Raw genomic sequence first — 56,961 nt, 5'->3', positions numbered from 1 at the left:
CTCGGGTCTACCGGCCAAAACCATCCGCTATTATGAGGATATCGGTCTCGTCGTCGCGGACAGGGCTGAAAACGGCTATCGCGATTATTCCCAATCCCATGTCCAGCGGCTTGGCTTCATCCACCGCGCCCGCGATCTCGGTTTTTCCGTGGAAGAATGCCGCCAGCTGCTCTCACTTTATGACGATGACGGCCGGGAAAGCGCCGAGGTGAAACGCCTGGCGCTCAGCAAAATTGCCGAGATCGAGGAAAAGCTTGCCAAGCTTCAAAGCCTGAAGGCGACGCTCAGACATCTCGCTGACCATTGCCATGGCGACAACCGTCCCGACTGCCCGATCCTGGATGAGCTGTCGGGCTGCCCATCCTGCGCTCCGGCGCAATAGCAGCGCTTATCGGGTCGGCACCGGCTCATCGCCGCGATAATCATAAAAGCCGCGGCCGGATTTACGGCCGAGCCAGCCGGCATCGACATATTTGACCAGCAGCGGACAGGGCCGGTATTTGCCGTCGGACAGACCTTCATAGAGGTTCTGCATGATGGCAAGGCAGGTATCGAGTCCGATGAAATCCGCAAGCTCCAGCGGCCCCATCGGGTGGCGCGCGCCGAGTTTCATCGCCGTATCGATGGAATCCACCGAACCGACGCCTTCATAAAGGACATAGATCGCCTCGTTGATCATCGGCAGCAGAATGCGGTTGACGATGAAGGCGGGGAAATCTTCCGACACGGTCGGGGTCTTGCCGAGCGAGGTGACGAAGGCCTTGGCGGTCTCATAGGTCGCCTCGTCGGTGGCAATGCCGCGCACCAGCTCGACCAGATCCATCACCGGTGCCGGGTTCATGAAATGCACGCCCATGAAGCGTTCCGGCCGATCGGTGACGGCAGCAAGGCGGGTGATCGAAAAGGTGGAAGTATTGGTCGCCAGCAGCGCTTCCGGCTTCAGGATCGGGCAGATCTTCTGCCACAGCTTGCGCTTGGCATCCTCTTCCTCGGTAATCGCTTCAAGCACGAGATCGCAGGAGGCTAGATCCTGAAGATCGGCAGAACCGGTAATCCGCGACAGGGCCTTCTTGCGGTCGCCGTCGGACAGCTTGCCGCTGGAAACCTGCCGCGCAAGATTGCCGTTGATCGTCGCCAACCCGCGTTCGATCTGCTCCATGTTCTGATCGATCAGCTGCACGTCATAGCCGGCTGCAGCGCAGACATGGGCAACGCCGCATCCCATTGAACCCGCGCCGATAACCCCGATGCGCTTGATTGCCTCGACCATCACCCGTTTCCCTGCCCACATGATTGCTGTTCATAGACCGGTGGAAATCCTTTTCAAGAAAGGCCACACCTGCCGGTCAGTGATAGTCGTTCACTGCCAGATTTTCCAGTCCCTCTATCAAGTCCGACATAGCCCGGCCCCGCTCGGCGCCCAAAATATCATGTCAAATCCGGGCAAAATGCTTCCAGACAACGGCAAAGATCAAAGACAGAGCTGTTGTTCGTCCGTCTTTTGGGCTAGGCCATCAGCGACAGATTTTGAAGGTTTTAGTTTCTGATCATGACACAGCGACGCATTGCGATTTTCGGTGCAACCGGATCCATCGGCATCAATACACTCGATGTTATCGATCAGCTTGGCGGCAAAGAACGTTTTGAGGTCACCGCCATCACCGGTCATTCCAATATCGATGCGCTGGCGGCATCCGCCATCAGACACGGTGCCAAAGCCGCTGTCACTGCGGATCCTGAGCGCTATGCAGCGCTGAAGGAGGCCCTTTCCGGCAGCGCCGTCACCGCCATGGCTGGCGAGACCGGCCTGATGGAGGCCGCCGCCATGGATAATGATATCGTCATGGCCGCCATTGTCGGCACCGCCGGCCTGAAGCCCGCCCTTGCCGCAGCAAAGGCCGGCGCCGATATCGCCCTTGCCAACAAGGAATGCCTCGTCTCGGCCGGGCCGCTGTTCATGCAGGCGGTTGCCGATGGCGGAGGCCGGCTCATACCCGTCGACAGTGAGCATTCCGCCATCTTCCAGGTGCTGGAGGAAAACCAGCGCAAGGCGCTCGAGCGGGTCATCATCACCGCATCGGGTGGTCCGTTCCGCACGAAAAGCCTTGCGGAAATGCGCAATGTCGATGCCGCCACGGCACGGGCGCATCCCAACTGGTCGATGGGGCTGAAGATCTCGATCGACAGCGCCTCGATGTTCAACAAGGCGCTGGAGATGATCGAGGCGATGCATCTGTTCCGCCTCCGTCCGGATCAGGTCGAGGTGATCGTTCACCCGCAATCGATCATCCATTCCATGGTCGGCTATGCGGACGGCTCGGTGCTGGCGCAGCTCGGCAGCCCCGACATGCGCACTGCAATCGGCTACGCCCTTGCCTATCCCGCCCGCCCGTCACTCTCGGTCGAGCGACTGGATTTCGCCAGGCTTGCGCGGCTTGATTTCGAGGCACCGGATGCTACGCGCTTTCCCGCGCTCGGTCTCGCCCGCAAAGCCATGGAACGTGGCGGATTGCAGGGTGCGGTGCTGAACGCGGCCAAGGAAGTCGCGCTTGAAGCCTTTATCGCCGGGCGCTGTGGCTTTCTCGAAATGGCCGAGATCACCGGCCAGGTGATGGATGCGACTCAGTCCCTGCCAGCCGCCGCTTCGATCGAGGATATCTATGCCGCCGATGCCGAGGCGCGTCGCCGCGCCACGGATTATCTGACGGCTCAGGCGGAGTAGAAGGCTTTCCAGATATCATCCGGGAAGGCGCCATTGCAGCCTTCCATCGCCGTATTGGTCATGATGACGCCGACGGTGCCGCTTGTGGGATCAATGGACCAGCAATTGCCATAGACCCCACCCCAGGTGACCGCCCCATCGGGCAGGTTCTTGCCGTTTGCCGCTGCATTGGTCACCACCGAGCCGATAAAACCAAACCCTGTGCCCGGTCCGACGGCTTCCGGCGCTGTCTGGTTCTGCAATGCCGACCGGGCCGTTTCCGGTTTCAGCAGCGTCGAAGACGGCAAGACATAACTTGACAGCAGGCTCAGCAGATCACCGGCCGTGCCTGCCATCCCAGCGCCGCCGGACTGGAAGGCCTTCGGGTTGAAAATCCGCCCCGGAGAAAAGGCATATAGCTGATCATAGCGATCGGCAACGCTGTGAAGACGTCGCATTTTCACAGGTTCCGGCTTGTGATCGGCATAGGGCGTTGCCAGGCGGGCCTCATCCGTCACCGAAAAGCGCGTATCTGTCATGCCGAGCGGACCGGTGACATATTTCACCACCGCCGCTTCCAGCGTCTCGCCGGTGATGTGGGCAATCAGCGCCCCGAGAATATCGATCGCCACCGAATAGGCCCAGGCCGAACCGGGCGCGAAATTGAGCGGCACATCGTTCAGACGGGCGAAATTTTCCTCAAAGCCAAGATCAGTATCCGTCAACCCGCTATTGGCCGCCTCGCCCTTGGGCAGAAAGGCAGCGCCACCCGTGTAATCAAGGCCCGATGTATGCGTCAGAAGATGGCGGATGCGGATATCCGCCGGAGCGCCATCCGGGCCCTTCGGCTGGAACCACGGCAAGAGATCGCAAACCCTGTCATCGAGCGCGATCATTCCGGCATCGACCATGGCAAGCGCCGTCGTTGCAACAACCGGCTTGGTGACGGATGCCAGCCGGTAGATCGTATCAGGCGCTGCCGGCGCACCCGCCTCGCGATCGGCAAAGCCGGCGGCGCGCTGAAACAGCAGCTCGCCGCCACGCGCAAACAGAACCGTCGCACCGACAATGCGCTTCTGCGCGATCGCATCATCAATCACCGCGTCGAGCCGCGTTTCAAAAGACATAGAGGTCACTCCGTGGAATAGGTCCGTAGAATCAATTCAGTTTGAGTCCAGCAAAGCAGTCAGGCACCGGAACCGCAAAGAAAAACGGGCCGCAAATGCGACCCGTTTTCAGAAAGATTTTTGCTCTCGGCGGCGTCAGGCGACAGCGCGCGCCAGTGCACACTGGGACCAAAGGCTGTGCAGCGCCTCGACCAGATGATCGATATCGGCATCGGAATGCAGCGGCGTCGGCGTGAAACGCAGGCGCTCGGTCTTGCGCGGCACCGTCGGATAGTTGATCGGCTGGACATAGATACCGAACTGATCCAGCAGGATGTCGGAGATCCATTTGCACTTGGCCGCATCACCGACCATGACCGGGACGATATGGCTCGGATTGGCCATATGCGGGATGCCGCGGGCATCCAGCCTTGTGCGAAGACAGTGGACACGCTCCTGATGGCGGGCGCGCTCCATCTGGCTTTGCTTCAGATGGCGGATCGAGGCAACGGCGCCAGCTGCCAGTGACGGCGGCAGCGCTGTCGTGAAGATGAAGCCGGAGGCGAAGGAGCGGACGAAATCGATCAGTGCCTGCGAGCCGGTAACATAACCGCCCATGACCCCGAAGGCCTTGCCAAGCGTGCCTTCGATCATCGTCAGCCGGTCCATCAGGCCTTCGCGTTCAGCCACGCCACCACCGCGCGGACCATACATGCCGACGGCATGAACCTCGTCGAGATAGGTCATGGCGCCATATTTGTCGGCGAGATCACAGAGTTCCTTGATCGGCGCAATATCGCCATCCATGGAATAGACGGATTCAAACGCAATCAGCTTCGGCGCATCGGGATCAGCTGCCTTCAGCTTGGCTTCGAGATCTTCAAGGTCATTGTGCTTGAAGATCACGCGGGGACACTTGCCGTGACGGATGCCCTCAATCATCGAAGCGTGATTGAGCGCGTCGGAAAAGATGATCAGACCGGGGATCTTCTGGCCGAGCGTGCCAAGTGTCGCCCAGTTCGAGACATAGCCGGAGGTGAAGATCAGCGCCGCATCCTTGCCGTGAAGATCGGCCAGTTCCCGCTCCAACAGGACATGATAGTAATTGGTACCGGAAATATTGCGCGTGCCGCCGGCGCCGGCGCCGCAGGCATCAATTGCTTCCTTCATCGCCTCGATCACGACCGGGTTCTGCCCCATGCCGAGATAGTCGTTCGAACACCAGACGGTGACATCGGATGCAACGCCATCCTTGAACCGGGTGGCGCGGGGAAATTCACCGCGATGCCGTTTCAGTTCGGCAAAAACGCGATATCGACCTTCGTCGTGCAAACCGTCGAGTTCGCTTTTGAAGAATGCTTCGAAATCCATCACTCAAGTGCTCCCGAGCGTCATCGCCGTTGTTTTAATCCGGGCGGCAGACGCATCAACTAGCCGGGCACTTCGATGGTCCGGCTTCTCATATTGGCAAAGCCTAATTTGAATTATTCCAATAAGGCTCTACACGCAACAGGGCTTGGTCATTCTTGATCGAGATCAAGCATGGCGAAATTCTATTTCCCAGCGCGGCATGGCCTGCACGGCCAGGCGCATATTTCGAAGTCATTGTATAGACTTGCTATTTGATAGCCAGCCGGCACCTGACCGGCAGGGGCGGCAGATTGACGCAAGACAGGCACAAGCCCGACAAAATTGATACAGAAGCCTGAACAGATTGCGCCAGAGGCGTCTTTGCACTTTTTTCTTCAGGCAAATGCCTTATCCTTGGTGCTGCATTCAGCCGATTCCGCAACAATACGGGCCCGGAAACGGCTTCAGCGTTGGCAGGGGGTTGAATTGACCGCTTCACAAGTGAGGGATCAGATGAAGAGAGTTATCGCAGGACTGTTGGTTGGCGCCGCTGCTATTGCAGCATCCGCCTGCTCGCCCACCCAGGAAGGGGCGGCTATCGGTGCCGGTAGCGGTGCCTTGGTGGGCATGGCCGTCTCCGACGGCAGCGTTGGCGGCACGCTTGCCGGCGCGGCACTCGGCACGGCAGCCGGTGCGCTGATCGGCAACGCTGTCGGCAGCAATAACCAGTGCTACTACCGTGACCGCTATGGCCGCCAGTACAAGGATGCCTGCCCGCCCGGTTATCACCGGTAAGCGCAAGCACGCTGTCCCGGAGACAGGATAGCCGGTTTCAGAAAAAGTCCGGAGCGGCAGCGACCGCTTCGGATTTATTGTTTATGGTTGCGGCGGAGAGGCATTGGCTTACTTCGATGGTTACCTTTGGTTAACTCTCTTTTATCTTAGGTATATTGTTTCAGTGGGCTGCGGCACAATTTATGCTATCAGGAATGATGTGAGAATATGCGCGCCGCAGAGCAGTCAATGACGAGCCGTTTGAAAAAGACCAGCCCGCCATCAAGGGCCCCACGTCCGGGCATCAGTGCCATCACGGCCGCCCTCGCCCTGTTGCTGTGCCTTTCTTCCGCATCAAGCGCTGCTGCATTTTCACTTTTCGGCATCCATCTGTTTGGTCCCCGCGCGGAAACCGCCGCGGTCGACATGCAGAATCCGACCCGGTACTCGGTCGCCTTTTCGATCACGGGCGGCAATGCGGAACTGGAAAAATTTCTGCGCAACCGGTCGCAGCTGATTGCTGACCAGTCCGATCCCGTCGATGGCGATCTCGGTGTTGTCGTCAAGGCCCGTGACGATCTGCCGATTCTGGTCGGTGCCCTCTACGAGATGGCCTATTATGGCGGCCTGGTGAATATCAGCATCGCCGGCCAACCGATTGCGGACATTGCCGGTGTCCCTGATTTCGGCAATTCGGGTACTGTTCCCGTCACCATCCAGATCATGGCGGGCCCCCGTTTCAGCTTTGCCAATGTCACGCTTGACGACGCTGCAAGCCAGTTCAAGGCCGATGCCCTTGGCCTCAAACGCGGTGAACCGGCCAACTCCACCCTGATCCTTCAGGCCGCCTCGACGATCAGCAACACACTGCACAAGCAGGGCCACCCCTTTGCCGAGATCACCAAGCGCGATGTGATCGCCGACCATGCCAATTCGACAATTGACGTGACGATCGCGGCAACCGCCGGCCCGAAGGCCAATCTTGGCCCGATCGCCATTGACGGCAAGTCGGCCGTCGATCCCGATTTCATCCGCACCTATTCGAAATTGAAGGCAGGCGAACCCTATTCACCGGAAACGCTGACCAAGGCCGCCAACCGGTTGCGCTCGCTGAAGACATTCTCGAGCGTCAATATCGCAACGGCTGACGCGCTGGATGCCAACGGTCAGTTGCCGACCACAGTCCATGTCAAGGACGGCAAGTTCCGCTATTATGGCCTTGGCGGACAGGTCTCTTCGATCGACGGCCTCGGCCTCAGCGGCTATTGGGGGCATCGCAATCTCTTCGGCCATGCCGAAGGGCTGAAGCTTGAGGCTTCGGTTTCCCGGATTGGAGCGGCCTCCAGCTTCAGCGATCTCGATCTTGAAACAGGTCTGGTCTTTACCCGTCCGGGCGCCTTTTCGCCCGACGGAACGCTTTCGGCCTCGATCAAGACCGGCACGGACAACCCCGATCCTTACAGTGCCTTCTATACGACGGCGGACCTGACCTATGCATTGAAGCTGACGGAGGCCAACACCGTCACGGCCTCCGCCGATACGACCTTTTCCAATATCGAGGATGCTTTCGGCACCAACAATTATCTGACCTTCTCGACCCCGGTCTCCTTTGACCGCGATTCGCGCAATGATGCGCTGAACCCGACCAGCGGCGTCTATTTCCTGTCATCGGTCGAGCCCGGCTATGACTTTCTCAATGACACGCTTTACGGCAGCCTCAATGCGGTGGGTTCGAGCTATCTGTCGCTGGACGACAATGACCGTTTCGTGCTGGCCGGACGGCTCGGTGCGGGCAGTATTTTCGGCGGCGACAGCCTGAAGGACATCGCTGCGACCAGCCGCTTTTACTCCGGTGGCGGCGGCACGGTGCGCGGCTATGCCTATAAAAGCATTTCGCCGCGCAACAGCGCCGGCCAGGAAACCGGCGGACGCTCCTATGTCATGGCCAATGTCGAAGCGCGGGTGGGAATTACGGACTCAATTCAGCTGGTTCCCTTCTTTGATGCGACCGATGTCTCGGACAAGCAGTTTCCCGATTTCAGCGACATCCGCTCATCTGCCGGTATCGGTCTGCGCTATCTGACCGGCTTCGGTCCGTTGCGTCTCGACATCGCCTTGCCGCTTGACCGCTATTCCGGCGGCGACAGTTACGGTATCTATGCGGGTATCGGGCAAAGCTTCTGATTCGCCCGCGAGCGTTGCGTCTAAGGTGTAAAGCGCTCAAAATTCATCATGTTGCGTGGCGTTTCATCCGGAACAGAAGCCCTGATCCAGCGCCGCGCAATGCAACCGGAAGGACGCCGATGGTGCTCTTCCAGTGATCCATCACGGCGCAGCCTGCTGGCCTGAGAAAACATAGACGCGATTCGATGAAACGACCCTTTTCACTGTTCCGATTTGTCACACGCGCCCTGGTTGGGCTTTTGGCCTGTGTGGTAGCAATCGTGCTTGTGGCCGTTATCGCCGTCGGCTTCACCGCGCCCGGAGCCAATTTCGCCGTCCGCGAAATCACCCGGCTCGTTTCCTCCGACAATCTCAAAATAGAGATCGGCACTGTCAGCGCCCCGTTGACCGGTCATTTCACGCTCGACCATGCGGTCATCTCGGACAGTGCCGGGCCATGGCTGACGCTGGACAATGCCGTTCTGGACTGGAGCCCGCTTGCCCTGCTGCGCGGACGCTTTTCCGCCGCGAGCCTGACCGCCGGCAATATTGCGCTCGACCGGCTGCCGCAATCGGGCGAGAGCGATGATGCGCCGAAGACCGATGCGGGCGGCGGCTTCTCCCTGCCGATCGGAATCTGGATCGATCATTTTGATTTCGCCGCCATCGACATTGATGAGAAGGTTCTCGGCGAGAAGTTCCCGATCTCCGTCAGCGGTCATCTCGGCATTGTTGCCGATCAGATCAGCGCCGTGATCGACGCCGAACACCGCGCCAAGCCATCAACCTACGTCAAGGCGGACCTGGAATACGCGCCGAAGGACGATGCCCTGACACTGAAGGCAGAGGTCAACGAGCCGGAAGGCGGCATGGTCGCCGCACTTCTGAGAATACCCGGCGAGCCAGCGCTGAATATCGGCGTTGACGGCACCGGCCCGCTGTCCGACTGGTCAGGCAGCCTGAACGCCACGCTCGCCGGCAGCAAGCTTGGCGAGATCGACTTCACCCACAAGCTCGCCGCAGATGGCACAAGGGCGATTACCGCCAGCGGAACCGGCAGTTTTTCGACGCTCATTCCGGAAACATTCCGCTCGCTTTTTGCCGGAACGACCGATCTTGATGTTGCCGTTGCAATGACATCGGATGGACGGATTACCATCAACAAGGGCGATGTCGGCACCGGCGCCTTCCAGCTGGCGGCATCCGGCAGCTATGATCCGAACGGCAGCAATGACCTGAAGGCCAGCCTAACCGGAACGCTTGGCCCGGTCCCGCTTGATCTGCCGCTTGGCGAGGATACACTTGCCATCCGGCTCGCCAGTGCTGACCTCAGCCTTTCCGGCGATGCCTCCAAGGCCGTCATCAAGGCCGATGCGACGCTCGCAAGTCTCGACATGGCGCAACTATCAATCGGCAATGCCGCGCTGACAGCCTCGGCCGACAGCTTCAACCTCACCGATCTTGAGGGCAGCGTCTCGACCGCGCTTTCGGTTGGCTCGATCGACCTCAAGGAGGACAATCTCAACCGCCTGCTGCAGGCGCCCGTCAAGATCACGGCCCCCGTCACGCTCACCGGCAACACGGTCACCGTCGCGCCATTGTCGATCGAAAGCAGCAGCATTGGCGGCACTGTGACAGCCGATTATGACCGCAAGGGCGGAACAGTGAAAGGTGATGCCAAGCTGTTCGTGCTGGCGAGCGCCCTGCCGAGCCTTGCCGATGGCAAGATCGACGGCATGACCAAGCTGTCGGCGCACTATCAGGCGGACCTGACCGGCAATGTCAGCCTGTCCGGCCTCAGCCTGGAGAACAATCTCCTGGGCGTTTCCGGTGATGTCGCGCTTGAAAAGGGCGATCTCGACGCAAAGCTCACCGCCGATATCACCGATATCGCCGCGCTCGCCCCTCAGGTCAAGGGCGGCCTCTCGCTGTCGCTGCAGGCGAGCGGCGCCGTCGCAAAACCCGATATCGATCTGACGGCCACGGCAAAATCCCTCGCCGTCAACGGCCTTGCCGTCAGCGATCTTGCCGCTGCGATCAAGGGCACAGCCGACATCAAGGCACCGAAAGCCAGCCTGACGGTCAACGCCAGCTATGCCGGCCAGCCCCTTTCGGTTGCCGCCAATGTCACATCCAGCAACGGCGTGATCAGCATTTCCGACATTGCGGGCAAGGTGGACCGCAATACAGTCTCCGGCGCTGTCACGCTGGATGCGGACTATAATCCCAAGGGACAGATTGCCTTTGACCTGCCGGATCTTGCGCCGCTCGCCGCACTTGCCGGGCAGGACGCTTCCGGGGACCTGTCAGGCAATGCCACATTTGGCCGGGCGAATGATGCGCTCAGCCTCGCCGTCAAAGCCTCCAGCGGCACGCTTGCCTATGGCGCCAACCGGCTGTCGAAAACCGCGATCGACCTCACCGTCAGGGACCTGGCGGAACTGGACGCCAGCGGCACGGTGACGATCGGCTCGATCCTTGCGGCCGGCCAGTCGATTTCGTCGCTGAAGCTTGAAGCAGACAATGCCGGCAGCAAAACCAATCTTGTGCTTGGCGCCACCTATGACAATGCCCCCGTGAACGTCGAGGCGGCGGTTACGCGCGGAGCAACGCTTGAGGTGGACGTCACGCGGCTGGAAGCCGCGCCGATGGCGCTGGCGGTGAAACTGCAGAAGCCGAGCCACGTCTCGATCGATGGCGGTAAGATCACGATCGGCGATACGGTGATCGGCATTGGTGGCGGCACCATCACAGCGTCAGGCGCGCTTGGGAAAACGCTCAACGCCAAGCTTGCCATCAACGCCGTATCGGCCGCCCTTGCCAATCAGTTCGTGCCCTCTCTTGGCGCAGCCGGAACCATTTCCGGCACGGTCACAGCAAGCGGCAGTCTTGCCGCGCCGAACGTGAAATATGCAATCAAGCTCGACGGTGGCTCCGTTGCCCAGACGCGCAACCTTGGCCTGACGGCCATCGCCATCGATACCAGCGGCAGTTTTGACGGAAAATCGGTGACGACAAACACGCAGGTCTCCGGTGGCGGCATCACGCTCGCAGCCACCGGGTCGGTCGGCCTTTCGGCTGGCACACCGCTCGACCTTCAGGTCAACGGCTCGATCCCGATGGCATCGGTTGCTGGCGTCGCGGCATCTTCCGGCTTCGCGATCGCAGGCAAGAGCGACGTCAACGTCAAGATTGGCGGCACGGCGACACAGCCCGCCATCAACGGCGCAATCGAAATCGGCATCCCCTCTTTCACCGATATCCGCCGCAACCTGTCCATGAACAACCTCAACGGGCGGATCACCTTTGCCGGCAGCACCGCGACCATCGAGAACCTCAAGGGCAATTTCAGCGGCGGCGGCTCGATTGCCATCGGTGGCACACTTGGCCTGACCGACCCCTTCCCTGCCGATATCTCCGTGACCTTCGACAATGCAGTGGTCAACGACAATACGCTTGTGGCGGCGACCCTCAACGGCTCGCTCGCCATCAAGGGACCAGTGCTGCAGTCGCCGGTGCTCACGGGCCACATTACGATCCCGCGGGCGGCCATCACCATACCGGACCGGCTGCCCTCGTCCATTTCCGAGATCAACATCGTGCATGAAGATGCCTCGGCCGCCATATTGGCCCAGGCACGGGAAATCGAACCCTCGGAACCGGGTGGCGCACAGACCAATATCGGCCTTAACATCGTTGTCGATGCCCCGCGCGCCATCTTCATCCGTGGCCGGGGGATCGATGCCGAGCTCGGCGGCCGCGTCACCATTGCCGGAACCGCCAAGGATCCGCTGGTTTCAGGCAGTTTCAACCTCGTGCGCGGTCGCCTGACAGTGCTCACCCGCCGGCTGGACTTCGACAGCACCTCGTCCCTCACCTTTGGCGGATCGCTCATCCCGATCATCAACCTGCAGGCCACGACCTCGGTCAGTTCCACCACGATCACGATCGAGATCACCGGCCTTGCAAACGATCCCAAGATCGAGCTGTCTTCATCGCCAAGCCTGCCTCAGGATGAGATCTTGTCCGAGCTGATCTTTGCCCGCGATTCCAGTTCACTGTCGCCGCTGCAGATTGCCCAGCTTGCCGATGCCCTCGCCCAATTGACCGGCGGCACGCATCACTCGATTTTCGAGACATTGCGCAACGGCCTTGGCATTGACAACCTTGACCTGACAACCGACAGCGAGGGCAATACAGCCGTCAGCGTCGGAAAATATCTCAATGATAATACTTATATTGAGGTCGAGCAAAGCCGGGATACCGGCACGAAGGCAAGTGTAAATATAGATATCGGCAGAAATTTCACGGTAAAAGGATCTGCTGATTCTCGCGGCGAGACGACCGGCGGGATATTTTACGAGCGCGAATACTGATTCATTCGCCGGAAAGGCGCCTTGTTTTACAATTAGTCCCCTTTTCCCGCCTGATCGCAGCTTCATTGCAGCGATCAGGCGATGTCTTTCATGGACAGGAAAGGGCTCACCATGGCGTATGATGAAAGCAGAAAGTCATATTTCCCCAAGCTCACATCATGTCTGACGGGCGTGGCGCGTCGCGAATGGTTTCTGGCGCCTGCATATCTGAGTATGCTGATCTTTTTCAGCTTTTCGCAGCCGCTTTTTGCAAGGCTGTCACAGCCGCTTTGGCTCGCCATCCTGTCCGTATGGCTGTTTGCCGCGGTGATCGGGTCGGCAAGATGTGTCATGCGACATGCCGAGCAGCTTGCCCTGAGGCTGGGCGAACCTTGCGGAACGCTGGTGCTGACGCTGTCGATCACCCTGATTGAAGCCGTCAGCCTGACAGCCGTTATCCTGCACGGCGCCAACAATCCGGTTCTTGTCCGCGATACGCTTTATTCGATCATCATGATCGTCATGGGCGGCATGGTGGGCACAGCGCTGATGCTGGGCGGGATCCGGCATCGCGAACAGGTCTTCAATCTGCAGGGTGCCAACACCTATCTTGGCGTCATCATCCCGCTGGCAATCTTCAGTCTCGTCATTCCGGGACTGCCACTCTCCATTCCATACCGGCCGATCTCCGGCCCGGAAAAGCTCCTGGTGGGCGGTTGCGCCTTCGGGCTCTACGGGATTTTCCTGCTCATGCAGACCGGCCGCTACCGCGACTTCTTCAACAATCCCAAAGGGTTTCGAACAGAAAAGGCGCCCAGACATTGCTGCCACGGCAGCGGCATCTGGCATGGCGCGATGCTGATTGCCTATCTGGTCCCGATCATCTTTCTGGTCGAGCAATTTGCCCTGCCGGTCGACTATCTGGTCGAAACGCTCGGCGCGCCGCCGGCCATTGGCGGCGTCATCATGGCCCTTCTGGTCACGACGCCGGAGGGCCTGACCGGCGTCCATGCCGCCCTCGAGAACCGCCTTCAGCAGGCCGTCAATATCTTCCTCGGATCAGTCCTCGCATCCATCGGGCTGACGGTGCCGATCATGATGGCCGTGTCAACTGCCTTCGGCTTCGACATGGTCCTCGGACTGAGGCCCGATGATCTCGTCATGCTGGTCCTCATCCTGACGATCAGCATCGTCACCTTCTCGGCACCACGGACCCATATCCTGCAAGGCGCCGTCCACATGATGATCTTTGCCGGCTTCATCATGATGCTGTTCCATCTCTGAGCGATGGCGCAAACGAAACTGCCCGGTTCCGCAGATCGCGGAACCGGGCAGCAGAAAACGAATTCTCGGTCAGATCAGCGCTGGGCGGTTACGCCGATGGCATTGCCATTCGGACCGAATTCAGCGTCAACAGCGCTGGTGCCGGGAATGTAGCCCTTGATGGCAACAAGTTCACCATCATGCAGTTCCAGCTTCCAGATCTTTGCCTGGGCAGGATAGGCCGGGTTGGCCTGAACGGCTTCGGGAACAATTGCTTCAACCTGACGGGCTTCAAAGCCAAGCTTGTCGCGGGCTTCAACTTCGGTGATGTCACCATTGCGGTCGAGATTGACGCGGACCGGGGTGCCGTCGGGCAGAACGCCACGGAAGGCAACGCCCTGAACATTGCGGTACTGCTGGGAAACATCCGTCAGGCCGAGCGACTGGATTGCAGAAGCAACGCCGTCATCCATGGCCGAAGCGCTTGACGCTGCAAAGCTCAGGGGCAGAAATGCGAAAACCGCTGCTGCAATGACGCTGTTCTTGATCGTAACCATGCTCATTTCCTCGTTTCCCTTTTTTTTGCTGCGTGAAGCCTTTTCAGCGCCGCAAACTCCTTTTGGCCGACCACGTTTCGCTATCGGCCACTCCAACCCGTTCAAGCTTTCTGGCTTGAAAACGTCCCGCATTTTGATGCTGCAGCTACAGCCTCTTGCGGTTTTCAGTCGCGCGCCAGACCTTCACCCTTGATCGATGCTGCGCCTGCTTTTCATGTATCTGACACCGGTTAACCTGAACTGCTCAGCTATACGGTGATTTCGCGTACTGATTTCGTGGTTTTGGTGATCAAAGTCAATTTACATTTGGACGACCCAGCCACGCGCTCAGCGCATAGCAATCGCCAAGTCATTGTTCATATTGCATAAAGCAATATCCCTCATGCGGCGCCCGGAAACTGAAATTGCCAAAAGTGCATTCAGTGTCGAGCGGATTTCATAACGAAAATTGAAAGGTACTTCAGCCGACTTCGGCGCAGGATGATCTAGACATGCAATATCATCTCAATCCGCGCGAAGGAGGATGGCCTTGGATGGCTCATCAAGACCCAGCACCCCTTATATCCTGGAAAAATATGGCAATCTGTCTCATCAAGCAGAACCCGCTCCCGCCCCTTTACAACCGCAAGGGCCGGTCGCACCGAAACCTTCATCCCCGTCACTGCGAGAGCAATATCCGGAGATCTCCAGACTTCTCTGGGGTCCCGAGAAATCCGGCCAGGCATCCGGCCTGAAATGGGGACACTCGGCGACAGATGCGGCCATCGGTCCGTCGCGCCTGTCGGCCTCAGCCCTGCAGCAAGCCATGGCCAAAGCCTCCGCTGCAACGGATATGCCGGCTGGAACAGAACCGCGCTCTGGCGCCTTGCAGCCCGGCACAGCACAGCAAGACGTGATGCCGGACAACGCCAGACGGGACGACAATCCGACCTGAATGCATCGGCCGAAATGCGCAAAGGGCGGCCAGAAGGCCGCCCATCGATCACAAGAGCCTCATTCCCACTCGATTGTGCCCGGCGGCTTTGATGTCACATCGTAGACGACGCGGTTGATGCCGCGCACCTCGTTGATGATCCGGGTCGCGGCCCGGCCGAGGAAGGCCATGTCATAGGGGAAGAAGTCAGCCGTCATGCCGTCGACGGAGGTGACGGCACGCAGCGCGCAAACGAATTCATAGGTCCGGCCATCGCCCATCACACCAACCGTCTGAACGGGCAGCAGGACGGCAAAGGCCTGCCAGATCTCGTCGTAAAGGCCAGCCTTGCGGATTTCGTCAAGATAGATGGCATCGGCTTCGCGCAGGATATCAAGCTTCTCACGCGTGACCCCGCCCGGAAGACGGATGGCAAGGCCCGGGCCCGGGAAGGGATGGCGGCCGATGAAGCTTTCCGGCAGGCCGAGTTCGCGGCCAAGGGCGCGAACCTCATCCTTGAACAGTTCCCGAAGCGGCTCCACCAGCTTCATGTTCATGCGTTCCGGCAAACCACCGACATTGTGATGCGACTTGATCGTCACAGACGGGCCGCCGGAAAAGGAAACGCTCTCGATCACATCAGGATAAAGCGTGCCCTGACCAAGGAAATCGGCACCGCCAAGCTTCTTGGCCTCATCCTCAAAGGTCTCGATGAACAGCCGGCCGATGATCTTGCGCTTGGTCTCGGGATCGGAGACCCCCTCAAGCTCGCCAACGAAACGATCAACGGCGTCGACATGAATGAGATGCAGATTGTAATGCTCGCGGAACATGGCGACGACATCGCGCGCCTCGTTCTTGCGCATCAGACCGTGGTCGACAAGGATACAGGTCAGCTGGTCACCAACGGCCTCGTGGATCAAAAGCGCGGCAACCGAGGAATCAACGCCGCCGGACAGGGCGCAGATGACACGTGCGTCGCCCACCTGATCGCGGATCTTCTGCACCATCTCGGCGCGATAGGCAGCCATTGACCAGTCAGAGCTCAGCCCGACGATCTTGTGCACGAAATTGGCAAGCAGCTTGCCCCCATCGGGCGTGTGCACCACTTCCGGATGGAACATGGTGGTGTAGTAGCGCTTGTCCTCATTGACGCAGATGGCGAAGGGCGCGTTCGGCGAAACGCCGATCACTTCAAAGCCTTCAGGCGCTTCGGTGACGCGGTCGCCATGGCTCATCCAGACCTGATACTTCTTGCCGACCTCCCAGATGCCTTCGAACAGCGGCGATGCTTTCAGGATCTCGACATCGGCGCGGCCGAACTCGGCAGCATGCCCGCCTTCAACCCTGCCACCCAGCTGCAGCGACAGCGTCTGCTGGCCATAGCAGATCGCAAGGATGGGAATACCGGCATCAAAGACAGCGTCCGGCGCACGCGGCGAGCCTTCGCGCGTGACCGAATCGGGACCACCGGAGAAAATCACCCCCTTCGGCTTCAGCCGCTCAAACCCCTCCTCGGCCTTCTGAAACGGCACGATCTCGCAATAGACGCCGGTTTCGCGCACGCGGCGCGCAATCAGCTGCGTGACCTGACTACCGAAATCGATGATCAGGATGGAATCTTGATGGGCAAGCTCTGTCATGGACGGGCCTCAACGGTTCTCAAGTGACAAGGGAAACCAAGGCAAGGCCTTTAGAGTGTAATGGTTCCCGTTTCAATGGCGCTTTCCAGCCGATCGAGCGATATGGCAAGTTTTTCGTCGATAATATGCAGATATTGGGTCCAGTCCTCGACATGCTTGAGGTCGTCGCGGCCATCGGAAATACCGCGAAGGCCGATCAGCGGAAGCGCGAAATTCTGGCAGGCGCGCAATATCGCGAAGGTTTCCATATCTACCATATCGGTGCCTATCGCGGCATAGGCTGCAGCGCCGGAGACGATATTGGCGCCTGTCGACAGCGATGCGGCGGCAATGCCGGGAATTTCAAAGGGCAGTGCCACATCCTTCGGCAGATCGAGAAAGGGTGTCCTGCCCTTCTCGAACCCGAGCGGCGAGACGTCCATGTCGCGATAGGAAACGCTCGACACCTGATAGACCTCCGTCTGTTCAAGGTGAGCGGAGCCTGCGGACCCAAGCGAGACGACGAGATGCGGCAGTTCCTGCTTCGCCGCGAGCCCCGAAAGCAGCGCAGACAGCTGCACCGCCGCCTCGACAGGACCAATCCCCGTCATCAACGGGTCGATCCTTGCCTTCAGCCTGTCGCCATATTCGGCCGGTGCGGCCATGACGAAAAGCACCCGCTTGCCGCCAATCTCTTCAATGCGCATTCCGTCTATCCTTCAATATCGTCGCGGCCGCGCACGATCATGCTCGTGCCGGTCATCGACGCAATCAGCTTTGCGGGTCCATCGCCCAGCGCATAGCCCCTGCCATCGGTGACAATGATGTTGCTGCCGGGTTTGGTCACCTCGCCGCGAAACAGAAACCGGTCGCCGCGGCCAGGCGACATCAGATTGACCTTGAACTCGATCGTCAGCAGCGAGGCATCGGTATCGATCAGCGTATAGGCAGCGTAATTGCAGGCAGTGTCCAGCGTCGCGGCGATCACGCCCGCATGGAGAATACCGTGCTGCTGAGTGAGTTTCATGTCGAAAGGCAGTTCGATCTCGACCACGCCATGGCTGATATTGGTCAGCTCGGCGCCAATCATGGCCATGGCACCCTGCTTGGCAAAGCTGTTGGTGATCCGCGTGCGAAAGTCGCCGTGTTGAAAACCTGTCATGACCGCCATTCTTGGCCGGCGGCCCGATGCCGCGCCCTGCCCGTTTGATGCCGAGAGTGGCACGGGGCAGGAAGGGCTTCAAGCATCAATCCTCAATTGAGGTAAACGATCGCGCCATTGAGCACCATCGCAAAGCCGACCCAGACGAGATAGGGCAGGAACAGCACCGCCGACCCCCGGTCGTGACGCCAGGCATAGGCGACGAAGCAGACAAGGCCGAGAAACAGCAGCGTGATAATGGCGAGCCCGAGCATGGGCAGCTGGATGCCGAAAAAGGCGGGCGACCACAAGAAGTTCAGCACCAGCAGCACGGTCCAGTCGAGCATCAGCCGCGGGCGGGCCCGGCGGGCCAGGAAAACCCGCGCACCGACCCAGCCGATCACCACATAGAGCAGCGACCAGACCGGCGCGAACAGCCAGTCAGGCGGGTTGAAGGCGGGCTTCGTCAGCTCTGCATACCAGTGCCCCGGCAGATTGAGCATGCCGATGACGAAACCGCAGGCAACGACACCGGCAATGAAGACCGTATAGATGTAAACCCGCGCCATGTTTCGCTCCGCCTGCCCATTCCGTGTCCTCCACAATAGGGAGGTCGATGGCAGAAGCATGGCGGAGCGGAAACCCCTCAGCCGTTCCGGCGCAGGACCGCGCAGTAGAAACCGTCTGTCGCCGTGCGCGCGGGCGAGAGGGTGAGTGAACCGAAACCACTTTCCTGTGGATTACCCGCCGCGAAGCGGGCCTTCCAGAAGGCCGCGAGATCAACCGGCTCGAAAGCGCTCTCTTCAGCCAGAAAACGCTCGATCTGATGCTGGTTTTCTTCCGGCAGCAGAGAACAGGTGACGTAGATCAGCGTGCCGCCGGGGCGGACATAGCGGCTGGCAGCGGCCAGAACCTCGCGCTGCTGGCTGGTGCGCTCCTCGATATTGCGTTCGGAAAGCCGCCATTTGATATCCGGCCGCCGGCGCCATGTGCCGGTTCCCGTGCAGGGCGCATCGATCAGCACACGGTCAAGCCGCCCTTCCAGGCGGTCCAGCGCGGTCACATCGTCATGAACCTGAACATTGCGGGTTCCCGCGCGGCGCAGGCGCTCGATGATGGGCGAAAGCCGGGTGCGATCGGCATCATAGGCATGGATCTGACCGGTATTTTCCATCATGGCGGAAAGCGCGAGCGTCTTGCCGCCGCCGCCGGCGCAATAGTCCAGAACCTGCTCACCCTTTTCAGCACCGACCAGAGCCGCCACCAGCTGCGAGCCTTCGTCCTGAACCTCGAACCAGCCTTTCTGAAAAGAAAGTTCCGCCGTGACATTGGGCAGGCGATCGGCCCCGCTCCCCGGTGGAATACGAAGTCCCTGCGGCGCGATCGGCGCGGGTTCGGCACCGGCGCGGGCAAGCGCCTTTGAAACCTTGTCGCGTGTCGCCTTCAGCGTGTTGACCCTGAGATCGAGCGAGGGGCGCTGGTTCAGCGCCTCAGCTTCGCAAAGCCAGTCATCGGCAAAATTGGCCTGAAAGGATGGCAGGATCCATTCCGGCAGATCAGCGCGCACATGATCGGGCGCATCCTGCAGATCGCGTGATGAAAAGGCGGCAAGCGAGGCTTCCGGCAAAGGCTCCGGCGCGAATTTGTCACCGTCCAGAGCAGCAGCAAGCGCCTCTGGCGACAGCCCCCACTGACGGAACAGAACCGCATGGCCGAGCGCTGCCGGGCTGTCATCATCCATCAGCCAGGCATGGGACAGCTTCATTCTGAGGGCATCATAAACGATATTGCCGATTGCGGCGCGGTCGCCGGAACCGGCAAACCGGTGCGCTGTTCCCCAGTCTTTCAGGGCGTTTGCGATGGGACGCGACCGGTCCTCAATATCCGCAAGGATCTCGATTGCGCCTGCTAGACGACCGCCAATGCGCATGAAGAAGGCTCCTCCGCCAAATGTCCGGCCGCCCGCACGGCGACCTGAAAGAATATCTGCGTCAGTTCAGGATGATATAGGTGGCGAGGCCCGCAAGATAGGCCAATATCAAAACGCCGAACCAGAGTGCAACGCGGCCGGAACGGCTGTGGCGCGCTTCTGCCCGGCCGATTGCATCCGCCGTTGCGGCATCGAAACGCAGCCCGTCCTTGCTCATGGCGACGATTTCATTGTGCAGCGTCTCGGTCTTGTCGGCGATTTCCGGAATGGCTTCCGCCAGCTTCAGCGCGGCCTTCAACCCGTCCTTCATATCGGCGAGCACCCGTTTCGGACCGAGATTATCCTCGATCCACTTCGCCACGACCGGCTCCGAGGCCTTCCACATGTTGAAGCGCGGATCAAGCATGCGCGACACGCCTTCAACAACCACCATGGTCTTTTGCAGATTGATCAGCTGCGTCTGGGTCGCCATGTCGAAGATCTCGGTGATCTCGAACAGCAGCGTCAGCAATTTGCCCATGGAGATCGTCTCGGCCGACTGCCCGTGGATCGGTTCGCCGATCGCGCGGATCGCCTGGGCAAAGGAAGCCTTGTCATGATGCGACGGCACATAGCCAGCCTCGAAATGGGCCTCGGCAACGCGCATGTAGTCGCGGGTGATGAAGCCAAACAGAATTTCGGCCAGAACCCGCCTTTCCTTCTTTCCGAGCCGGCCGACAATGCCCATGTCGACGGCGACGATCTCGCCCTTCGGATCGACAAAAAGATTGCCGGGATGCATGTCGGCATGGAAAAAGCCGTCACGCAGCGTGTGGCGCAGGAAGGACTGGATCAGCGTCACGGCCAGATGCTGGAGATCGTGGCCTTGAGCCTTCAGCGCCTCGACATCCGACATCTTGATGCCGTCGATCCATTCCATGGTGACGACATCGCGGCCGGTGCGCTCCCAGTCGACCTCCGGCAGACGGAAGCCCGGATCATCGACCGTGTTCTCCGCCATTTCGGAAAGCGCCGCAGCCTCAAGCCTGAGATCCATTTCGATCCGGGTCGTCTGTTCCAGCGTGCGGGTGACATCGACGGGACGAAGCCGCCGGCTCTTGCGCACGAAACGCTCCTGCAGATGCGAGACCAGATACATGGCCTCGAGATCTTCGTTGAAACGCTGGCGGATACCGGGCCGGATCACCTTGACGGCAACCTTTTTCGGCCCGTCCGGTGTCTTCACCAGTGCGAGATGAACCTGGGCGATGGAGGCCGCAGCGATCGGTTCGCCGAATTCGAGATAGAGATCATCCGTGGACCGGCCGAGCGAACCGCGAATGGCCTGCTGCGCCGCCTCCATGGAGAAGAAGGGCATGCGGTCCTGCAGCTGCGCCAGATCGTCAGCAAAGGCATTGCCGACGACATCCGGCCGCGTCGCCAGGAACTGCCCCATCTTCACATAGGACGGCCCGAGGCGCGACACGGCCTTGCCGATCCGGTCGGAGCGGGCCTCATTGCGGGCGCGGCGGCGGGCCAGAAGCGAAAGCGCGCCCTTGCCAAGTCGCACCATCGGCGGCAGGCCGTCGGATGGCAGGGCGTTGATCACGCCTTCACGGGCAAGCACCCAGCCAACGCCCATGAGGCGCAAATAGGAACGGAAAACACTCATAACCGGCCTTAAAGCTTCCAGCCGGAGTGAAGCGCGGCAATACCGCTGGAATAGTTGGTGAAGCTGACGCGCGAGAAGCCCGCACGTTCGATCATGGTCGCAAAGTCTTTCTGTGCCGGAAATTTGCGGATCGATTCGACCAGATAGCGATAGGGCTCGCCATCACCCGTGATCGCCTTGCCGATCGCCGGGATCGCCTGGAACGACCAGAGATCATAGACCTTGTCGATCAGCGGCGAATCAAGCTCGGAAAATTCCAGCACCAGCAGCCGGCCGCCACGCTTCAGGACGCGATGGGCCTCGGCAAGCGCCTTTTCGATATGCGGCACATTGCGAATGCCGAAAGCAATCGTATAGGCATCAAAGGTCTTGTCCTCGAAAGGCAGCGCCTCGGCATTGGCCTCGACGAAGGTCAGATTATCGGCAAGCCCCTTCTTGCGCGCACGCTCCTCGCCGACGCCGAGCATCGAACCGTTGATATCGAGAACCGTGGCCTTTGCCAGCCCGCCGGAGGCCTCGATGATGCGGAAGGCGATATCGCCCGTGCCGCCGGCCACATCGAGAACGTGATAGTCCGGATCGGGCCGCGGGTTGAGCGCGGCGATCATTGCATTCTTCCAGGCCCGGTGCAGACCGGCCGACATCAGGTCATTCATCACGTCGTAACGTTTGGCGACCTTGTGGAAGACGTCATTGACGAGCGGCTGCTTGTCGCCATCGGCGACATTTTTGAAGCCAAAGGAAGTCTCCATACCGCCTTCGGCAGTGGTCCGGTTCTCGGCCATAAGCGCACCTCGTCATTAACCCAACAAACATATCTAGCCAGACCATAGCGAAATCGCAAAGGCTTAGCCATCTCGGCCGCTTTCGGGAAAGGCGGCTTTCGGCCTATAAACCGAAAAAGAGACAAACAAAACGTCAAAGACGGATTTTTGAGATCATGCCGGAACTGCCCGAAGTCGAAACCGTGCGCCGTGGCCTGGCGCCAGCCATGGAAAATGCCGTGATTGAGCGGCTTGAACTGAAGCGCAAGGACCTGCGCTTTCCCTTTCCTGAAGGCTTTGCTGCCGTGACGGAAGGCCGCAGGATCAAAAGCCTTGGCCGCCGCGCCAAATATCTGCTGATCGATCTCGAAGATGACCTGACGATTATCGCCCATCTCGGCATGTCCGGCTCTTTCCGGATCGAAGCGGATGGCAGAAGCGATGCTCCCGGCGCCTTCGCCCTGCCGCGCGGCAAGGATGAAAAGCACGATCACGTCATCTTTCACCTGAACGGCGCCGGCGGGCCGCTGCGCGTCATCTACAATGACCCGCGCCGTTTCGGTTTCATGATGCTGAGCCCGCGGCGCGCGCTCGAAACCCTTGCCGCCTTTCGCGACCTCGGACCGGAACCCCTGGGCAATGCGCTCGATGCCGCAACGCTGGCGGCCCGCTTTGCCGGCAAGAAACAGCCGCTGAAGGCAGCCCTGCTCGACCAGCGCAATATTGCCGGGCTCGGCAATATCTATGTCTGCGAAGCGCTCTGGCGCGCCGGCCTCTCCCCGTTCAGCGCCGCCGGCGAACTGGTGAGCCCGACGGGCAGGCCGCGTGCATCCCTTGGACATCTGGTCGAGGCAATCCGCGCCGTGATCGCCGAGGCGATCACGGCCGGCGGCTCGACGCTGCGCGATCACCGCCAGGCCGATGGCACGCTTGGCTATTTTCAGCATAATTTCGCAGTCTATGACCGCGCCGGCGAACCCTGCCGCCATGCAGGCTGCAAGGGCACGATCGCCCGCGCCGTGCAGGGCGGGCGGTCAACCTTCTACTGCGCAACATGCCAGACCGGCTGAAATCAGCGCCTGGTGATCGGGTGCAGCGATTTGCCGTCATCCTCAAAGGCGGAGATATTGCCCATCGTCGTGCGGGCAATATTGAACAGGGCTTCCTGGGTGAAAAAGCCCTGATGGCCAGTGATCAGCACATTGGGGAAGGTCAGCAGCCTGGCAAAGATGTCGTCGCGGATCACGGTTGAGGAGAGATCGCGGAAGAACAGGTCCTCTTCTTCCTCATAGACATCCAGCGCCAGCGCGCCGATCTGCCCCGATTTCAGTCCCTCAATCACCGCCAGCGTATCAATCACCCCGCCGCGGCTGGTGTTGACCAGCATCTTGCAGCGCTCCATCTTCGCAATCGCCGCTTCATCGATGAAGTGACGGGTCTCCGGCGTCAACGGGCAATGAAGCGTGATGATCTCGGAACGGGCCAGCAGCTCATCCTTGTCGACATAGCGGGCGCCGAGCGCCACGGCCTCATCATTCGGATAAGGGTCGAATGCCAGAAGATTGCAGCCGAAACCGGAAAAGGCGCGCATGACATTGCGGCCGATGCCACCGGTACCGACAACACCGATGGTCTTGCCATGAAGATCGAAGCCGAGCAGGCCGTTCAAGGCGAAATTGCCTTCGCGAACCCGGTTATAGGCGCGGTGAATCTTGCGATTGAGCGTCATGACCAACGCCAGCGTGTGTTCGGCAATGGCATAGGGGGAATAGGAGGGAACGCGGGCGACTTCGATCCCCAGCCGGTCGGCCATGGTCAGATCGACCCGGTTGAAGCCAGCGCAACGCAGCGCCACGAGCTTCACCCCCTCCTCATGCAACACCGACAGGGTCGAGGCGCCAAGATCATCATTGACAAAGGCGCAGATGACCTTGGATCCGGAGGCCAGCTTGGCTGTCGGAGCATGCAGTGCCGCCTCCGTAAAGACCAGATCATGACGGCCTTCATTGGCGCTGGTGAGGAAGTCCTCATCATAGGGTTTGGCGGAAAAAACGGTTACACGCATATCATTTCCCCGCTGCTGGCCGGAACCAGACAGCCATTGCAGGCTGGAGCGCCGTGCGGTCATGTGAACGCACAAAGGACGCTGTAGCCTATTGAAACGTCGCATCATGCGCCCCGAGAATCGATTCTGATTTTCGGGCCGAAACGCGACCACTCGCCGGACGGCCGGATGGCGGAATGCAACAGACGGCAGGCCATCGTCACATCCCGGGCGAAATGAAGTTTAAATGTCTTTGCGGCAAAGACAATGCCGAGAGGCTTGCGGCAAATAGCCATTGGCTACAAATGGCCTTTCAGCCGGTCCACATGTGTCGCAAAACCGTCTTTTACACATTGACTGAGCTGGGTTTTGCCTTTATATGCCCGGCCACAGAGATCGAAAGCCGAGACGGCTTCACAACCATGCGCCATGCGCCGAGGTGCTTAACTGCAACTTTGGAAGCTGGGGCTTAAGCTGAATTCGAAGAGAGACTTTATATGGCCAATACAACCTCGGCGAAAAAGGCGACGCGCAAAATTGCCCGCCGTACCGCCATCAACAAGTCGCGCCGCTCGCGCGTTCGCGGCTTCATCCGCAAGGTGGAAGAGGCGATCGCCGCTGGCGATATTGAAATTGCAAAGGCTGCCCTCAAGGCTGCCGAGCCGGAACTGGCCCGTGCCGCTTCCAAGGGCGTGATGCACCGCAACACTGCCTCGCGCAAGGTTTCCCGTCTGACGCATCGCGTTGCGACGATGGGCGCCTAAGCCATCAAAATCTTTGATGAATAAAAACCCGGCTTCGGCCGGGTTTTTTTGTGTCTGCAATACGGGAAGACTCACTGTGACATTTTCGTCTCGTCAGCATGACAGGATAATGACGAGCAAAAGTCTTTATTTTCAATTGCGTAGCCGAGGAAGCCGCAACTTTGTCAAGTTTGAGGCAGCGATTGACATGTCAATAAGCTGTCAAGCTGAATTATTTTTAAATGTCGATCTTGTTGCCGAAAACATGTGGATATTTGAATCTAATTGATTCAACAGCGATTCTTCAGATGACCATCGTTGCGAGTCAAAATCGGACGTCAGAGTCAATGCTATGCCGGCCCATTCGGCAAAAAATCACTGTTGAAATTCGATGCGGTTCTTGCCTAAATGGCCCTTACAGACGGCGGGCACACTGCTCTTTCTCTTTAGGGAGATGGTAACACAGTTCTTGTGGATTGTGGGTGGCGCGGCCCCGCCGGGGCGGAACGTTAAGTTTCGTTATCCCTACAGTTTCAGGTTGCAATCCGGGTAGAATACCTATTTTCCCGGAGCGTATATTTATGTGCCTTTCAGAGAGGTGAGCAGGCGGGAAAAAGCGGATACGGGGACATGCGAGAATGGGTGGCAATTGCCTTCGATGACGAGGCATCGATGGATCGATCACGGTTGCCATGCCCGAGCCTGAACAAACAGGCCAATTCCAAACGAGACCGGAAATAACGGTCCAGACTGATTTTGGCGGCGCTTTCCGGAGGAAACCGCTTGCCAGGGTGATATTTCGAAAGGCGGCAAAAGAATGAAGATGAGAATGGTGGCCTCCCGCGATGAGCACGAGGAGGAGTTGTCCAGTGCACGCAATTTGGATGATGGACATGCTCACGCGGACACCGAGATGAACAGCGGCGACAATGAATTTTTCGAACGTTTCTGCACCTCCCTCAAGGCTCGGGTCGGAACAGACGTCTATGCCAGCTGGTTTGGACGGCTGAAGCTGCACAGCGCCTCCAAGAGCGTTCTGCGCTTTTCCGTTCCCACGGCCTTTCTCAAGTCCTGGATCAACAACCACTATATTGATCTGATGACCGAGATCGCCAAGAGCGACCGTCCGCAGCTGCTGAAGGTCGAAGTTCTGGTGCGATCGGCAACACGCAGCGTGCGTGCGGTTCGCAAGCCCGAGGCAGCTCTGAAGGTGCCGGCACCACAGGCGGCGCCCGCTAGGCCGGCAATGCACCGCAATGTCGCCAGCGCGCCCACCTTCTCCGACCCGCAGCCCGCGTCGACGCCGCGCGGCAACGGCACGGCATCGACCGTGTTCGGCTCGCCGCTCGACCCCTATTTCACCTTCGACAATTTCGTCGAGGGCGGATCGAACCGGGTCGCACTCGCCGCAGCGCGCACCATTGCGGAATCGAACGGCTCCGCCACAGTCCGCTTCAACCCGCTGTTCATCCACGCCTCGGTCGGGCTCGGCAAAACCCATCTTCTGCAGGCGATTGCCAATGCGGCCCTTGCCTCGCCAGCCAAACCGCGCGTTGTCTATCTGACCGCTGAATATTTCATGTGGAAGTTCGCCACCGCCATTCGCGACAATGACGCACTGACGCTGAAGGATTCCCTGCGCAATATCGATCTTCTGGTGATCGACGACATGCAGTTTCTGCAGGGCAAGACCATCCAGCAGGAATTCTGCCATTTGCTGAACACGCTTCTCGACAGCGCCAAGCAGGTGGTTGTTGCAGCGGATCGCGCCTCATGCGATCTGGAATCGCTCGATCCGCGCGTCCGCTCCCGCCTGACCGGCGGCGTGACGCTGGAGATCGACGCTCCGGATTATGCCATGCGTCTGGAAATGCTGAAGCGCCGGCTCGAACTCGCCCAGATTGACGATCCGACGATTGAAATTCCGGAAAACGTGCTCGCCCATGTGGCCGGTAAGGTCACCGCCAGCGGCCGCGAACTTGAAGGCGCCTTCAACCAGCTTCTGTTCCGCCGCTCCTTCGAGCCCGATCTGTCGCTGGAGCGCGTTGACGAGCTGCTGGTCCATCTGGTCGGCAGCGGCGAGCCGCGGCGCGTGCGGATCGAGGATATTCAGCGCGTCGTCGCACGCCACTACAGCGTCACGCGTCAGGAATTGATCTCCAATCGCCGTACACGGGTCATCGTCAAGCCACGCCAGATCGCCATGTTCCTGGCCAAGACCATGACGCCGCGCTCCTTCCCCGAGATCGGCCGCCGCTTTGGCGGGCGCGATCACACAACGGTGCTGCACGCCGTGCGCAAGATCGAGGAGCTTCTGGAAAAGGATCAGAAGCTTTCACAGGAAGTCGAGCTGTTGAAGCGCCTGATCAACGAATAGGACTGTCATGGTCACGAGAAAGGGCCCGGCTGCAGAGCCGGGCCCTTTTTGATTGCGGACATAGTCATTCAGTTTTCCTGCTTGAGGGGGCCTCCTCCGTCGTCATCCCTGTGCTCGTCACGGGGATCCAGGCTCTTCAGGGCATTGGACGAGAAGAGAGTCCTTCGCCGTGCAGACGCACGGCGGCTGGATATCTGTGCCAAGCACAGATATGACGCAAGTGGGGATTGGAAAGGGTTGTCAACAGTCTGGAGGGCCGGCTGCACAGCCTGGCCGTTTTTGATTGGGGACAGGCCGTCTGGCGGATTGAATCGCCGCACCGCTCCGAAAATCGATTCCGATTCGCCGGCCAATACGCTAGAGCAGAGTGAAAACCGAAGGGAAGGCATCATGACCACCACGCTTTACGGCATCAAAAACTGCGACACGATGAAGAAAGCATGGACCTGGCTGGACACCCACGACATCGCCTATGATTTCCATGATTACAAAAAGGCCGGTATTGACCGGGCACATCTTGAAGCCTGGTGCGATGCGGCTGGCTGGGAGAAAGTGCTTAACCGGGCCGGAATGAGTTTCCGCAAACTGGCGGATGCGGACAAGCAGGATCTGAACCGCGACAAGGCCATCGCGCTGATGCTTGCCAATCCATCCATGATCAAGCGGCCGGTGCTCGCGCGCGAAAGCGGAATTCTGGTCGGCTTCAAGCCAGAGATTTATGCCGAGGCCTTCGGGACCGCATGACATGGCCAAGACCACTCAGGCAACCCGTTTCCTCGACAAGGCTGGCATTTCCTACACCGTCCAGACCTATGATTATGACCCCAATGCTTTCAAGGTTGGCCTTCAGGCGGCGTCAGCCATCGGCGAGCCTGCATCACGTGTCCTAAAGACGCTGATGGCTGAGGTTGACGGCAAACCGGTCTGCGCGGTCATCCCCTCCAATGAGGAAGCCTCGATGAAGAAACTGGCGGCGATCTTCAACGGCAAGCATGCCCATATGCTGACACCGCATGATGCCGAACGGCTGACCGGCTATCATGTCGGCGGCATCTCGCCCTTCGGCCAGCGCAAACGGGTTCCGGTGGCTTTTGAGGAGCAGGCGCTTGGCGAACCCTATGTGGTGATGAATGGCGGCGGACGCGGGCTTCAGGTGAAGCTTCTGCCAGCCGATGCCATCAAGGCCCTTTCTGCCATCACCGCAAGCGTGATTGCCTGACCCTCTCCCGCACAGCCCTTCGCCCCATTATTGCCGGTATTATGGTTCGAGCTGTCGCACGCCCATCCACCCCGGCCCCCGGAGCATGCCGTGACATCATCTGCAGACAGAATACGCATTGCCATCCTTTTTGGCGGCCGTTCGGCCGAACATGATGTGTCGCTGCTTTCGGCCACCAATGTCGTCAACGCACTCGATCCGGAACGATATGAGATCGTGCCGGTTTTCGTCACCCGCGATGGTCGCTGGCTGCTGGCGGAATTCAAAGAGCATGCACTGACAACGCCCGTTTCAGGAACCGAACTTGCGCTTGTTCCCGGTGGCAAGGGCCGACTGATTGCCATTCAAGCGGAAATGGCGCCATCGGAACTGCAGCCGATCGATATCCTGTTTCCGGTTCTGCACGGCCTGCACGGTGAGGACGGCGCGGCCCAGGGACTGGCGGAGGTTGCCCGGGTGCCGCTTGCAGGCTGCTCCATTCTCGGTTCCGCCACAGCGCTCGACAAGGCGATTGCCAAGCGGCTTCTGCAGGCCGATGACATTCCCGTCGCCCGCGCCCTGACGCTCGACAAGGAGGCAGCGATCTCCTTGGCCGAAATTGAAGCGAGGCTTGGCCTGCCGGTCTTCATCAAACCGGCACGGCAGGGCTCATCCGTCGGTGTCAGCAAGGTGAAGAACGAGGCGGACTACGCCCGCGCGCTGAACGAGGGTTTCCTGCATGACGACAGGCTGCTGGTGGAGGAATTCATCGCCGGGCGCGAGATTGAATTCGCGGTGCTGGAAGATCCCGGCGGCAGGCTGACCGTTTCACGGCCCGGCGAGATCGCCCCTGCTGAGGCCCATGGCTTTTACAGCTATGAGGCCAAATATGTCGATGCAAACGGCGCCATGCTGAGTGTGCCGGCAGCCCTGCCCGAACCGCTGGAGGCGGCGATGGCGGCAATGGCCGCCCGCGCCTTCCGGGCGCTTGGCTGTGATGCCATGGCGCGGGTCGATTTCTTCCTGATGGAAGACGGCCGCTTCCTCGTCAACGAGCTCAATACCATTCCCGGCTTCACCGATATCAGCATGTATGCCAAGGCAATGGCCGCTTCGGGCATTGCCTATCCCGTCCTGATCGACCGGTTGGTTGCCCACGGGCTGCGCCGCGCGCAGCGGAACGGCTAGAGGCGCCGTAGCAAGCAAGGCGCCGTTACCGAGGTTCCCCTCCCCCACGGTTGCCGTTTCAATGACCGGGACCAGACCGGCGCTTTGTCCATTGATGCGATCACGAACCGGCCGGCGCTTCAATTTTGCGCCAAAGCGCACTAGATAAGACAGAACCAAAGCAAGCAAGAAGGCGCAGCGATGAACGTTCAGACCAACCTTCCCATCGACATGAGCAAACTGGAGAAACTGGCCGAGGTTTCGGTAAAGGTCGGCCTTGACCTCGCCGAGGGTCAGGACCTGATCATCACGGCGCCGCTCGAGGCCCAGCCGCTGACGCGGCTGATTGCCCGGCATGCCTATCGCGCCGGCGCTGGTATCGTCACCACGCTGTTCTCGGATCCCGAAGCAACGCTGGAACGGTTTGAAAATGGTCGCGATGGCAGTTTTGATGCCGCCCCCGCCTGGCTTTACGAGGGCATGGGCAAGGCCTATGCCAATGGCGCGGCCCGGCTTGCCATTGTCGGCGAGGACCCGATGCTGCTCTCCGGCCAGGACGCGGACAAGGTTTCGCGCGCCAATCGCGCCAATTCGCAGGCCTACAAGCCCGCCGGCGAGAAGATCTCCAATTTCGACATCAACTGGAACATCATCTCCTATCCGACACTGGCCTGGGCCAAGCGGGTTTTCCCCGGCGATACCGAGCCAATGGCCGTCGCCAAGCTCGCCAAGGCGATTTTCGCCGCCTCGCGCGTTGCCGAAAGCGATCCGGTTGCCGCCTGGGCCGCGCATAATGCCAATCTTGCGGCGCGCTCGGCCTTCCTCAACGGCAAGCGCTTTGCCGCCCTGCATTTCACTGGCCCCGGCACTGACCTGACGGTCGGCCTTGCCGATGAGCATGAGTGGCATGGTGGTGCATCACCGGCCAAGAACGGTATTGTCTGCAATCCGAATATTCCGACGGAAGAGGTCTTCACCACGCCGCACCGCCTGCGTGTCGAGGGCCATGTCTCCGCCACCAAGCCGCTGTCGCATCAGGGTACGCTGATCGACGAGATCCGCGTACAGTTTGAAAAGGGCAAGATCATCCATGCAGCCGCCTCAAAGGGCGGCGATGTGCTGAACCGCGTCCTCGACACCGATGAGGGTGCCCGCCATCTCGGTGAAGTGGCGCTGGTGCCGCATTCCTCGCCGATATCGCAGAGCGGCATTCTGTTCTACAACACGCTGTTTGACGAAAATGCCTCCTGCCACATCGCTCTCGGGCAGTGCTATTCGAAATGCTTCCTTAATGGCGCTTCGCTTTCCAAGGATGAGATTGCCGCCAAGGGCGGCAATTCATCCTTCATCCATATCGACTGGATGATCGGCTCCGACAAGGTCGACATTGACGGCATCGACGCCAATGGCGACGCCACGCCGGTGATGCGCGGCGGCGAATGGGCTGATTGAGGCACCTGAAACGCGCATCCAATCAAGGCGGCGCTTCGGGCCGCCTTTTTCCTTTCAGAGCGACTGCGCAACCCGGCGCACCCGGGCGAGATGGGCCTGACGCTGGTTCAGGTCCGACTTGTCAACGCCATGCATGTTGACCATCCGGAATTTCGGGAAATGCGGGCAATAGGAGCGCGTGCCGCGTCTGAGCAGCCGTTTCACCGGATGGCCCATATAGAGATTGACCACCCACCAGGGCGAACCGGTGGTCGTGAAGGCATAGACGAATTTGAGATTTTTCAGCGCCGGACGGATCAGCCCGCCTGCCCGGTTATGCTCGAAGCCAACACCCGGCGCGAAAACGCGGTCGAAAAACCCCTTCATCATCGCCGGCATGTTGAAGTTCCACTGCGGGAAGACAAGGATCATGCCATCGGCGGCCTGCAGCCGGGCGGCGATATCGGCGATACCGGACAGGTCATAGTCTTCGTCATAATAGCCGCGCCGCTCGGCAACGGAGAGTCGTGGATCAAAATCCTCGGCATAGAGATCGAGAAAATCGACCTCGTGACCTGTCTCAGTCAGGCCGTCGCGGATTTCAGCAGCAATGGCCGCATTGAAGCTTTCCGGCAAGGGATGGGAATAGACCAGGAGAATGCGCATCAGATAGCTTTCCTGTCCGGCAGACAGGAATACGCCTTTTCCAACCGGATCGATGATTGAGAAGGAACGGGCTGAGCCCAAGAACATTTCCGCTTTTCTCAGGAAAGGCGAAAGTGTTCAATCGTAATGTCTTCGCGCGTTCCCGGACGGAAAACCGATAACCGCCTTTCCTGGAAACGCCCTAGCGCATCAAGATAGAGCGTCCTGATGCGTCCAAAAGTACGCCCGGCGCTCTAGAACAGGCTGCCCTGCCCGCTATCTTCATCTTTTTTGCTTCTGGCCGCAACGGGCTTTTTGGCCGCAGCTGTTTTCGGCTTTGGCTCCGCCGCAACAGCGACGGTGTCAACGCTTTCGCCTGCAGCCGCCGTCAGCCTGCCATCGGCAAATTCGATTTCCAGCCTGTCACCGCCGCCGATCGCCGCCCGCCGGGTCAGCGGCTTGCCATCGGCATTGCGGATCACGGCAAAACCGCGCTCGAGCACGTTGCGATAGGAAAGCGAATTCAGCACCCGCTCCTGGCTGAGAAGCGCGGCTCTTCTGGTCTTCATGCCACCAGTGAGCGCCGTATCTGCGCGCAGACCGAGACCATGGAGACGTTCGCGGGCATTTTCGACCTTCATGGCGAGCCGCTGCGGCAGACCGGCAAGGCCGCTCGCGCGCTGTTCGAAAAAGCGGCGCTTGTTGATGGTATTGAGTTCCAGCGCGCGAGTAAGCCGCATGGCCGTCTCGTCGAACCGCCGGCGCGGTAGCGCCAGAAGCTGATCGAGCGATGGCAGACCACGGGCAAGACCGGCAAGGGTCTGGCGGCGGAAATCCATCAGCCGGCCGATGGCGGAGGCAAGCCGCGCAGCCATCCTGGCCTGATCGGCAACCAGTTCCGCCTTGACGGGAACGGCCCTTTCAGCAGCCCCTGTCGGGGTTGGCGCACGATAATCGGCAGCGTGATCAATCAGTGTCCAGTCAGTTTCATGACCAACGGCAGAAATCAGCGGGATCGTGCTTGCGGCTACAGCGCGGACCACGGCCTCATCATTGAAGCCCCAGAGATCCTCCAGCGAGCCGCCGCCCCGCGCGACAATCAGCAGGTCCGGCCTTGCAACCGGCCCATCCAGTGCGAGAGCGTTAAAGCCGGAAATGGCCGCCGCCACCTGATCGCCAGAGCCTTCGCCCTGAACCTTGACCGGCCAGACAACGACATGAACGGGAAAGCGATCCGAAATGCGGTGCAGGATATCGCGGATAACAGCCCCGGTTGGCGAGGTGATGACGCCGATGACCTTCGGCATGTAGGGCAACGGACGCTTCTTCGCTTCGTCAAACAGCCCTTCAGCCGCCAGTTTCTTGCGGCGCTCCTCAAGCAGCGCCATCAGCGCTCCGGCACCAGCGGGCTCAAGTGTTTCAACCACCAGTTGATATTTGGATGCCCCTGGAAAGGTGGTCACCCGGCCGGTGACAATCACCTCCATCCCTTCCTCAGGCTTGATCGCAAGGCCGGAAAAGGTTCCGCGCCAGATCACCGTATCAATCCGGGAACGTTCATCTTTCAGGGAAAAATAGGCATGGCCTGAAGAATGCGGGCCGCGATATCCCGAAATTTCGCCGCGGAGACGGATACGATCAAAACGATCCTCGACCGTCCGCTTGATGGCACCGGACAGTTCGGAAACGGTGAATTCCGGCAGGTTTGTCGCCGAATCGTTGTCGAATAGTGACTGCATGTCCGCACCCTAACCGATCCCCGACGGTGATGCAGCCTCCCAAAATTTCATCCCCCTTTATTCCCGCCCTCTGAAATGCGCCGATTATATCCATGGTTGAAATTCCGAAGAAGGGAGCCTCCGATGACCGACCGATTTGCCACCAGAGACTTTTCACTGACCAGCCCCGCTTATGACGGCTTCTCCATCACCCCCAGTGACAGCACCGCACTCAGCGAGACCACGCGGGCGCTCTACATCGGCGGCGGCGGCGATGTGACATTGACGATGGCGGCCGGCACGACGCTGACCTTTGCCGGCCTGAATGCAGGCACTATCTTGCCGGTCCGCGCCAACAGCGTCCTCACAACCGGCACCACCGCGACAGCACTCATCGGACTTGTCTGATGCTGGGGCTCGCTGTTTCACTCACCGCCACCGGCGGCACGCCGCCTTTCTGGCAGAGCGCAGACCTTGCCGCCGAAGCAACAGATGGCGCTTTCACCGGATATCCGGCCGCCGTGCTCGATTTCAGCGGGAAGCGCTATGCCCAGACCCAACTTTCCAGCACGGCGATTGCTTCCGCAACGCCGAGCCAGATGCAGAACCTTACCGCCAAGGCACTTGCGGACGTCATGACTTTTACCCGGGCGGGCAATGCCACCTATATCGATCCGGCAGATGGACTGATCAGGACAGCGGCAACCAATATTCAGCGTTTTGAAGCTGATGGGCTGTTGCTGGAAGGGCCCGCCACCAATTTCGCAACGATCTCCAGTCATACCGCCACCACGCCATGGACCAACATGTCTAGCAACGGCCTGACAGTTGCCGTTGTCGCGACCGGCATGATGGGCGGTGTTCCCTATGCTGACTTTTCGCTTAATGGTACGATGACGACCTCGGCATCGACGCTTTTCGTCGTGACGGCAACAACGATCACTGCAGCGCTCTCCGGTCAGTCATGGACGGCTTCTCTCTATCATCAGCTTGTGAGCGGATCTTGGCCCGCCAGCTCTTTCGGCCTTGCCGCCGGTGTCTTCGAACTGAACGCATCAAGCAGCTATCTCGATGGTTCGCTGACATTCAATATCCCTGGCACGGCTTTCGCCCGCAGCATAACCAGAAGAACATTGACCAACGCCCTAACGGCCTATGTGCGCAGCGGAATCATCGTCAACGGCATTGCCGGATCAACGAGTTTTTCCGGACAGATCATCAGGCTTTTCGGCTTGCAGCTCGAACAGAATGCGAGGGCAACCTCGCTAATACAGACGACAGGCTCGGCGGTAACGCGCCCGGCGGACAATGCAAGACTGTCGGATCAGATTGCCGCGATCCTTCAACGCAACGCCGCAAGCCTCGTACTGCAAGGCACGAACTGGAGAGGCGCGGTTGGGCGTCTCATCGGAGGCTCGAATGCAGAAAGGCTCATCGGGTTCGGTAGCGACGATACGACGATCGGATCAGGAACGGCAACCTTTGTTACAATGGCAAGCGGCCTCATACCCCCGCTACCGAATTCCGGAGTCGGCCTCAGCTTCGACAGCGCGGGGCGTGCAGCGAGCTATAACGGCAGTGCCCCCAGCACCTCCGCGACCGAGATTGATACCGACCGCTCTGCAATCTATCTCGGCCGGGATCAGAACGGTCGTTTTGCCAATGGCCATATCAAGCGGTTGACGATCTGGCCGTTTCGCATGACTGACACCGACCTTAAGGCGAAGGCGACAGCGTATGGAGCATGATCTCTTTTTGAAATTCGAGGACGAAGCAGCAGCACGAACGGCGCTGTCTGTCGCAGGCATTGGTACCGTCGATGACGGAGAAGGCAATATACGCCTTCCCTTTGATGGCGCGCTTGCCGATGGAAGCCGTTTCGCCCTTTCAATCTGCGGCAGCGGTAGCGGCACGCTCCATGCGCCAACTGGCGAAACCATCGACAGTGTTGATGAAAGCGGTGCACCGATCAAGATGGCAGTATATGCGGCGATTGCCGGTTACCACATCAACATACGATTTGAGGGCATGGTTCCAGAAAGCCTTGCCATTTTCGACACTGCGCCGGACACGCCGGCCGAACGCTTTGCCTGAAATCACGCAGCATTGCAGCCTCCTGCATGCCCATGACAACAGAAGGGCCGATACCGGCATCAGCCCTTTTTGCTTGATAGACCTCCGCTCAGGAGGGAGGCGACTGTTGCCGTGTCTTAAACACCGCAAAGACTGGGATCCGCCTGGCCCGATCGCGCTCGACAACATTGCGATCTGAATGAACGGATCGGCGCTCCAGTCGGATCAAGCCCTAGGACGAATCGACATTCATCGGAGCCAGATGGCGATTGCGGCAAGATAGGCAAATCCTTCGAAGTGACACCTCCGCCTGTCATATCGCGTGGCAAAACGTCGGAAGTGCTTGAGCCGATTGAAGCAACCTTCGATGCGATTTCGATGTCGGTAGGCTTGCGTGTCGTGGGGAATGATGATCTTGCGCGAACGGTTCGAGGGGATGACCGCCTCGGCCTTTCATGGCGGCAGTCTTCTCGCGCAAAGCATTGCTGTCATAGGCTTTATCAGCAAGAACAGCGGCAGCGGACTGCCCTTCCAGAAGAGCTTCGGCCTGGGTGCAGTCGCCAACCTGTCCGGCGGTGACGATGAGGCGTACCGGGCGGCCGAGCGTGTCGGCAAGCATATGGATCTTGGTGGTCAGTCCGCCTCGGGAGCCCCCCAACGCCTGATCCTTTGCCCCCCTTTTCCGCTCGCCGCTTGCTGATGGGCGCGGACGATGGTGCTGTCGATCATCAGATACTGGTTGGCGCGGTCGGCAGCCAACACATCGAACACCCGCTCCCAAACGCCAGCGTGGCACCAGCGGCTGAAGCGCCGGTGCACCGTCTTCCATTTGCCATAGCGTTCCGGCAGGTCGCGCCAGTGCGCACCAGAACGCAGCACCCAAAGACAACCGTTGACAAACAAGCGGTTATCGCTCCCGGTCCGCCCGGGATCGCCGGGCTTTCCTGGCAAAAGTGCCGAAATCCGTTCCCACTGTGCTTCGTTCAGTTCCTAACGCTTGATCCCCGTCGCTCGCTCCGCTGACAAAATGCGGAAACTTATGAATCACACCAAAACCGTCTTGGGAATCCTGAATGTCGATTCGTCCTAGACCGTTTCCCAGCCACCACTTTCACCGGCACGATAAACGGCATCAATGAAGGCCTGGTTCCGGACCGAATCTTCCAGTGTGAAAATCTGCCCGGCCTCACCGGATACAGCCCGCGCGAAAGCTTCCACCTGCAGCTTGTACTGGCGTGTGTCCTGAAAACGGAAAATCTGCGTTTCACCATGCGACTGGTTTGAGAGGTGCACAGCTTCCTCGCCCCAGCGATTGGCATTGAAGGGGGCGACAACCTCGATCAGCCCTTCGGTCCCGTGAAAGGCCATCGTCTGGCGGCCCGCCATCTGGGTTGAGATATAAAAGGAAAGCTCGAAGCCCTCGAATTCGGCACGCACGGATGCGTAGATATCCGTGCCGAATTCAGGATCGAAACTGACCGTTGCCGAAACACGCTGCGGCTCCTTGCCGGTCGAGAAACGGGTCGTTACGGTCGGATAGACGCCGATATCGGGCAGCCCGCCACCGCCCAGTTCCGGTTTGTTGCGCATGTTCTGCGCATCACGCAGGAAGTAGGAAAAGGCGCCCTGGACCTGCTTCAGCTCGCCGATAGCGCCACCGGCAATCAGGTCACGCACCTTGGCCCATACGGGTGAATAGGTGACCATGAAGGCTTCACTGACGATAACGCCATTGCGATCGCGGGCAGCGATCACGGGCGCGATATCGTCAGCGGCAAGGGCCAGCGGCTTTTCCACCAGAACATGCTTGCCGGCATCGGCGGCCTTGATCGCCCATTCCACATGCTGCGCGGTCGGCAGCGGGATATAGACGGCATCAATCACATCACTGGCCAGCATTTCCTCATAGGAACCGAAGGCGTGGGGGGCGCCGAACCGATCCGCCATCGCGCGGGCACGCGCCTCGTCACGGCTTGCCACCGCACTCAAGACAGCATTCTCGGCATCCGTGATTGCAGGCACAACCAGTTCGCGGCCGATCTTGGCCGTCGACAAAATTCCAAAACGCAGCATCGGGTTTTCCTCACCATTTCAGTCTTGCCCGAAGCATAAAAAGCGACAGCGGCAAGGGCAAGCCACAAATCCGCTCCGGCCCTTCATTGCCATGGGCCAAGACACGGCATAGGCTTGCCCCCATCAGACAAGCGGCAATGCCATACGAGGAGACAGACCATGCAGGCGCGCAATCTTGGCGCAACCGGGCTTTCCATTGGTCCAATCGTGTTCGGCGGCAATGTTTTCGGCTGGACCGCCGACGAGGCCACATCATTCGACCTTCTTGACCGCTTCACCGGCGCAGGTTTCAACGCCATTGACACCGCCGACGTCTATTCCGCCTGGGTGCCGGGTCATCAGGGCGGTGAGTCAGAAGCCATGATCGGCCGCTGGCTGCAGCAGTCAGCGACGCGTCGTGAGGATGTCGTCATCATCACCAAGGTCGGTTCGCCCATGGGCGAGGACCGGAAGGGCCTGGGCGAGAAATGGATCATGGAGGCCGTGAACGGCTCGCTCCGCAGGCTTCAGACAGACCATATCGACCTCTATCTCGCACATTGGCCCGATGACGATGTCCCCCATGAAGAGACACTCTCGGCCTTTGCGCGATTGCGTGACCAGGGCAAGATCCGCGCCTTCGGCTGCTCGAATTACGACGCCGGCCAATTGCGGGCCGCCATGAATGCGGCGCGACAGGCCGGGCTGCCGTCCTATGGTGTACTGCAGCCGGAATATAATCTGCTGACCCGGGATAAATATGAAGGCGCCCTGGCCGAGATCTGCGTGGAGGAAGACATTGGCGTCATCCCCTATTACAGCCTTGCCGCCGGTCTTCTGACCGGCAAATACCGCTCGAAGGCCGACTTTTCCGGCGTCGCGCGATCTGCAACGCTGCAACGCTTCTGGAGCGAGCGCGCCGAACGCGTGGTGACAGCCCTGATCAACGTAGCCGATGAAATCGGCGAGACGCCGGCAACCATTGCCCTTGCCTGGCTGATGACCCGCAGAGGCATCACCGCGCCGATTGCCAGCGCCACAAAGCCGGAACAGCTGGAAAGCCTGCTGCGTGCTCCCGACGTCACGCTTTCGGCCGAGATGCTGACGACATTGCAGGAGGCAGGCGCATGAGCGTGCCCGTCACCATCCGCGACATTCGCCCGGCCGATCACGCAGCCTGGCTGACATTGTGGCAGGGCTATCTGACCTTCTATAAGGTCAGCCTGCCGGACAGCGTGACCGCGATGACCTGGGCGCGGATCATCGATCCTGTCTGCCCCGTCTTCACCCGCGTAGCCACGATCGACGACGCCGTCATCGGCTTTTCCACATGCATCATCCATCCGCGCACATGGGCGGTGGAGCCGGCCTGCTATCTGGAGGATCTCTATGTCGACGAGACACGACGCGGCATCGGCGCCGGCCGTGCGCTGATTGACGATCTGCTGGCCATGGGGCGGCGCGACAGATGGACCTGCCTCTACTGGCACACCAATGCGGACAACGCCACCGCGCGCAGGCTCTATGACCACTTCGCCCCCGCCGACGGCTTTGTGCGCTACCGTCTGGCGATCACCGCACCACAATAGGCGCCGGATGACCGGCGCCTTTCCGTCACCTTACTTGGTGCCGTACATGCGGTCGCCCGCATCACCGAGACCAGGCACGATATAGCCCATCTCGTTCAGGTGGCTGTCGATGGCTGCCGTGAAGATCGGCACATCGGGATGGGTGTTGCGAAAATGCGTGATGCCTTCGGGGGCCGCCAGCAGGCAGAGGAAGCGGATATTGGTGACACCGCGCTCCTTCAGCCGGTCGATTGCCGCGATCGAAGAATTGCCCGTTGCCAGCATCGGATCAACGACGATGACCAGACGTTCGGCAATATCTTCCGGCGCCTTGAAGAAATACTCGATCGCCTCCAGCGTGTCGTGATCGCGATAAACGCCGATATGGGAGACGCGGGCGGAGGGGACGAGATCCAGCATGCCTTCCAGCAGGCCGTTTCCGGCTCTGAGGATCGAGGCAAAAACCAGCTTCTTGCCCTCGAGAATCGGTGCTTCCATCGACATCAGCGGGGTTTCGATGGTTTCCATCGTCAATTCGAGATCCCGCGTCACCTCATAGCAAAGAAGGGTGGAAATCTCGCGCAGCAGCCGGCGAAAGCCCGCCGTCGAGGTTTCCTTCTGACGCATGATCGTCAGCTTGTGTTGCACCAGGGGGTGGTTGATTACCGTTACGCCATCCATGGTTTTCATCCCGCTCTTACCGACAAATGTTCTTTTCCGCTTTTGCGCCAAAAGCGGCTCTACGGCAAGCATAAGGCCGTCAATGCGCGGTTTTGAACAGGAAACTCTGCCTTCAGGCCGGAAGACGGGCCAGCAGCGCGTCCCGCGTCGCCTCATCGACGAAGGCCGCTTCGATCGCGGTGCGCGTCATCCGGGCGATTTCAGCGGCCGAAAAACCCATTTCGGTCTCCGCCCGCTGATATTCGAGCGAAAGCGACGTGTGGAAGAAGGGCGGATCATCCGACGACAGCGTGACCTTCACCCCGGCATCAAACAGCCTGCGCAGGGGATGGGCCTGAAAATTCGGATAGATGCCGAGCGCGACGTTGGACCCCGGGCAGACCTCAAGCACCACTCCTTCATCGATAAGCCGTCTCACCAGCGCGTCATCCTCGATTGCGCGGACACCATGGCCAATCCGATCCGGGCGGAGACAGTCGAGCGCCTCACGCACCGAAAACGCTCCCTCCAGCTCCCCCGCATGGACGGTAAGCTTCAGCCCGGCATCGCGGGCGATGTCGTAAGCGCGGGTAAAGTCTGTCATGCGATGCATGCGCTCATCGCCGGCAATGTTGAAGCCGGTCAGGAACGCACCCTGATAGGCACTGGCATAGCGTGCGGCGCCTTCCACCTGCTCCGGCCCCATATGCCGCTCGCCGATCATCACCATACGGCATTCGATACCGGTCTTGTCGCGGGCGCGCTCAATGCCTTCAACGATGGCGCGCATATAGCCATCGCGTGAAAGCCCGGCCGAAAGCCCCTGCTCCGGCGACACGAAAAGCTCGGAATAGATCGTTCCCGCATCGGCAAGCTCGGTGAGATAATCCTCCGCCAGCGCGGCGAAATCATCCTCGGAGCGGAAAACGCTGGCAATGGCGGCATAGGCTGCGACGAAACTGGTGAAATCATGCCACTGATAGACGCCATCCTTGAGATAGGCGCTCAGATCAACGCCGTATCTGTCCGCCAGACGCGCGGCGAGTGCGGGCGGAGCCGCCCCTTCGATGTGACAATGAAGCTCTGCTTTCGGCATGATCATAGGAAGGATGTCCCGTGCTTTCCGCGTTTGAGACCAAGGTGGAGAGCGATCGTCTCGCCGATATCGGCATAGCTGCGACGCACGCCTGACGATCCTGCGGTAATACCCGGACCGAACAGCAGCACCGGCACACGCTCACGGGTATGATCGCTGCCGCGCCAGGTCGGATCGCAGCCGTGATCGGCCGTGAGGATAACGATGTCGCCGGGCTTCATCTTCTTGATGATCTCGCCGATGCGCTGGTCGAACGCCTCGAGGGCTGCCGCGTAGCCCGGCACATCGCGGCGATGGCCGAATTTCATGTCGAAATCGACCAGATTGGTGAAAACCAGATCTCCATCTCCGGCGCGATCCATGGCACTGAGGCTTGCATCCACCAAAGCCGCATTGCCATCGCCCTTGAGGCTCTGCGTCACGCCCTTGGCGGCGAAGATATCGGAGATCTTGCCGACGCCGATCACCTGCCGTCCGGCGGCCTTCAGCCGGTCCAGCAGGGTTTCCTCCGGCGGCTCGACCGAAAAATCGCGGCGGTTGCCGGTGCGCTCGAAATTTGCCGGCGCCGTACCGATGAAGGGCCGCGCGATGACCCGGCCGATATTCAGCTCATAGGTCGCCTCGCGCACGATCCGGCAAAGTTCGAGCAGCTGACTGAGGCCGAAATAATGCTCATGCGCGGCGATCTGAAATACGCTGTCGGCAGAGGTGTAGAAGATCGGCTTGCCAGTGCGGATATGCTCCTCGCCAAAGGCCGCGATGATCTCGGTACCAGACGCATGGCAATTGCCAAGACTGCCGGAAAGCCCGGCTTCCTGGTAGATCCGTGTCAGCAGCGATGCGGGAAAGCAGTCGTCCTGATCAGGGAAATAGCCCCAGTCGAACATGACCGGCGTACCGGCAATTTCCCAATGGCCGGACGGCGTATCCTTGCCGCGCGACACCTCGCTTGCAGCGGCATAGCGGCCGAGCACCCGCTCCGGGCGGGTGACGCCTGCGGGGTACAGACCTGTCGCCAGCCGCGCCGCATCATAAAGGCCGAGCATCGCCATATTGGGCAGCGCAAGCGGCCCCTCGCGCAAACCTTGCCGGTCACCAAGGCCGGCCGCGCAGAACTCGGCGATATGGCCCAGCGTATCGGCACCGTTATCACCATACTCCCTGGCATCCGGCGCGCCGCCGATGCCGAAGGAATCGAGAACGTAAAGAAAGGCCCGTGCCATCGCGATCCGCCTCCTGAAGACTTTTCTGCGCCTGAAGAGCGGCATGTTTAGCGCGCCAGCCGGGCCTTGGCAAACCTTGCCTTAGAACATCCGGCCTTCACGTTTTGCTAACCATGTCCCTTAACGCGACTGAAGGGCTGTCTGAACGAAACTGTGGACAGTTGAGATTATCGGAAAAAAAGTAATGCGTGACCACTCCGACCTTGCAGACGACGTTATGGATTCCGGCAGCCTCGGCGATCTTGCCGTGCTTGCCGCCGCCATTCTTGCCGCCACGCTGACGGTGGCGACGGCCTGTATCAGCCTGATCAGCCTTTTCCCCTGACCGCTTCCGTTACGATACCGCTGAAAGCCGCATCAGCGCCGACAGCATGAGCTGAGCGCCCTTTTCGATATCGGCCCATTCGGAATGTTCCTCCGGTGCATGGGAAATGCCGTTGCGGCTCGGCACGAAGATCATCGCTGACGGGCAAAGCGCCATCATCGTCTGCGCGTCATGGCCTGCGCCTGAAATCATCTTCTGTGCCGGCAGTTTCAGCCGCAGAGCCTCTTCCGAAAGAAGCCTGACCAGCTGAGGATCGAAGGCAACGGGTGCAATGAAACTCTTCGCCTCGATCTGATGGACAAGACCATGGGCGGCGGCCACCGCGGCCGTCACATGTGCGAACAGCGTCTGCAGTCCGCGCATCACATCCTCCGAACGGTCGCGAATGATCACCGAGAAACGCGCCTCGCCCGGGATCGTATGCGGGTGATTGGGCAACAGTTCCACCTTGCCGATGGTGATCCGCGCAATATCGGAGCCCGACTTTTCAATCATCGCCGGGATCTGCGTCGCGATCTCGGCAAGGCCGGCAAAGGCGTCGGCGCGCATGTCCATCGGCGTCGTGCCGGAATGATTGGCCGTTCCCTTGAGTACCACCGAGAGATTGATGATGCCGGTCGCGCCCGTCGGCAGGCCGATCGGTCGTTTCTTCTGTTCCAGAACCGGCCCCTGCTCGATATGCAGTTCCAGAAATGCCACGACATCGCCAGGCCTGCGCGCCGCCGCCGGGATGGCGCTCGGATCAAGCCCCTGCGCCTGCATGGCATCCCGCAACGTCACACCATCGGCATCCACCGCCCGCTCAAGCCATTCAGCCGAGACCCGGCCAGCTATGGCTTCGGAGCCCAGCATGCCGCCGAAGCGTCCCTCCTCTTCCGAGGTGGCAACAACCTCGATCGGCACCGCCGGCTCAAGCCCTGCATCCTTCATCGCCCGCACACATTCCAGTGCTACGGCCACACCCAGTGCACCATCGAAAGCACCGCCATCCGCAACCGTATCGAGGTGAGAGCCGACCATGATCGAGGGGCTTCCTTCGGCTCCGAACCGGCCGAAAAGCGAATTGGCAGCATCACGAGAAACGGCAAGGCCATCCGCTTCCATGATGGCGGCAAAGCGATCGCGCACCGCCATATCCGCATCGGAAAAGCCGATGCGGTTGAAGCCGCCGGTTTCCGGTAAAAACCCGAACATATTGATTTCAGACAGCAATTCCTGAAGCCGTCGCAGGTTGATCCTTGGCTCAGTTGGCATGTTGTTTTCACTCCCTGACCGTCCATTGCAGCGCGCATTTGTGCATATGGAACCACACTCCTATAAATTTATTATAATAATTATCTTGAACATGACAAAATTTTCATGATTAATTATGAAAAATCCAACAGAGGAGAACTGACATGAAGCGCCTCATCGCTGCGGCCCTTGCCGCCGCGTCACTCATGTTCGCTGTGCCGGCCATGGCCCAGACGCCGCCCAATGTTCTGGTTGTCGGCCAGATTGCCGAGCCGAAATCGCTCGACCCGGCAGTTGATACGGCGGTCAATGATTTCCGCATCCTCACGAATATTTACGATGGTCTGGTGCGCTACAAGGATGGCACGCTGGAAGTGGAACCCTCGCTTGCCACAAGCTGGGACATTTCCGACGACGGAACCGTCTACACCTTCCACCTGCGCGACGGCGTGACATTCCACGATGGATCGCCCTTCAATGCCGAGGCGGTGAAGTTCAACTTCGACCGCATGCTGGATGAGAGCAATCCCTATCACGACACCGGCCCCTTTCCGCTGTCCTTCAATTTCTCATCGGTCAAAAGCGTCGATGTCGTTGACGATCTGACGGTCAAGTTCACCCTGTCGGAACCCTATGCGCCCTTCCTGTCGAACCTCGCTTATCCGACCGGCCTGATCGTCTCGCCGGAAGCGGTGAAGCAATATGGCAAGGATTACGGACGCCACCCCTCCGGCACCGGCGCATTCAAGTTTGAGGAATGGGATCCGAACGCCAAGGTCGTTGTTTCGCGCAATGATGATTACTGGGATGGCGCACCGCCGCTTCAGGCGGTTGTCTTCCGCCCGATCACCGATGCCAATACCCGCGTTGCCGAGATGATGTCGGGCGGGCTCGACGTGATGGTCGAGGTGCCGCCGGACAGTGTCCAGCAATTCGCGAGCGATGCCAATTACACCGTCTACGAGCAGTCCGGCCCGCATGTCTGGTTCCTGATCCTCAACATGAAGGATGGCGTTTTCGCCGACAAGAAGATCCGCCAGGCCGTCAATTACGCGGTCAACAAGCAGGCGATCGCCGACAATATCCTGCAGGGGACAGCAAGCGTCGCTGCCGGCCCGATCGCACCCGCCTTCGGCTGGGCCTATGACGAGAATCTCGACCCCTACCCCTACGATCCGGAAAAGGCCAAGGAACTGCTGAAGGAAGCCGGCTATGATGGCAAGGAACTGACCTTCTACGTCACCGAGGGCGGTTCTGGCATGCTGGAACCGCAGGCCATGGCCACCCAGATCCAGGCTGATCTCGAAGCCGTCGGCATGCCGGTCAAGATCGAGACCTATGAGTGGAACACCTTCCTCGGCAAGGTCAATCCCGGCCTGGAGGGCAAGGCAGACATGGCCGAAATGGCCTGGATGACCAACGACCCCGATACGCTGCCCTTCCTGACGCTCAGGACCGAAGCCTTCCCCGACAAGGGCGGTTTCAACTCCGGCTACTATTCCAACCCGGAGGTCGACAAGCTGCTGGAAGAAGCCCGCACCGCCACCGATCAGGACAAGCGCGCCGCGCTCTATGTCAAGATGCAGGACATTGTTCACGACGACGCACCGTGGCTCTTCGTTGCGAACTGGAAGCAGAATGCCGTGACCAAGGCTTCGGTTGAAGACTTCAAGCTGCAGCCCTCCTTCCTTCTGGAGCTGCAGAAGGTTTCCAAGCCGAACTGATCCGCCAGATCCGAAAGGCCCCGGAGTCCGACTTCGGGGCCTTTTCCATTCAGAGGGACCTGCCATGGCTCGCTATATTCTGAAGCGCCTGCTGACGCTCATTCCCGTTCTATTCGGCCTCACCATCATTGTCTTTGCCATCATGGCGATGATCCCCGGCGACCCGGCGACAGCCATTCTCGGCTCCTATGCGACGCCGGACAATGTCGCGCGGATCAACAAGGCGCTCGGTCTCGACAAGCCGCTGGTGAGCCAATATTTCATCTGGCTCGGCAATCTGATGCATGGCGATTTCGGCCGTTCCTATACCCAGAACCGGCCCGTCATCGACATCATCTCCGAACGTTTCGGCAATACGCTGATTCTTGCCGGTACGGCGCTGGTGCTCTGTTCCATCTTCGGGCTTCTGGCCGGCATCATTTCAGCCGTGCGCCAATATGGCTTCACCGACAAGGCCGTCACCTTTCTGGTGCTGATCGGCATTTCCATTCCCTCCTTCTGGCTTGGCCTGCTCTTGATCCTGGGCTTTGCCGTCAAGCTGCACTGGTTTCCGGCAAGCGGCATGGAGGCGATCTATGGCGGCGGCGGCCCGCTTGACCTTCTCCACCATCTGGCGCTGCCCGCCATCACCCTTGCCGTCGTGGCAACCGGCGTGATCGCGCGACTGACACGCACCGCCATGCTGGAAGTGCTGAGGCAGGACTATATCCGCACCGCCCGTGCCAAGGGGCTGAAGGAGCGGCGGGTGATCATGGTTCATGCCTTCAAGGCCGCCCTCGTCTCCGTCATTCCCGTTCTCGGCATTCAGGCCGGCTTCGTGCTCGGCGGCGCCGTCTATATCGAAACCGTGTTCCAGTGGCCGGGCATCGGCTCGATGCTGGTGACCGCCATTTCCACGCGCGACCTGCTTTTAGTGCAGGGCGGCGTGCTGGTTGTCGCCGCAGCCTATGTGCTGGTGAACCTTCTCGCCGATGTCATCCAGACCATGCTTGACCCGAGGCTGCGCTGATGAGTGATACAGTTTCCACCACAACCGTCGACAAGCCGGCTGCAAAAAAGGGGCGCCCGAGCACCCTGGCGCTGCTGCTGAACAACACGCTGGCAACGGCAGGCCTGGTGATTTTCGTCGTGATCGCGCTTGCGGCACTGGCGGCACCGATCCTGCCGCTTGCCCCACCCAATATCACCGATCCGGCAATGAGGCTTGCGCCCGTCTTCACCGAGGGCCACCTGCTTGGCACCGATGCGCTGGGCCGTGATCTGCTTTCGCGCCTTGTCTGGGGTACCCGGGTCAGCCTTGCGGTTGGCATCTCGGCGACACTGATTGCCGCCTTTTTCGGCTCACTGATCGGCCTTGTCGCAGGCTATGCCGGCGGCCGCACCGACAATATCCTGATGCGCGGCATCGATATGGTCATGGCCTTTCCCTATATCCTGCTGGCACTGGCGATCGTCGCCGTGCTTGGCCCCGGCCTGCTGAATGCGCTTTATGCGATCGCCGTCGTCAATATCCCGTTTTTCGCCCGCAACATCCGCGGCATGACGCTGGGGCTGTCCCGCCGTGAATTCGTCGAGGCGGCCAGACTGTCCGGCAAATCGCATACGGCCATCCTGTTCGGCGAAGTGCTGCCCAATGTGATGCCGGTGATCGTCATCACCATGTCGACCACGATCGGCTGGATGATCCTCGAGACGGCGGGGCTGTCCTTCCTCGGCCTCGGCGCCCAGCCGCCTCAGGCTGATCTCGGTTCGATGCTGGGCGATGGCCGCAAGGTGCTGTTCACCAATGCCCATGTCTCGATGGTACCCGGCATCATGATTTTCGTACTGGTGATGAGCATCAACCTGCTCGGCGATGGCATTCGTGATGTGCTCGATCCGCGGCTGAAATCCGGAGCGCTGGCCCGTCCTGGTGCCCGCACCGCCGTCAGGCGCGGCGCTCGCCCCGAAGTGACGCCGCGCGAAGACAGCGTGCTAGATGTTCAGGGGCTGAAGACCCAGTTTCATGTCGGTGGCGATGTCTATCACGCCGTCGGCGGTGTCGATCTCCATCTGCGCGAAGGCGAGTGTCTCGGCCTTGTCGGTGAATCCGGCTCCGGCAAATCGGTGACCGCCATGTCGCTGATGGGACTGGTGCCAACGCCGCCCGGCCGCATTGCCGGTGGTGCAGCCTTCCTCGATGGCGAGGATCTGTTTGCCGTGTCCAACGAGCGGATCCGCCAGCTGCGCGGCGCGGCGGTCAGCCATGTGTTTCAGGACCCGCTCTCCACTTTGCATCCGCTGTTTCCCGTTGGTGACCAGCTGATCGAGGCGATCCGGGCCCATGCACCGCTTTCAAGGGTGAAAGCACGGGACAAGGCGATGCGCCTTCTCGAACAGGTGCGCATCCCCAATCCGGCCGAGCGCCTGAAAGCTTTTCCCCATGAGCTCTCCGGCGGCATGCGCCAGCGCGTTGCCATCGCCATGGCGCTTGCCAATGATGCAAGGGTGATCATCGCCGATGAACCGACAACGGCGCTTGACGTGACCGTGCAGGCACAGATCCTCGAACTGCTCGATAGGCTGCGGCGCGAGCGTCAGACCGCGATCCTGTTCATTACCCATGATTTCGGCGTGGTCTCCGCCATCTGTGACCGGGTCGCCGTCATGTATGCCGGACGGATTGTCGAAACCGGGACAACGGCGGAACTGCTTGCAAAGCCTGCCCACCCCTATACCGCCAAGCTGATCGAATGCGTGCCGGTTCTGGGCGAGCCGGAGCGCCGGCTCGACGCCATTGAAGGGCGCCCGCCGGTCGTCAATGCGCTTCCCGACGGCTGCGCCTTTGCCGAGCGCTGTCCCTTCGCTGAGGCGGATTGCCTGAAGGGCGATATTGCGCTTGAGGCGCTCGGCGCCGAGCGCGGCGTGCGCTGTCTTCATCCCCTAAACCGGGAGAACGCCAATGACTGACGAGATGCTGATTTCAATCGAGCGGGCCGAACGCGTCTTCGGCGGCGGGAAAACCCTGTTCGGCCGGCAATTGCCTGCTGTCCACGCCGTGCAGGATGTCACCATCGACGTCAGAAAAGGCGAAACGCTCGGCATTGTCGGGGAATCAGGCTGCGGCAAATCCACCCTTGCCCGCATGCTGACCGGCCTTGATCGCCCGACGGGCGGCAGCATCACCTTCCAGGGCCTGGATCTGGCAGAAGAGGCGCGGAAAAACCCGAAAGCGCTGGCCCGCCGGGTGCAATATGTGTTTCAGGACCCGGTATCCTCGCTCAATCCGCGAAAAAAGATCCGCGACGTCCTTGAGGCCCCGCTGATCCACCTGCTCGGCCTGTCCAGGGCGGAGCGCGCAAAGCGGCTGGAAACGCTGATGGACGCCGTCAATCTGGCGCCCGAATTCCTCGACCGCTACCCGCATGAATTCTCCGGCGGGCAGGCCCAGCGCATCGGCATCGCCCGCGCACTTGCCGCCAATCCGGAGGTCATCGTGCTGGATGAGCCTGTTTCAGCGCTTGATGTTTCCGTGCAGGCGCAGGTGCTCAACATTCTCGATGATCTGAAAGCCCGCTTCGGCCTGACCTATATCTTCATCAGCCATGATCTTTCGGTGGTGGAGACGATCTCCGACCGGGTGGCGGTGATGTATTTCGGCCGGATCGTCGAGCTTGGCGGGCGTGATGCGGTCTTCAGCCGGACCTTGCACCCCTATACACGTCTGCTCTTGAATTCGGCGCCGGCTCCGGGCAAAACCGCTGTCTCCGGCGGCGATCGTGATGCGGAACTGCCGGACCCGTACAATCCGCCGAGGGGCTGTGCCTTTGCCGCACGCTGCTCTGAGGCAGCTGAGATCTGCGCAACGACCGTGCCACCGGTCGAGGCCAAGCACGGGCGAGACACCGCGCATCAGACCGCATGTCACCATCCCTTGATGGAAAGGACTTCATGAGCAAGCCGACACCAGAGCGACGGCAGAGTTTCGCCACACCGCTTGCGGAGAAAAAGCGCAAGCGACCGGACATGACGGCCGACCTCCTGCGTGAACGCCTGCTTGATGCCGGGCTGAAACCCGGTGACCGCATGCCGGCCGAATGGCTGGCGCCGGACGCGCTGAAAGTATCGCGCGGCACGTTGCGCGAGGCGCTGAAGATCCTTGAATTCCAGGGACTGATCGCTTCCAAGACCGGCCCTGGCGGTGGCATTTTCGTGCGCGCCATGACGCCATCGGATGCGATCCAGACCGCAACCAACCTGTTCTTGCAGCGTCCGCCGACCATCACCGACATCTACGCCCTGCGCAAGCAGCTGGAACCCGAACTTGCCGCTGATGCTGCCACGCATCTGCCGGATGAGGCCCTTGTGACGCTGAAGGAAACGATCCGGATCTATGAGAAGCGGCCCGAAAGCGGCGAGGAGGAATATCTTCAGCGTCTCGCCGAACTCGATTTCCATGCCGAGCTGGCCCGCAATGCCTCCAATCCGGTGCTCGGCTTTACCTGCGCCCTGCTTTTGAACCTGTTGCGCGACCTGCCGCAATGCCGGGCCATCTATCAAAAACCCAATCCGGGCCTACGGGAAACCGGCATTTTGTACCAGATCGAGCTGATCCGGGCGATCGCCGAACGCGACCCGCTGAAAGCCCGCGACATCATGACCGGCCATATGATCGAGGCGGAGCGCTATATGCAGACCCGTGAAAGGCTGTTGCTTGAAGACAGCGAGACGGGCGCAGGCGGTTAAGGGAGAGAGCCATGGCGAAGCTTAAGGGCCACACCATCCACAGCAAACACTGCCATTGCGGCTGGAACAACGCATTGGACCCGGCCTTTCATGTCACGTCCGGCGAAACCATGACCTTTTGCTGCCGCGATGCCGGCAACGGTCATTTCCACGCCGGAAGCACCGATGCCGATGTGCTGAGCGAAAACCCGGACGAGGCCAATCCGCTGACCGGCCCGGTCTTTGTCGAGGGTGCGGCGCCGGGTGATGCGCTCAAGGTCACGATCAACGCGTTCTCCCCCTCCGGCTTTGGCTGGACGGCGATCATTCCGGGCTTCGGCCTGCTTTCCGATCAGTTTGCGGCACCAAGACTGAAGCTTTGGAACTATGAACGCGATGCGGCGACACCGGCTGTCTTCTCCGATATCGCCCGGGTGCCGCTGCGCCCCTTTATCGGCACGATCGGGGTGGCACCGGCCGCGCCCGGCCTCCATTCGGTGATCCCGCCGCGGCGCGTCGGCGGCAATCTCGACATCAAGGATATCGCTGCCGGAACGACGCTCTACCTGCCGGTCGAGGTGGACGGCGCACTGCTTTCGCTTGGCGACACCCATGCCGCCCAGGGCGATGGCGAGGTCTGCGGAACGGCGATTGAAAGCGCCATGGATGTTTCGATCACGGTCGAACTCATCAAGAACGCAGCCCCCCGGACACCCTATTTCGTCACCCCCGGTCCGGTCTCCCGCCATCTTGACGGCAAGGGCTATGCGGTGACGACGGGCATCGGCCCGGATCTGATGCAGGCCGCGCGCGATGCAGTCTCGGCGATGATCGATCACCTGGCAGCCGAGCACGGCATGAGCCCGGAGGACGCCTATATGCTCGCATCGGTCTGCGGCGACCTGCATATTTCCGAGATCGTCGATGCGCCGAACTGGGTCGTGTCCTTCTATTTCCCGCAGATCGTCTTCGAATAGGCAAAGCGCCGCAATCCGGCGCGCAGACGACAGACAAAGTTCGCCACATCTCGTTGACGTCATGCCTGTGCTTGTCACAGGCATCCAGCCGACGCGCGTCCACGCGGCGAAAGACTCAGCTTATTCAAAGCCTTATCAATCTGGATCCCCGTGACAAGCACGGGGATGACGACGGAGGGGGCATTCCACCTCAAACATGCAATCTGAATGGCTTTGTCTGCCGTCTGCGCGCCGGCTTGCGGCGCGTTCTGACGTCAGGCATGGCCTGCGTGATGCGGTGCATCCGGCGCATCAAGACGCTCATCCTCGACATCGCGGGACAGATCCTGGTTGGCCGCACCGATCGGCTGGCGGGTAAAGCCGGTGACGGGGCCCTTGTTGAGGAAATCGCGTTTGATCTCGACCTCGGAGGTCAGATAGACGGTGATCAGCTCTGCCAGAGAGCGCAGCGCATGCATGTGAATGCGCTCATAGCCGTGGGACGCATCAACGCCGAAGGTGATCAGTGCTGTGCGCACATCCGCGCCGGCTTCCACCGCACTGGCGCTGTCCGAGCGGTAATAGCGAAACACATCCTTCTGGTAGCGGATGTCATGTCCCTTGCAGAGATCGACGAGCTTCTTTGTCAGATGAAAATCAAACGGCCCGGTCTGGTCCGCCATGGCAATGGTGACGCCGAATTCGGAGGAATTCTGGCCCGGCGCCGTGGTGCCGTTGTCGACAGAAACCAGCGAGGCCACATCATCGGCAACGATGGAAGAGGCGCCGACGCCGACCTCCTCGGCAATGGTGAACAGCCAGTGGCTATCGACGGGCGTTTCGACACCGTCATCCTGCATCGCCTTCAGCGCGGCAAGCATCAATGCCACGCCAGCCTTGTTATCGAGATGGCGGGAGACGATGAAGCCGTTATCAAGGAATTCCGGCTGCGGATCGATCGCAACAATATCGCCGATCTCGATGCCCAGCCGGTCGAAATCATCCATGTCGCGGGTGAGCGCATCCACCCTGAGCTCGACATAATCCCAGCCGATCGGCAGCGTGTCGACCTCGTCATTATAGGTATGTCCCGAAGCCTTGAGCGGCAGGATCGTGCCGCGATAGCTGCCTTTTTCGGTAAAGATGGTCGCCCGCGCGCCCTCGGCAAACCGCGCCGACCATGTGCCGATCGGCACCAGCGAAAGCCGGCCATTGTCCTTCAGATATTTGACCTGAGCACCCAGCGTATCGACATGGGAGACGATGGCGCGGGCACCCCGCGGCTCGACGCCGCGCCTGACGGCGCGGATGGCGCCGCGCCGTGTCAGTTCAACCGACAGTCCGAGTTTTTCGAGTTCACCCGAGACGAAACGCACGACGGGATCGGTATAGCCGGTAGGAGAAGGGATCGAAAGCAGCGCCTTCAGCATATCGGCCAGATAATCGGCATCGATGGTCAGTCTCGGCATGTCTCACTCTTGTTTCTGGATCTCGCGATGAGAGGCCCGGGCAGCCGCCGGCATGGACAGCGGAAACAGAAGATCGACGAAGCGTTCCGCCGTCGGCTGCGGCTCATGATTGGCAAGGCCCGGCCGTTCATTGGCTTCAATGAAAGCATAGTCGGCACTTTGCGGTGATTTGACCATGAGATCAATGCCGACAACGGGAATATCGATCGCACGGGCCGCTTTGACCGCTGCATCCACAAGACGTGGGTGCACGATGTCCGTCACATCATGGATGGTGCCGCCGGTATGCAGATTGGCCGTCCGCCGGACGCGGATTTCTTTCCCCTCCTGCGGCACATCGGCAAAAGTATATCCGGCCGCGCGCACCGTGCGCTCCGTCTCGGCATCGAGCGGAATATTCGATTCACCACCTGTCGCCGCCGCCCGTCTGGTACTTTGCGCAGCAATTAGCTGCTCGACGGTGGAGCGGCCATCGCCGATCACATGGGCCGGACGGCGGATTGCTGCCGCCACAAGACGGAAATTGATGACAATCAGCCGCAGATCCTCCCCCTCGACCATCTCCTCGATCAGCACGGTGTCGCAATAGGCCTTGGCCTTCTCAACGGCAGCGCCAACCTCTTCGAGCGTCGTCACGCCAACGGAAATCCCGCGCCCCTGCTCGCCGCGCGCCGGCTTGACCACCAGAGCGCCGGCATCCTCCAGAAAGCCCGAAATCGCCTCGGTACCGGCATCGGCCGTCATCTGGCGCGGCACGGCAACGCCAGCCTGTTCGACAAAACGGCGGGTCACTGACTTGTCGTCGCAGATCGACATGGCCGTTGCCGAGGTCAGCTCCGACAGGCTTTCACGGCAGTGAACACTGCGCCCGCCCTGCGACAGGCGGAAAAAGCCACCGGCAGCATCGGTGATCTCGACGGAAATGCCGCGGCGGCGCGCCTCGGTCACAATCAGCTGCGCATAGGGGTTCAGGGCCTCATAATCTTCAGCCTCGGGCCCGGTGAACAGCTTCTCGTTGATCTGGTTCTTGCGCTTGATGGTGAAGAACGGCACCCGGCGAAAGCCGAGCTTCTCGTAAAGCCCGATCGCCGGGTCATTGTCATGCAGCACCGAAAGATCGAGATAGGCAGCGCCGCGCGCGATGAAGTGCTCGGCCAGCCGGCGCACCAGCGCCTCGCCGATACCCCGGTGGCGCGCCTGCGGATCTGATGCCAGACACCAGAGCGAGGCGCCTTTTTCCGGATCGTTGAACACGCGGACATGATCGATACCGGTGACGGTGCCTAAAACCTCGCCCGTGTGCTCGTCTTCGGCGACGAAATAAACCAGCGAACGTGCATCACGCTGGCGCCAGAAGAAGTCCGGGCGAACCTGCACCATACCGCGTGCGGCATAGATGCGGTTGATCGCCTGCGCATCGATTTCCGACGTCAGGCGGCGGATAAAAAAGCCCTGCGTCGGTTTCGATGCGGCCCGATAGGTCGAAAGATCAAGCCTGTAGGTGTGCGAGGGATCGAGAAAGATTTCCTGCGGCGCCGTTGCCAGCACCACATGGGGATCGCGGACATAGATGGCGATATCGCGCCGGTCCGACCCTTCGGCACGCAGGGTCTCGATCAGAAGCCGGGTATCGGAAAAGGTCTGGCCGAACACCACCCGGCCCCAGCCGCAGTCAATCGACCGGTCCGGCTGCATCGCGCCTTCGTCCGGGCCGATCGGCGGCTTCATCCCCTGCGTTCTGAGGCGCTTCAGGCGGTGCGAATAGGCATCGCTGCCGCGATGCTCCCGGCCTTCGCCTGCATCCTTGCCGCGCTTGTCACTGACCATTCCGGCCTCCCTCAGATGTCGTGAGACTGCAACCACATTTCCAGCAACGCCACCTGCCAGAGTTCGGAGCCCCTGAGCGGCGTGATATGGCCGATCGGATCCAGGAACAGATCGTCGAGATAGGCCTTGTTGAACAGGCCGCGCTCGGAGGAGACCTGGCTCGTCAGTGCATCGCGCACCATGTCAAGATATTCGCCGGAGATATATTTCAGCTGCGGAACCGGGAAATAGCCCTTCTTCCGGTCGATCACCTCATGCGGCACGACAAGACGGGCGGCATCCTTCAGCACACCCTTGCCACCATCATTGAGCTTGAATTCGGCCGGAATGGTTGCTGCCAGTTCGGCCAGTTCATGATCGAGGAAGGGCACACGCGCTTCGAGCCCCCAGGCCATGGTCATGTTGTCGACCCGCTTGACCGGATCGTCGACCAGCATCACCTGGCTGTCGAGCCTGAGCGCCCGGTCAACCGGCCCGTCCGCACCATCGGCCATCAGATGGGCTGCAACGAATTCGCGGCTGACATCGGTCTCGGCGAGCCAGTCGGGCGACAGATGCCGCGCAAGCTTGGCGCGATCACGGTCAAAGAAGCCCTTTGCATAGTCGCCGACGACATCACCGGAATTTTCAAGCGGCGGATACCAGTGATAGCCGGCAAAGATTTCGTCAGCGCCCTGGCCGGACTGAACCACCTTGATATGTTTCGACACTTCGCGCGACAGCAGGAAGAAGCCGATATTGTCATAGGACACCATCGGCTCCGACATGGCATGGATCGTATCCGGCAAAGCGCTCATCAGATCGGAAGACGGCACGAAGATCTTGTGGTGATCGGTATCGAAATGCTTGGCGATCAGGTCGGAATAGGTGAATTCATCGCCTTTTTCGCCATTGGCCTCTTCAAAGCCGATCGAGAAGGTCATCAGATCCTTCTGGCCTTCCTCGGCCAGAAGCCCCGTGATGATCGATGAATCGACCCCGCCCGACAGCAGCACGCCGACCGGCACATCGGCCACCATGCGGCGCTTGACGGCAAGACGAAGCGCTTCAAGCACCCGGTCACGCCATTCTTCCCGCGACAGCGAGGCCGTCGCCGGATCACGCTGATGCGGCGGGTTCCAGTAACGCTCGTCTTCGTAAGAACCATCGGCGGCAAAGACCCGCGTCGTTGCCGGCGGCAGCTTTTTCACGCCCTTCAGGATCGTATGCGGCGGCGGCACGACCGCATGAAACGACATGTAATGATGCAGCGCGACCGGATCGATATTCCTGTCGATGCCGCCGCCGGCCAGAAGGGCAGGAAGCGTCGAGGCAAAGCGCACGCGCTTGCCCTCGGCTGCATAATAGAGCGGTTTGATGCCGAAACGGTCGCGCGCCATGATGACCTTGCCGCTATCACGCTCGGCAATGACGAAGGCGAACATGCCATGGAAGCGAGACACGCAGTCGCGGCCCCAGGCGTGATAGGCCTTCATGATGACTTCGGTGTCGCCGGTGGAGAAGAAGCGGTAGCCCTTGGCCTCCAGCTCAGCCCGCAGCGCCGGATAGTTGTAGATGCAGCCATTGAAGACGACCGTCAGCCCCAGCTCGGGGTCAACCATGGGCTGGGCCGCCTTTTCAGAGAGATCGATGATCTTCAGCCGCCGGTGTCCGAAGGCATAGCGCCCCTGGGCGACCACGCCGCTTCCATCCGGACCGCGCGGTGCAAGGGCTGCGGTGATCCGCGCCACCGCTTCCGCATCGGCAAGGCTTCCATCAAATCTCAGTTCTCCGGCAATTCCACACATGATCGGTTCGTCGTCTCCATTGTTGTTACGCAATCAGAACGGGCGAGCGCCCGAAAGGTTTCGCGAAATTCATTACATCAAAAATCATTTGAGTTCAAATGATCTCTACTGTAATAATATCGTCATGACTGAAACGCCCCTGACCGAAGACACTCAAAGAGCCTCTGAAAGCGCCCGCTCGGTGATGAAATCGCTGCGACGCATCGCCCATGCCATGGACACGCGCTCCAAGCGCATCTCCCGCGAAACCGGCCTGACGATCCCGCAGATTGCCGTGCTGGAGGCGGTACGGGATCAGGGCGCACTGACCACGATGGCGATCTCGCGCCATGCGGATCTGAGCCCGGCCACCACGGTGACGATCCTTGACAAGCTGGAGGCCAAGGGGCTGATCGAGCGGCACCGCTCGCGCGAGGATCGCCGCATCGTCCGCGCTGTCCTGACCGCGGCGGGCCGTGAAACGCTGACAACCGCACCCAATCTTTTCGGGGCGCAGTTTGCGACGGACTTCACCCGTTTTTCGTCTGAAGAGCGTGCCGAGATCGCCGCCGCCTTCCGCAAGGTCGCCGATCTTTTCGACCAGCCAAACATCACGCCGCCCCAGACCGCCGACCTTCCGGCCGGCGGCTGATCAGCCATTGCCCGGCTGGC

At 60.2% G+C, this 56,961-nt stretch carries 49 protein-coding genes and 1 pseudogene (1 of these 50 cut by a window edge); 27 read left to right on the top strand and 23 right to left on the bottom strand.

Annotation, left to right across the window (positions count from 1 at the left end; genetic code table 11):
* Positions 1-382 carry the 3' portion of a Cu(I)-responsive transcriptional regulator gene (gene cueR / locus HCK86_RS06230; protein ID WP_176083609.1) on the top strand. It extends 26 nt beyond the left edge of the window, so only the last 382 of its 408 coding nucleotides appear in the window; its start codon lies beyond the left edge, outside the window; its stop codon occupies positions 380-382.
* Positions 383-388: 6 nt separating this feature from the next.
* Here cueR and HCK86_RS06225 read toward each other — a convergent pair whose 3' ends face one another.
* Positions 389-1,270, bottom strand: coding sequence for a 3-hydroxybutyryl-CoA dehydrogenase (locus HCK86_RS06225; protein ID WP_176083608.1), 882 nt, complete (start codon positions 1,268-1,270; stop codon positions 389-391).
* A 279-nt stretch (positions 1,271-1,549) separates the two neighbouring features.
* On the opposite strand from HCK86_RS06225, the gene dxr reads away from it, so the two are divergent.
* Positions 1,550-2,722: a 1-deoxy-D-xylulose-5-phosphate reductoisomerase gene (dxr, locus tag HCK86_RS06220; protein WP_176083607.1), complete on the top strand. Its 1,173-nt coding sequence runs from the start codon at positions 1,550-1,552 to the stop codon at positions 2,720-2,722.
* Here the strand turns inward: dxr and HCK86_RS06215 are convergent.
* The gene (locus HCK86_RS06215; protein ID WP_176083606.1) at positions 2,710-3,828 is read right to left on the bottom strand and encodes a serine hydrolase domain-containing protein; all 1,119 of its coding nucleotides are present in this window, start codon (positions 3,826-3,828) and stop codon (positions 2,710-2,712) included. The genes dxr and HCK86_RS06215 overlap by 13 nt on opposite strands.
* 135 nt (positions 3,829-3,963) lie before the next feature.
* Positions 3,964-5,178, bottom strand: a complete 1,215-nt coding sequence (gene hemA / locus HCK86_RS06210; protein ID WP_176083605.1) for a 5-aminolevulinate synthase — start codon at positions 5,176-5,178, stop codon at positions 3,964-3,966.
* Positions 5,179-5,670: 492 nt separating this feature from the next.
* On the opposite strand from hemA, the gene HCK86_RS06205 reads away from it, so the two are divergent.
* The 4 genes from HCK86_RS06205 to HCK86_RS06190 all read left to right on the top strand — a co-directional run bounded on the left by HCK86_RS06205 (position 5,671) and on the right by HCK86_RS06190 (position 13,733).
* Entirely contained in the window at positions 5,671-5,952 is a 282-nt protein-coding gene (locus HCK86_RS06205; RefSeq protein ID WP_176083604.1) for a glycine zipper family protein, read from the top strand.
* A 405-nt stretch (positions 5,953-6,357) separates the two neighbouring features.
* A complete protein-coding gene (locus HCK86_RS06200; RefSeq protein WP_246739480.1) occupies positions 6,358-8,115 on the top strand; it encodes an autotransporter assembly complex family protein in 1,758 nt (585 codons plus the stop codon).
* A 260-nt stretch (positions 8,116-8,375) separates the two neighbouring features.
* Positions 8,376-12,470, top strand: a complete 4,095-nt coding sequence (locus HCK86_RS24285; RefSeq protein ID WP_176083602.1) for a translocation/assembly module TamB domain-containing protein — start codon at positions 8,376-8,378, stop codon at positions 12,468-12,470.
* A 213-nt stretch (positions 12,471-12,683) separates the two neighbouring features.
* Complete coding sequence (locus HCK86_RS06190) at positions 12,684-13,733, top strand: calcium:proton antiporter (RefSeq protein ID WP_246739479.1); 1,050 nt, start codon at positions 12,684-12,686, stop codon at positions 13,731-13,733.
* A gap of 74 nt (positions 13,734-13,807) precedes the next feature.
* On the opposite strand, the gene HCK86_RS06185 is transcribed toward HCK86_RS06190, so the two are convergent.
* Positions 13,808-14,269 (bottom strand): hypothetical protein, encoded by a 462-nt coding sequence (locus HCK86_RS06185; RefSeq protein ID WP_176083600.1) that lies wholly within the window; start codon positions 14,267-14,269, stop codon positions 13,808-13,810.
* 529 nt (positions 14,270-14,798) lie between these two features.
* On the opposite strand from HCK86_RS06185, the gene HCK86_RS06180 reads away from it, so the two are divergent.
* Positions 14,799-15,203 carry a hypothetical protein gene (locus tag HCK86_RS06180; RefSeq protein WP_176083599.1) on the top strand — a complete coding sequence of 135 codons (405 nt, stop codon included), beginning with the start codon at positions 14,799-14,801 and terminating at the stop codon, positions 15,201-15,203.
* A 59-nt stretch (positions 15,204-15,262) separates the two neighbouring features.
* Here the strand turns inward: HCK86_RS06180 and guaA are convergent, their stop codons facing one another.
* The 7 genes from guaA to ubiE form a co-directional block, all read right to left on the bottom strand.
* Positions 15,263-16,825, bottom strand: coding sequence for a glutamine-hydrolyzing GMP synthase (guaA, locus tag HCK86_RS06175; RefSeq protein WP_176083598.1), 1,563 nt, complete (start codon positions 16,823-16,825; stop codon positions 15,263-15,265).
* A gap of 50 nt (positions 16,826-16,875) precedes the next feature.
* Complete coding sequence (locus HCK86_RS06170; RefSeq protein WP_176083597.1) at positions 16,876-17,511, bottom strand: 5'-methylthioadenosine/S-adenosylhomocysteine nucleosidase; 636 nt, start codon at positions 17,509-17,511, stop codon at positions 16,876-16,878.
* Between the two features lie 5 nt (positions 17,512-17,516).
* Positions 17,517-17,966: a PaaI family thioesterase gene (locus HCK86_RS06165; RefSeq protein WP_176083596.1), complete on the bottom strand. Its 450-nt coding sequence runs from the start codon at positions 17,964-17,966 to the stop codon at positions 17,517-17,519.
* A 92-nt stretch (positions 17,967-18,058) separates the two neighbouring features.
* Positions 18,059-18,514, bottom strand: a complete 456-nt coding sequence (locus tag HCK86_RS06160; RefSeq protein ID WP_176083595.1) for a TspO/MBR family protein — start codon at positions 18,512-18,514, stop codon at positions 18,059-18,061.
* Between the two features lie 77 nt (positions 18,515-18,591).
* Positions 18,592-19,875 (bottom strand): RsmB/NOP family class I SAM-dependent RNA methyltransferase, encoded by a 1,284-nt coding sequence (locus HCK86_RS06155; RefSeq protein WP_176083594.1) that lies wholly within the window; start codon positions 19,873-19,875, stop codon positions 18,592-18,594.
* Positions 19,876-19,936: 61 nt separating this feature from the next.
* On the bottom strand, positions 19,937-21,526 hold the full coding sequence (gene ubiB / locus HCK86_RS06150) for a 2-polyprenylphenol 6-hydroxylase (protein WP_176083593.1): 1,590 nt from the start codon (positions 21,524-21,526) through the stop codon (positions 19,937-19,939).
* Between the two features lie 8 nt (positions 21,527-21,534).
* Entirely contained in the window at positions 21,535-22,311 is a 777-nt protein-coding gene (gene ubiE / locus HCK86_RS06145; RefSeq protein WP_176083592.1) for a bifunctional demethylmenaquinone methyltransferase/2-methoxy-6-polyprenyl-1,4-benzoquinol methylase UbiE, read from the bottom strand.
* 155 nt (positions 22,312-22,466) lie between these two features.
* Between ubiE and mutM the strand changes: the two genes are divergently transcribed.
* Complete coding sequence (mutM, locus tag HCK86_RS06140; RefSeq protein ID WP_176083591.1) at positions 22,467-23,360, top strand: bifunctional DNA-formamidopyrimidine glycosylase/DNA-(apurinic or apyrimidinic site) lyase; 894 nt, start codon at positions 22,467-22,469, stop codon at positions 23,358-23,360.
* 2 nt (positions 23,361-23,362) lie between these two features.
* Here the strand turns inward: mutM and HCK86_RS06135 are convergent, their stop codons facing one another.
* Complete coding sequence (locus HCK86_RS06135) at positions 23,363-24,355, bottom strand: 2-hydroxyacid dehydrogenase (protein ID WP_176083590.1); 993 nt, start codon at positions 24,353-24,355, stop codon at positions 23,363-23,365.
* Positions 24,356-24,831: 476 nt separating this feature from the next.
* On the opposite strand from HCK86_RS06135, the gene rpsT reads away from it, so the two are divergent.
* The 6 genes from rpsT (at position 24,832) to HCK86_RS06105 (ending at position 31,271) form a co-directional block, all read left to right on the top strand.
* On the top strand, positions 24,832-25,098 hold the full coding sequence (gene rpsT, locus HCK86_RS06130; RefSeq protein WP_176083589.1) for a 30S ribosomal protein S20: 267 nt from the start codon (positions 24,832-24,834) through the stop codon (positions 25,096-25,098).
* Positions 25,099-25,990: 892 nt separating this feature from the next.
* Entirely contained in the window at positions 25,991-27,454 is a 1,464-nt protein-coding gene (gene dnaA / locus HCK86_RS06125; protein ID WP_246739478.1) for a chromosomal replication initiator protein DnaA, read from the top strand.
* Positions 27,455-27,844: 390 nt separating this feature from the next.
* On the top strand, positions 27,845-28,198 hold the full coding sequence (locus HCK86_RS06120; protein ID WP_176083587.1) for an arsenate reductase: 354 nt from the start codon (positions 27,845-27,847) through the stop codon (positions 28,196-28,198).
* 1 nt (position 28,199) lies between these two features.
* Positions 28,200-28,673: a Cys-tRNA(Pro) deacylase gene (gene ybaK / locus HCK86_RS06115; protein ID WP_176083586.1), complete on the top strand. Its 474-nt coding sequence runs from the start codon at positions 28,200-28,202 to the stop codon at positions 28,671-28,673.
* Between the two features lie 90 nt (positions 28,674-28,763).
* Positions 28,764-29,840 carry a D-alanine--D-alanine ligase family protein gene (locus tag HCK86_RS06110; protein ID WP_176083585.1) on the top strand — a complete coding sequence of 359 codons (1,077 nt, stop codon included), beginning with the start codon at positions 28,764-28,766 and terminating at the stop codon, positions 29,838-29,840.
* Positions 29,841-30,020: 180 nt separating this feature from the next.
* On the top strand, positions 30,021-31,271 hold the full coding sequence (locus HCK86_RS06105) for an aminopeptidase (RefSeq protein WP_176083584.1): 1,251 nt from the start codon (positions 30,021-30,023) through the stop codon (positions 31,269-31,271).
* A 54-nt stretch (positions 31,272-31,325) separates the two neighbouring features.
* Here HCK86_RS06105 and HCK86_RS06100 read toward each other — a convergent pair whose 3' ends face one another.
* Positions 31,326-31,916: an NAD(P)H-dependent oxidoreductase gene (locus HCK86_RS06100; RefSeq protein ID WP_176083852.1), complete on the bottom strand. Its 591-nt coding sequence runs from the start codon at positions 31,914-31,916 to the stop codon at positions 31,326-31,328.
* 233 nt (positions 31,917-32,149) lie between these two features.
* Complete coding sequence (xseA, locus tag HCK86_RS06095; RefSeq protein ID WP_176083583.1) at positions 32,150-33,634, bottom strand: exodeoxyribonuclease VII large subunit; 1,485 nt, start codon at positions 33,632-33,634, stop codon at positions 32,150-32,152.
* Between the two features lie 123 nt (positions 33,635-33,757).
* Between xseA and HCK86_RS06090 the strand changes: the two genes are divergently transcribed.
* From HCK86_RS06090 to HCK86_RS06080, 3 genes are read left to right on the top strand one after another with little or no spacing between them, the layout of a single operon-like run.
* On the top strand, positions 33,758-34,021 hold the full coding sequence (locus HCK86_RS06090; RefSeq protein WP_176083582.1) for a hypothetical protein: 264 nt from the start codon (positions 33,758-33,760) through the stop codon (positions 34,019-34,021).
* The gene (locus HCK86_RS06085) at positions 34,021-35,361 is read left to right on the top strand and encodes a hypothetical protein (RefSeq protein ID WP_176083581.1); all 1,341 of its coding nucleotides are present in this window, start codon (positions 34,021-34,023) and stop codon (positions 35,359-35,361) included. The genes HCK86_RS06090 and HCK86_RS06085 overlap by 1 nt, the downstream gene beginning before the upstream one ends.
* Positions 35,351-35,707 (top strand): hypothetical protein, encoded by a 357-nt coding sequence (locus HCK86_RS06080; protein WP_176083580.1) that lies wholly within the window; start codon positions 35,351-35,353, stop codon positions 35,705-35,707. Before HCK86_RS06085 ends, HCK86_RS06080 begins: the two co-directional genes overlap by 11 nt.
* A 228-nt stretch (positions 35,708-35,935) precedes the next feature.
* Here the strand turns inward: HCK86_RS06080 and HCK86_RS06075 are convergent.
* Together HCK86_RS06075 and HCK86_RS06070 are read right to left on the bottom strand one after the other, a co-directional pair.
* Positions 35,936-36,673: pseudogene (locus tag HCK86_RS06075) on the bottom strand (IS5 family transposase).
* A gap of 99 nt (positions 36,674-36,772) precedes the next feature.
* The gene (locus tag HCK86_RS06070; RefSeq protein WP_176083579.1) at positions 36,773-37,759 is read right to left on the bottom strand and encodes a Gfo/Idh/MocA family oxidoreductase; all 987 of its coding nucleotides are present in this window, start codon (positions 37,757-37,759) and stop codon (positions 36,773-36,775) included.
* 159 nt (positions 37,760-37,918) lie between these two features.
* Between HCK86_RS06070 and HCK86_RS06065 the strand changes: the two genes are divergently transcribed.
* Positions 37,919-38,869, top strand: a complete 951-nt coding sequence (locus HCK86_RS06065) for an aldo/keto reductase (RefSeq protein ID WP_176083578.1) — start codon at positions 37,919-37,921, stop codon at positions 38,867-38,869.
* On the top strand, positions 38,866-39,327 hold the full coding sequence (locus HCK86_RS06060; protein WP_176083577.1) for a GNAT family N-acetyltransferase: 462 nt from the start codon (positions 38,866-38,868) through the stop codon (positions 39,325-39,327). Before HCK86_RS06065 ends, HCK86_RS06060 begins: the two co-directional genes overlap by 4 nt.
* A 30-nt stretch (positions 39,328-39,357) precedes the next feature.
* Here HCK86_RS06060 and upp read toward each other — a convergent pair whose 3' ends face one another.
* The 3 genes from upp to HCK86_RS06045 form a co-directional block, all read right to left on the bottom strand.
* Positions 39,358-39,987, bottom strand: a complete 630-nt coding sequence (upp, locus tag HCK86_RS06055) for a uracil phosphoribosyltransferase (protein WP_176083576.1) — start codon at positions 39,985-39,987, stop codon at positions 39,358-39,360.
* Positions 39,988-40,099: 112 nt separating this feature from the next.
* Positions 40,100-41,062, bottom strand: a complete 963-nt coding sequence (locus HCK86_RS06050) for an adenosine deaminase (RefSeq protein ID WP_176083851.1) — start codon at positions 41,060-41,062, stop codon at positions 40,100-40,102.
* Positions 41,063-41,064: 2 nt separating this feature from the next.
* Complete coding sequence (locus HCK86_RS06045) at positions 41,065-42,285, bottom strand: phosphopentomutase (RefSeq protein WP_176083575.1); 1,221 nt, start codon at positions 42,283-42,285, stop codon at positions 41,065-41,067.
* A gap of 184 nt (positions 42,286-42,469) precedes the next feature.
* Here HCK86_RS06045 and HCK86_RS06040 point away from each other — a divergent pair, with 184 nt between their 5' ends.
* On the top strand, positions 42,470-42,610 hold the full coding sequence (locus HCK86_RS06040) for a hypothetical protein (protein ID WP_176083574.1): 141 nt from the start codon (positions 42,470-42,472) through the stop codon (positions 42,608-42,610).
* A gap of 9 nt (positions 42,611-42,619) precedes the next feature.
* On the opposite strand, the gene HCK86_RS06035 is transcribed toward HCK86_RS06040, so the two are convergent.
* Positions 42,620-43,864 (bottom strand): Zn-dependent hydrolase, encoded by a 1,245-nt coding sequence (locus HCK86_RS06035; RefSeq protein ID WP_176083573.1) that lies wholly within the window; start codon positions 43,862-43,864, stop codon positions 42,620-42,622.
* A gap of 143 nt (positions 43,865-44,007) precedes the next feature.
* Between HCK86_RS06035 and HCK86_RS06030 the strand changes: the two genes are divergently transcribed.
* The 6 genes from HCK86_RS06030 to HCK86_RS06005 all read left to right on the top strand — a co-directional run bounded on the left by HCK86_RS06030 (position 44,008) and on the right by HCK86_RS06005 (position 51,248).
* On the top strand, positions 44,008-45,567 hold the full coding sequence (locus HCK86_RS06030) for an ABC transporter substrate-binding protein (RefSeq protein ID WP_176083572.1): 1,560 nt from the start codon (positions 44,008-44,010) through the stop codon (positions 45,565-45,567).
* Positions 45,568-45,631: 64 nt separating this feature from the next.
* Positions 45,632-46,576, top strand: a complete 945-nt coding sequence (locus HCK86_RS06025) for an ABC transporter permease (RefSeq protein WP_141150651.1) — start codon at positions 45,632-45,634, stop codon at positions 46,574-46,576.
* Positions 46,576-48,516: a dipeptide/oligopeptide/nickel ABC transporter permease/ATP-binding protein gene (locus HCK86_RS06020; RefSeq protein WP_176083571.1), complete on the top strand. Its 1,941-nt coding sequence runs from the start codon at positions 46,576-46,578 to the stop codon at positions 48,514-48,516. The genes HCK86_RS06025 and HCK86_RS06020 overlap by 1 nt, the downstream gene beginning before the upstream one ends.
* On the top strand, positions 48,509-49,501 hold the full coding sequence (locus HCK86_RS06015) for an oligopeptide/dipeptide ABC transporter ATP-binding protein (protein WP_176083570.1): 993 nt from the start codon (positions 48,509-48,511) through the stop codon (positions 49,499-49,501). Before HCK86_RS06020 ends, HCK86_RS06015 begins: the two co-directional genes overlap by 8 nt.
* Complete coding sequence (locus HCK86_RS06010) at positions 49,498-50,292, top strand: FCD domain-containing protein (protein WP_176083569.1); 795 nt, start codon at positions 49,498-49,500, stop codon at positions 50,290-50,292. Before HCK86_RS06015 ends, HCK86_RS06010 begins: the two co-directional genes overlap by 4 nt.
* 11 nt (positions 50,293-50,303) lie before the next feature.
* Positions 50,304-51,248: an acetamidase/formamidase family protein gene (locus HCK86_RS06005; protein ID WP_176083568.1), complete on the top strand. Its 945-nt coding sequence runs from the start codon at positions 50,304-50,306 to the stop codon at positions 51,246-51,248.
* 254 nt (positions 51,249-51,502) lie between these two features.
* Here HCK86_RS06005 and HCK86_RS06000 read toward each other — a convergent pair whose 3' ends face one another.
* The 3 genes from HCK86_RS06000 to HCK86_RS05990 are packed head-to-tail and all read right to left on the bottom strand — an operon-like array spanning position 51,503 to position 56,310.
* Complete coding sequence (locus HCK86_RS06000; RefSeq protein WP_176083567.1) at positions 51,503-52,696, bottom strand: osmoprotectant NAGGN system M42 family peptidase; 1,194 nt, start codon at positions 52,694-52,696, stop codon at positions 51,503-51,505.
* 3 nt (positions 52,697-52,699) lie between these two features.
* A complete protein-coding gene (ngg, locus tag HCK86_RS05995; RefSeq protein WP_176083566.1) occupies positions 52,700-54,523 on the bottom strand; it encodes an N-acetylglutaminylglutamine synthetase in 1,824 nt (607 codons plus the stop codon).
* 11 nt (positions 54,524-54,534) lie between these two features.
* Positions 54,535-56,310 carry an N-acetylglutaminylglutamine amidotransferase gene (locus HCK86_RS05990; protein ID WP_176083565.1) on the bottom strand — a complete coding sequence of 592 codons (1,776 nt, stop codon included), beginning with the start codon at positions 56,308-56,310 and terminating at the stop codon, positions 54,535-54,537.
* 124 nt (positions 56,311-56,434) lie between these two features.
* On the opposite strand from HCK86_RS05990, the gene HCK86_RS05985 reads away from it, so the two are divergent.
* Entirely contained in the window at positions 56,435-56,941 is a 507-nt protein-coding gene (locus HCK86_RS05985; protein WP_176083564.1) for a MarR family transcriptional regulator, read from the top strand.
* The last annotated feature ends 20 nt before the right edge of the window (positions 56,942-56,961 follow it).

It is taken from the genome of Martelella sp. HB161492 (assembly GCF_013184775.1).
Lineage (GTDB): Bacteria > Pseudomonadota > Alphaproteobacteria > Rhizobiales > Rhizobiaceae > Martelella.
This window is presented reverse-complemented; position numbering and strand designations above follow the sequence as displayed.

What these genes read in the sequence shown, in the direction of transcription:
- HCK86_RS06225 (WP_176083608.1), bottom strand. Translation starts at nt 1,270, where the DNA reads ATGGTCGAGGCAATCAAGCGCATCGGGGTTATCGGCGCGGGTTCAATG.
- dxr (WP_176083607.1), top strand. Translation starts at nt 1,550, where the DNA reads ATGACACAGCGACGCATTGCGATTTTCGGTGCAACCGGATCCATCGGC.
- HCK86_RS06215 (WP_176083606.1), bottom strand. Translation starts at nt 3,828, where the DNA reads ATGTCTTTTGAAACGCGGCTCGACGCGGTGATTGATGATGCGATCGCG.
- hemA (WP_176083605.1), bottom strand. Translation starts at nt 5,178, where the DNA reads ATGGATTTCGAAGCATTCTTCAAAAGCGAACTCGACGGTTTGCACGAC.
- HCK86_RS06205 (WP_176083604.1), top strand. Translation starts at nt 5,671, where the DNA reads ATGAAGAGAGTTATCGCAGGACTGTTGGTTGGCGCCGCTGCTATTGCA.
- HCK86_RS06200 (WP_246739480.1), top strand. Translation starts at nt 6,358, where the DNA reads ATGCAGAATCCGACCCGGTACTCGGTCGCCTTTTCGATCACGGGCGGC.
- HCK86_RS06190 (WP_246739479.1), top strand. Translation starts at nt 12,684, where the DNA reads ATGCTGATCTTTTTCAGCTTTTCGCAGCCGCTTTTTGCAAGGCTGTCA.
- HCK86_RS06185 (WP_176083600.1), bottom strand. Translation starts at nt 14,269, where the DNA reads ATGGTTACGATCAAGAACAGCGTCATTGCAGCAGCGGTTTTCGCATTT.
- guaA (WP_176083598.1), bottom strand. Translation starts at nt 16,825, where the DNA reads ATGACAGAGCTTGCCCATCAAGATTCCATCCTGATCATCGATTTCGGT.
- HCK86_RS06170 (WP_176083597.1), bottom strand. Translation starts at nt 17,511, where the DNA reads ATGCGCATTGAAGAGATTGGCGGCAAGCGGGTGCTTTTCGTCATGGCC.
- HCK86_RS06165 (WP_176083596.1), bottom strand. Translation starts at nt 17,966, where the DNA reads ATGACAGGTTTTCAACACGGCGACTTTCGCACGCGGATCACCAACAGC.
- HCK86_RS06160 (WP_176083595.1), bottom strand. Translation starts at nt 18,514, where the DNA reads ATGGCGCGGGTTTACATCTATACGGTCTTCATTGCCGGTGTCGTTGCC.
- HCK86_RS06155 (WP_176083594.1), bottom strand. Translation starts at nt 19,875, where the DNA reads ATGCGCATTGGCGGTCGTCTAGCAGGCGCAATCGAGATCCTTGCGGAT.
- ubiB (WP_176083593.1), bottom strand. Translation starts at nt 21,526, where the DNA reads ATGAGTGTTTTCCGTTCCTATTTGCGCCTCATGGGCGTTGGCTGGGTG.
- ubiE (WP_176083592.1), bottom strand. Translation starts at nt 22,311, where the DNA reads ATGGCCGAGAACCGGACCACTGCCGAAGGCGGTATGGAGACTTCCTTT.
- mutM (WP_176083591.1), top strand. Translation starts at nt 22,467, where the DNA reads ATGCCGGAACTGCCCGAAGTCGAAACCGTGCGCCGTGGCCTGGCGCCA.
- HCK86_RS06135 (WP_176083590.1), bottom strand. Translation starts at nt 24,355, where the DNA reads ATGCGTGTAACCGTTTTTTCCGCCAAACCCTATGATGAGGACTTCCTC.
- rpsT (WP_176083589.1), top strand. Translation starts at nt 24,832, where the DNA reads ATGGCCAATACAACCTCGGCGAAAAAGGCGACGCGCAAAATTGCCCGC.
- dnaA (WP_246739478.1), top strand. Translation starts at nt 25,991, where the DNA reads ATGAACAGCGGCGACAATGAATTTTTCGAACGTTTCTGCACCTCCCTC.
- HCK86_RS06120 (WP_176083587.1), top strand. Translation starts at nt 27,845, where the DNA reads ATGACCACCACGCTTTACGGCATCAAAAACTGCGACACGATGAAGAAA.
- ybaK (WP_176083586.1), top strand. Translation starts at nt 28,200, where the DNA reads ATGGCCAAGACCACTCAGGCAACCCGTTTCCTCGACAAGGCTGGCATT.
- HCK86_RS06105 (WP_176083584.1), top strand. Translation starts at nt 30,021, where the DNA reads ATGAACGTTCAGACCAACCTTCCCATCGACATGAGCAAACTGGAGAAA.
- HCK86_RS06100 (WP_176083852.1), bottom strand. Translation starts at nt 31,916, where the DNA reads ATGCGCATTCTCCTGGTCTATTCCCATCCCTTGCCGGAAAGCTTCAAT.
- xseA (WP_176083583.1), bottom strand. Translation starts at nt 33,634, where the DNA reads ATGCAGTCACTATTCGACAACGATTCGGCGACAAACCTGCCGGAATTC.
- HCK86_RS06090 (WP_176083582.1), top strand. Translation starts at nt 33,758, where the DNA reads ATGACCGACCGATTTGCCACCAGAGACTTTTCACTGACCAGCCCCGCT.
- HCK86_RS06085 (WP_176083581.1), top strand. Translation starts at nt 34,021, where the DNA reads ATGCTGGGGCTCGCTGTTTCACTCACCGCCACCGGCGGCACGCCGCCT.
- HCK86_RS06080 (WP_176083580.1), top strand. Translation starts at nt 35,351, where the DNA reads ATGGAGCATGATCTCTTTTTGAAATTCGAGGACGAAGCAGCAGCACGA.
- HCK86_RS06070 (WP_176083579.1), bottom strand. Translation starts at nt 37,759, where the DNA reads ATGCTGCGTTTTGGAATTTTGTCGACGGCCAAGATCGGCCGCGAACTG.
- HCK86_RS06065 (WP_176083578.1), top strand. Translation starts at nt 37,919, where the DNA reads ATGCAGGCGCGCAATCTTGGCGCAACCGGGCTTTCCATTGGTCCAATC.
- HCK86_RS06060 (WP_176083577.1), top strand. Translation starts at nt 38,866, where the DNA reads ATGAGCGTGCCCGTCACCATCCGCGACATTCGCCCGGCCGATCACGCA.
- upp (WP_176083576.1), bottom strand. Translation starts at nt 39,987, where the DNA reads ATGGATGGCGTAACGGTAATCAACCACCCCCTGGTGCAACACAAGCTG.
- HCK86_RS06050 (WP_176083851.1), bottom strand. Translation starts at nt 41,062, where the DNA reads ATGCCGAAAGCAGAGCTTCATTGTCACATCGAAGGGGCGGCTCCGCCC.
- HCK86_RS06045 (WP_176083575.1), bottom strand. Translation starts at nt 42,285, where the DNA reads ATGGCACGGGCCTTTCTTTACGTTCTCGATTCCTTCGGCATCGGCGGC.
- HCK86_RS06040 (WP_176083574.1), top strand. Translation starts at nt 42,470, where the DNA reads ATGCGTGACCACTCCGACCTTGCAGACGACGTTATGGATTCCGGCAGC.
- HCK86_RS06035 (WP_176083573.1), bottom strand. Translation starts at nt 43,864, where the DNA reads ATGCCAACTGAGCCAAGGATCAACCTGCGACGGCTTCAGGAATTGCTG.
- HCK86_RS06030 (WP_176083572.1), top strand. Translation starts at nt 44,008, where the DNA reads ATGAAGCGCCTCATCGCTGCGGCCCTTGCCGCCGCGTCACTCATGTTC.
- HCK86_RS06025 (WP_141150651.1), top strand. Translation starts at nt 45,632, where the DNA reads ATGGCTCGCTATATTCTGAAGCGCCTGCTGACGCTCATTCCCGTTCTA.
- HCK86_RS06020 (WP_176083571.1), top strand. Translation starts at nt 46,576, where the DNA reads ATGAGTGATACAGTTTCCACCACAACCGTCGACAAGCCGGCTGCAAAA.
- HCK86_RS06015 (WP_176083570.1), top strand. Translation starts at nt 48,509, where the DNA reads ATGACTGACGAGATGCTGATTTCAATCGAGCGGGCCGAACGCGTCTTC.
- HCK86_RS06010 (WP_176083569.1), top strand. Translation starts at nt 49,498, where the DNA reads ATGAGCAAGCCGACACCAGAGCGACGGCAGAGTTTCGCCACACCGCTT.
- HCK86_RS06005 (WP_176083568.1), top strand. Translation starts at nt 50,304, where the DNA reads ATGGCGAAGCTTAAGGGCCACACCATCCACAGCAAACACTGCCATTGC.
- HCK86_RS06000 (WP_176083567.1), bottom strand. Translation starts at nt 52,696, where the DNA reads ATGCCGAGACTGACCATCGATGCCGATTATCTGGCCGATATGCTGAAG.
- ngg (WP_176083566.1), bottom strand. Translation starts at nt 54,523, where the DNA reads ATGGTCAGTGACAAGCGCGGCAAGGATGCAGGCGAAGGCCGGGAGCAT.
- HCK86_RS05990 (WP_176083565.1), bottom strand. Translation starts at nt 56,310, where the DNA reads ATGTGTGGAATTGCCGGAGAACTGAGATTTGATGGAAGCCTTGCCGAT.
- HCK86_RS05985 (WP_176083564.1), top strand. Translation starts at nt 56,435, where the DNA reads ATGACTGAAACGCCCCTGACCGAAGACACTCAAAGAGCCTCTGAAAGC.